Genomic DNA, 57671 nt, shown 5'->3' on the forward strand with positions numbered 1-57671 from the left:
CTTTGTACTCACCCTCTCGGGCTTTCCTCCGGGCGCTTCCCTTCGGTCTTGCGTTTCCAACCTTACCAGATCCTTTTCGGTGATCCGGCCCCCTGTTGGAGCGGGGTTGCTTTCCGGTCCGGCCCTTGCGGGCTTTCCCTTTCGGCGGTTCCGACTTTACCAGATCCGCGTCCGGTCCCCTGCTTCTCGAAAGTTGCAGTCGGTCCGAATTTGTTTCCAGTGGCCTTTGGATTGGCCTTCGTCTTTCGACTTTCCCGACTTTATCAGAAGCGTTTTCGCCGATTGAATCGACTGGCGTTCCCGATAAGGATTCGGAAGGGCCCTGCGGAATTGCATTCCGTCCGGGGCGCTGTAGATGTTAACTGTCGCGGAGGAGTTTGTCCAACTCCTGGCAACCGTTTGAATCTACCTCCCCCACTCGCCCGTGTCAACGGGTTTCCTGGGGTGAACAGGAGATTAGCAGCTCACGGGTGCCGGATGCACATCCGGTGCGCTGCGGGGCCTCGATCGCAGGTCAGGCGGCGGTCGGCACCGCGGCGTCGCGGTCGGAGCTGTCGATGTCGCCGGACTCTCCCGCCAGGACGGCTCGACGGCCGGGTCCGTAGACGTACGCCAGGAAGGCCAGTTCGGCGAGGACGCCGATGGTGATGCGGAGCCAGGTGGGCAGGCCGGACGGCGTGACGAAGCCTTCGATGGCCCCTGAGACGAGGAGCACGGCGGCCAGGCCCACGGCCACGCCGAGCGCGGCGCGTCCTTCCTGGGCCAGGGCGTCCCTGCGGGTGCGCGGCCCCGGGTCGATGACCGTCCAGCCCAGCTTGATGCCCACTCCCCCGGCGACGAAGACGGCCGTCAGCTCCAGGAGGCCGTGCGGAAGGATCAGACCGAGGAACGTGTCGAGACGGCCGGCCGAGGCCATCAGGCCGATGCCGACGCCCACGTTGAGCATGTTCTGGAAGAGGACCCAGAGGGCCGGTACGCACAGGAAGGCGCCGAGGACCAGGCACAGGGCGGCGGCCTGCGCGTTGTTCGTCCACACCTGGGCCGCGAAGGCCGCGGCGGGATGGCTGGAGTAGTACGTCTCGTACTGGCCGCCGGGCTTCGTCATCTCGCGCAGAGCGTCAGGGGCACCGATCGAGGACTGGACCTCGGGGTGGGCGGCGATCCACCAGCCGATGAGAGCGGCGACGACCGTGGAGAGGATCGCGGTCGGTATCCACCAGTGGCGGAGCCGGTAAAGCGCGGCGGGGAACGAGGTCGTGAAGAAGCGGGTGGCGTCCCGCCAGGAAGCCTTGCGCGCTCCGGTCACGGCGCTGCGCGCGCGGGCGACGAGGGAGGTCAGCCGGCCGGTCACGGCGGGGTCCGGTGCGGTGGACTGGAGCAGCGAGAGGTGGGTCGTGGCGCGCTGGTACAGGGCGATCAGTTCGTCGGCCTCGGCACCCGAGAGGCGGCGCTTGCGGCGTACCAGGGTGTCGAGGCGGTCCCACTCGGCGCGGTGCGCGGTGACGAAGACATCGAGGTCCATGCAGTAGCGCTCCTCGCCCCACAGTGACGGTCTTGGTGCTCATGATGAACGTACTGGGCCCATTGTCGTACCGGCTTGGCAGACTGGCGGGTGCCGGCAGCGGGGCGGGCGAGGCGCGGGCCAGGAAGGACGGCGGGGATGAACGAGCTGGTGACGGGCGAGGCAGTCGTACTCGGGCTGCGACCGGCCAGGCTGCCGAGCCGGGCGCTGGCGGTCCTCCTCGATCTCGCCGTGACGTGGACCGCGTACATCGTCCTCTCCATGGCGCTGTTCGCCGCGACGGCCTCACTGGATCCGGCGGCGGTGGCGGCGCTCTCGGTGGCGGCCTTCGTGCTTGTACTGATCGGGATCCCGATAGTCGTCGAGACGCTGAGCCACGGGCGCTCGCTGGGGAAGCTCGCGTGCGGGCTTCGGGTGGTGCGGGAGGACGGCGGTCCGATCCGTTTCCGGCACGCGCTGGTGCGCGGGGCGATGGGGGCGATCGAGATCGTGCTGACCATGGGGGTGGTGGCGTGCATCGCCTCGTTGGTGTCGGCGCGCGGGCGGCGGCTCGGGGACGTGTTCGCCGGCACGGTCGTCGTACGGGAGCGGATACCGGTTCAGCGGGGCGGGTCCGCGCTGCCGCCTCCGCCGCCGTGGCTCCAGGGGCAGCTCGGTGCGCTGGATCTGTCGCGGGTGCCGGACAGCTGGTGGCTGACCGTACGGCAGTTCCTGACCCGCAGTGGGCAGCTGGATCCGCAGGTCGGGTGGCGGATGGCGGGGCAGCTGGCCGAGGACTTCGTGGGGTGGACCGGGGCGGGGGTGCCGCAGGGCCTGCATCCGGCCGCGTATCTGTCGGCGGTGCTCCACGAGCGGCAGGGGCGGGAAGCGCGGCGTACGTTCGGCGCGGCAGCGGAAGGCGTGCGGACGGCGGGCGCGGGGGCCACCGCGCGGTCGGACGGGCCGACGGCGGCGCCCGACACGGGCGCGGGCCGGTCGGCCGCGCCCCTCATGGACCCGGTCGGTCCGGCGACGCCCCGCACGGAGCCGGTCGGGCCGGGGTCCCCCGGCACGGAGCCGAAGGAACCGGAAGCGCCAAAGGCGCCGGGCGGCGCATCGGGCGACGGGACGGTCGAGGCCGGCGCGCGGCGTACGACGGGGTTCGCGCCGCCCGCGTGAGCCGCGTGAGCCGTCTGCGCGGACACGCGCGCGTGCGGCCCGGCGGTCACCCTGCGGGTCGGCCGGTCGACCGGGCCGTCAGTCGGCGAATCCGTCGGACGCCTCGGGCTCGGTGAATACCGACGGCGGGGTTTCGAGGTCTTCGAGTTCGATGCCGGGGGCCGAGAGAACGACGTCGCCGGCGAGGTGGATGGCGTGCTGTTCGCCGGTCTCCAGGTCGTTGACCTGGTACTCGTCCACCGTCAGCGGTCCGTTGTCAGTGCTGTGTGCTGTCCTGTTCACCAGGGCCCAGGACTGGTCGAGGGTGCGGGGTGCGAGGACGGGGGGTGCGAAGGCCACCAGGCGGGTGCGGACGGCTCCGGAGCCGAGGGCGGGGCGCAGCAGCCGGGCGGTGGCGATGAGGAAGGCGGGGGACGCGCCGGTGAAGGCGTGGGCGCGGACGTTGCCTTCGGTGGCGTGCGTGCCGGTGGGGTCGGTACGGACCCAGGTGACGCCATCGAGTGCGGCGCCGCGTACCTGCCACGAGGCGGCGTTGAGTTCGAGCCGGATGGGGCGGCCGAGGTCGTCGAGGGTGAGGTCGACGGAGCCCGCATGATCGCCGCTGGGGGTGGTGATCTGCGAGACGTAGCGCCAGCCGGAGGGGCCGGTGGCGCAGTGGAAGTGCTCTTCGCCGAGGGGGGTGTGATCGTGCGGGTCGTGCAGCGAATAGCGGCCGCGGGGCATGGGGGTCCTTCGGTGGTTCCGTCAGTCGTTCCCGCGAGCGGGGGCTGCCGTCGAGGCTACGCAAGGCCGTGAGCGGGCCAGGCCCCCGCCCTGGTGGACGGGGGCCTGGCTGTCCGGCTGAGGGTGCGGCGCGCCGGTCACCGAGGGACCGTGCGCGCCTTCCGACCGCGGCTCAGTAGCGGTAGTGGTCGGGCTTGTACGGGCCCTCGACCTCGACGCCGATGTACGCGGCCTGCTCCGGGCGGAGCGTGGTGAGCTTGACGCCGAGGGAGTCCAGGTGGAGACGGGCGACCTTCTCGTCCAGGTGCTTGGGCAGCACGTACACGTCGGTCGGGTACTCGCTCGGCTTGGTGAACAGCTCGATCTGCGCCAGCGTCTGGTCCGCGAAGGAGTTGGACATCACGAACGAGGGGTGACCGGTGGCGTTGCCCAGGTTCAGCAGGCGGCCCTCGGAGAGGACGATGAGGACCTTGCCGTCGGGGAAGGTCCAGGTGTGCACCTGCGGCTTGACCTCGTCCTTGACGATGCCCTCGATCTGCGCCAGACCGGCCATGTCGATCTCGTTGTCGAAGTGACCGATGTTCCCGACGATCGCCTGGTGCTTCATCTTGGCCATGTCCGAGGCCATGATGATGTCCTTGTTGCCCGTCGTGGTGACGAAGATGTCCGCCGTCTCCACGACCTCGTCCAGCGTGGTCACCTGGTAGCCGTCCATCGCCGCCTGCAGCGCGCAGATCGGGTCCACCTCGGTCACGATCACACGGGCACCCTGGCCGCGCAGCGACTCCGCACAACCCTTGCCCACATCGCCGTAACCGCAGACCACGGCGGTCTTGCCGCCGATCAGGACATCGGTGGCACGGTTGATGCCATCCACCAGGGAGTGCCGGCAGCCGTACTTGTTGTCGAACTTCGACTTCGTCACGGCGTCGTTCACATTGATCGCCGGGAAGAGGAGGGTGCCCTCGCGGTGCATCTCGTACAGACGGTGCACGCCGGTGGTGGTCTCCTCGGTCACGCCACGGATCTCCGAGGCGAGCTCGGTCCACTTCTTCGGCGTCTCGGCGAGGGTGCGGTTGAGCAGCTCCAGGATGGCGCGGTGCTCGTCGCTCTCGGCGGTGTCGACCGAGGGGGCCTTGCCGGCCTTCTCGTACTCGACGCCCTTGTGGACCAGGAGGGTGGCGTCACCACCGTCGTCCAGGATCATGTTCGGACCGCCGGTGGGCGAGTTCGGCCAGGTCAGGGCCTGCTCGGTGCACCACCAGTACTCCTCCAGCGTCTCGCCCTTCCAGGCGAAGACCGGAACGCCCTGGGGGGCGTCGGGGGTGCCGTTCGGGCCGACGGCGATGGCCGCGGCGGCGTGGTCCTGGGTGGAGAAGATGTTGCAGGAGGCCCAGCGGACCTCGGCGCCGAGCGCGGTGAGGGTCTCGATCAGTACGGCGGTCTGCACGGTCATGTGCAGCGAGCCGGTGACCCGGGCGCCGGCCAGCGGCTGCGACGCGGCGTACTCCTTGCGGATCGCCATCAGACCGGGCATCTCGTGCTCGGCGAGGGTGATCTCCTTGCGGCCGAAGGCGGCCAGGGAAAGGTCGGCGACCTTGAAGTCCTGACCGGTGGCTGCTGTCGTCATGTCGGGCTGCTCCCCGGTGGTCGGAGGGTGGTTGCGGTCGGCAGTCTGCGGCGCGGGCAGGCGGAGTGCGGTGAGCGGGTGGGCGGCCACGCGTGGCGCACGTGGACGCGTACGCGTACTCGGACGCGGTACGGACACCCTCGGACCGGACATGGCTGGTCCGGCCGGATCACCTGGACACGGCTGTCACCCGGGGCGCGTTCCTCGCCGGGCATGCTCGCACCGGCAGGCACTCGCCCTGGGACACACCTGTCCCCTGGCCGCAGCACGCAGTCCGTCGGAGGCCCTCTCTCCCTCGGCCGGTCCGCGCTGCGGGCCGCCCGACCGCCATCAGCAGCGACGTCTGGCACTGGTCACGAATCTACACCGATCGGCCCAGTGAACCCCAGCCCCTCCGGGAGGGTGCGGCGAGTCACACCCGTGCGGCAGGCATCGCAGCGGGTATCGCCGGCGGCGCCTGCCGCCGGGCCTCGAAGGGGAGGAGGGACGGAGTGCCGGGACGCAGCGCGGGGACGGAGCGCGGGTGACTGTTACGGGTGGGGTGTGTGGTGGCGGGTTGGAGGGGTGGGGTTCGTGATGCAGGATGCGGAGTGCGCGGGAACACTTGCACGATCTTGCGCGGGAACTTGTGAGGAGACTGACGTGACCAGCAGTTCAGCGGAGCCCCCGGAGGACGCGGGGGCCGCCGGGCAGGGCGGGCGAGGGCTGCGGCTGCTCGCGGTGACCGCCTGTCCGACGGGCATCGCCCACACGTACATGGCAGCCGAGAAGCTGACGCAGGCCGCCGAGGCGCTCGGGCACGAGATGAAGGTGGAGACGCAAGGGTCGATCGGCGCGGAGAACGTACTGTCTGACAACGATGTCAGGGACGCCGACGGGATCATCATCGCGGCGGACAAGGACGTCGACCGGAGCAGGTTCGCCGGTAAGCGGCTGGTCGTGGTCGGGGTGGCCGAGGGCATCCACCACCCCGAGGAGCTGATCGAGCGCGTACGTACCGCTCCGGTGCACGGCGCGGAGGGCGGCTCCGCGGGGGCCGGCGGCGGCGCGGCCGGTACGGGCTCCGCGGGCGGAGGCGGCGGCAAGGAGCGCAGCCTCGCGTACAAGGCGCTGATGAACGGCGTCAGCTACATGATCCCGTTCGTGGTGGTGGGCGGTCTGCTCATCGCCGTCTCCCTGGCGCTGGGCGGCCATCCGCAGGCCGACGGCGGCCTCGTCATCCCCGACGGCTCGTTCTGGAAGCACGTCAACGACATCGGGACGATCGGCTTCACGCTGATGGTGCCGATCCTGTCCGGGTACATCGCGTACGCGATCGGGGACCGGCCCGCGCTCGTACCGGGCATGATCGGCGGGTGGATCGCCAATACGGGCGCGCTGTACGACTCCAAGTCGGGCGCGGGCTTCATCGGGGCGATCGTCACCGGCTTCCTCGCCGGGTATCTGGTCCTGTGGATCAAGAAGGTCCGAGTACCGAAGTTCGTCCAGCCGATCATGCCGATCATCGTGATCCCGATCGTGGCGACGTCGGCGCTGGGACTGTTCTTCATCTATGTCATCGGGCGGCCGATCTCCTGGGTCTTCGAGCACCTGACGAGCTGGCTGGGCGGCCTGACGGGGTCCAGCGCGGCGCTGCTCGGCGTGATCCTCGGGCTGATGATCGCGTTCGACATGGGCGGGCCGGTCAACAAGACGGCGTTTCTGTTCGGCGCGGGTCTGGTGTCCAAGAACCCCGAGATCATGGGCATGTGCGCGGCCGCGATCCCGGTGCCGCCGCTCGGGCAGGGCCTGGCGACGCTGATCCGCCGACGGCTCTACAGCGAACAGGAGCGGGAGACGGGGCTCGCGGCGCTGTTCATGGGGTGCTTCGGCATCACGGAGGGCGCGATCCCGTTCGCGGCGGGGCGGCCCGCCCGGGTCATCCCGTCCAACATGCTCGGCGGCGCGGTGGCCGGTGCGCTGGCCGGCCTGGCCGGGGTGACGGACAACGTGCCGCACGGCGGTCCGATCGTCGCGGTGCTGGGCGCGGTGGGCGGCGTCGCGATGTTCTTCGTGGCCATCGCGGCCGGCACGGTCGTCACCGCGCTGTGCACGGTGACGCTGATGTCGATGGCGGAGCGGCGCGGGGGTGCCGGGGGCACCGGGGAGGCCGACAGCGGCGCCCCCGCCCCGGAACCCGCACTGGCGGGTGCCACGGCGGGTGCCTCGGCGAGCGCCACGGCAGGCGGCGCGGCGCCGAGTACGGCAGCCGCGGCTCCGGAGGGCGCACCCGTCGCGACGGAGCCGCCCGTGGCGACGGACTCCGGCGAAGCCCCGACCTCGGCCGTGGACACGAACACGACCGACACGGCCGACACCGCCGACACCGACCCCGGAACCCCCTGCCCCGCCGTCCTCTCCGGCTACCTCACCCCCGCCACCGTGAAGGTGCGGCTGGACGCCTCGGAGAAGGAGGCCGCGATCCGGGAGATGGCCGAACTGGCGGCCGGCACCGGGAAGGTCGCGGACGTGGACGAGCTGGTGCGGGTGGCGCTCGCGCGGGAGGCGCAGGGCACCACCGGGCTCGGCGAGGAGATCGCGATCCCGCACGCCAAGACGGACGCGGTGACGGCGCCGGTGGTCGGGTTCGCACGGTCCCCCGAGGGCATCGACTGGGGCTCGCTGGACGGCACGCTCGCGAAGCTGGTCTTCATGATCTCCGTACCGGAGGCCGCAGCGGGCGACGAGCATCTGCGGATCCTCGCGCTGCTGTCGCGGAAGCTGATGGACACGGACTTCCGGGCGCGGCTCCAGGCGGCGCCGGACAGCGACGCGATCATGACCGTGCTCGCCGAGATCCAGTAACCGGGAGCCGGGCCACCGGCGCACCGTTCCGCTGAGGACCTCGCACGACGAAGGCCCCGTTCCGCGAAGCGCCACGTACGACGAAAGCCCCGTTCCACGAAGCACCACGTACGACGAAGGGCCTCGAACGGCGAAGGGCCCCGCCGCTCACCCGAAGGTGAGCGGCGGGGCCCTTCTGTGGTCCTGCGGTCAGGCGCCCGGCATCGGGGTGCCCGAGGCCGCGGCCTCCGCGCTGTAGATGTCCGGCTCCAGGTAGATGACCCGGGCGATCGGTACGGCGGCGCGGATGCGGTCCTCGGCGGCGTTGATCGCGTCGGCGACCTCCGTGGCCGTGTCGTCGTGCTGGACCGCGACCTTGGCGGCGACCAGCAGCTCGTCGGGGCCGAGGTGGAGGGTGCGCATGTGGATGACGCGGGGGACGGTGTCGCCGTCGACGATGGCCTCGCGGATCTTGGCGACCTGGTCGGCGCCCGCGGCCTCGCCCAGCAGCAGCGACTTGGTCTCGGCCGCCAGGACCAGCGCGATCAGGACGAGCAGGACGCCGATGCACATCGTGCCGATGCCGTCCCAGATGGCGTCACCGGTGATGAGGGTGAGGCAGACGCCGAGCAGCGCGAGGATCAGGCCGACGAGCGCGCCGAGGTCCTCCAGGAGGACGACCGGCAGTTCGGGGGCCTTGGCGCGGCGGACGAACTCGGGCCAGGACTGCTTGCCGCGCAGCGAGTTCGACTCCTTGATGGCAGTGGTGAACGAGAAGCCCTCGGCGACGATCGCGAAGACGAGGACGCCCACCGGCCAGTACCAGTGCTCCAGCTCGTGCGGGTGCTGGATCTTCTCCCAGCCCTCGTACAGCGCGAAGACACCGCCGATGGTGAAGAGCACGATGGAGACGAGGAAGCCGTAGATGTAGCGCTCGCGGCCGTAGCCGAAGGGGTGCTCCTCGGTGGCGGCGCGCTTGGCCTTCTTGCCGCCGAGCAGCAGCAGTCCCTGATTGCCGGAGTCGGCGATGGAGTGCACGCCCTCGGCAAGCATGGAGGACGAACCGCTGAAGGCGAACGCCACGAACTTCGCTACGGCGATGGCCAGATTGGCGCCCAGCGCCGCGACGATGGCCTTGGTGCCGCCTGATGCACTCATGAGTGCTGCATGTCCCTTCCGTCGACCGGGCTTTACTGCCCCTTTAACCACATGGGCAGGTCATTGTTGCACCCGTGACGGGGGCCTGCATCAGACGACCACGGTGGCGCGGAAGAGCGTACCCTCACCGCTCGCGGCGATGTCCTCACCTGCCGGGACAAAGGCGGACTCACCGGGCGCGAGCGCCAGTTGCCGGCCCGGATCCGCCGCATCCCCGGTGCCCCGCAGGACGACCGAGCCCGCCGTGCAGAGCAGGACCTGCGGCGTACGGTTCGCCAGCGGCACCGGTGCGGCGCCGGGAGCCAGGACGTACCGCGAGAGGCGGAACTCGTCGATGGGCGTCTCGTAGACCTCCTCCCCCGACGGGCCGGCCTCCGGGCGCAGCACGCCCGCGTCGCCCGCCTCGAAGCGGACGATGCGCAGCAGTTCGGGGACGTCCACGTGCTTCGGCGTCAGGCCGCAGCGGAGCACGTTGTCGGAGTTGGCCATCAGCTCGACGCCGAGGCCGTTCAGGTAGGCGTGCGGGATGCCGGCGCCCAGGAAGAGGGCCTCGCCGGGCTGGAGCGTCACGTAGTTGAGCAGCATCGCGGCGATCACGCCGGGGTCGCCCGGGTAGTGGTGGGCGATCGCGGCGTACGCGGCGTAGGCCTCGGCGTGCGGGCCGCCCGCCTTGCCGAGGCGTTCGGCGGCCGCGGTGGCCTCGCCGACGGTCTCGGCCATGGCGTGCTTGTCGGCGGTGAGGACGGCGGTGAGGACCTCGCGGAGCGCTTCCTCCTCGGGGCCCGCGTGCAGGATGTCGACGTACGGCTTGAGGCTGTCGACGCCCAGGCCCGCGAGCAGGTCGGCGGCCTCGGCGGGCTGCCGGAAGCCGCACAGGCCGTCGAAGGGGGTGAGCGCGCAGATCAGCTCGGGCTTGTGGTTGGCGTCCTTGTAGTTGCGGTGCGGCGCATCGATCGGGACGCCGCGCTTCTCCTCGTCGGCGAAGCCCTCCTTGGCCTGCGCGAGGTCGGGGTGGACCTGGAGGGAGAGCGGGGAGCCGGCCGCGAGCAGCTTCAGCAGGAAGGGCAGGCGGGGGCCGAAGGCGCGTACGGCGTCGGGGCCCAGCTCGTCCTCGGGGTCCTCGTCGATGACCTCGGCAAGGGACTGCGGACCGATGCCCCGGTCGACGCGGGACGGCGCACCGGGATGGGCGCCCATCCACATCTCCGCCTGCGGCTCACCGGTCGGCTCGACGCCGAGGAGGTAAGGGATCGCGGTGGTGGAACCCCAGGCGTAGGGGCGCACGGTGTTGGTGAGGCGGTCCATTGCGGGCGGGCTCCTGCAGTGGTCGGGAGGGGGCGGGGTGACAGCCGGGGGGGCGGAGCGGCGGCGGTCGGCAGGGCCACCCGCGCACCGCCCCGCCTCATGATCCCTCGGCTCCGGCGAGCGCCAGGTAAACGGCGGCGAAATCCGTGGTGGCCAGGAGTTGTGCGGCGTTCTCCAGGGGGCTGCCCTCACTCTCCGCTTCGAGCTCGCTGACCGGGGTGTCCCGTTCCAGGGCGAGGTCGCGGGCCGCGGGGGCGGCGGACAGCGCGCCCGGCGGGCCCTCGCGGAGCAGCAGGGCGCGGGCGTGCAGCGCTCCGGGCTGCTCGACCCGGTCGCGGAAGAAGTCGTCCGGGTCGGCGCCGGCCGCGAGCGCTCCGGCCAGCAGCGTGCCGTGCGCGGTGAGCGCCTCGGGCAGCTCGGCGGCGAGCGCGGGGCGGCCCGCGAGGCCGGTCAGCACGGTCGCGAAGTGCCGGCCGACGGCGCCCGCGACGGCGCCCTCGGTCCAGATCAGCGGGAGGCTGTCGGCGAGCTCGGCGGCGAGGGTCTTGGCGGGATTGCCGTACGTGGCGGCGGCCGGGCCGCACTGGGTGGCGACCTGGTCGAGCTTGTCGGCGAGCCGGGACAGCTCGTCGGCCGGCGCGGCGAGCAGGCCGATGCGGTCGGCGAGCGCGAGCAGCGGGGTGAGCAGCGACCAGAGGGTGCCGGGCGCCGCGGGCGGCGCGCCCTCCACGTCGAACTCGCCGTCGTACGGGGTGGTGGCGAGCGGTACGGCCAGTCCGCGGGCCTGGGTGATGGCGTCGGCGAGCGGGCTGCCGGCCGGGGTGACGCCCACGATGGAGCAGCCCCGCCGGTAGGCGTTCTCGACCAGCTCGGCCAGGCCGGCGTCGGCGCCGTCGGGCCCGGCGATGAGCAGCAGGTCCAGCGGGCCCGTCCAGCCGGGCAGGGACCAGCGCAGGGCGCCGGGCAGGGGGGCGACGCCGGTGGGCCGGATCGGCGTCACGGGGCAGCTGCCGCCGCCGAGGGCGCCGAAGAGGTCGGCGACGCAGGGGGCCGCGGGGCCGGGGCCCGCCACGAGGACGGTGCGCGGCCGGCCGTCGGGCGCGAGATCCGGTATGCCGGCCTCGGCGGCGTTCCGCGCCGCGGTGCGGACGCGGGCACCGGACTCGGCCACGGCCCGCAGCAGGCCGTACCGGTCCGCCTCGGCCAGGGCTTCGGGAGCGTCGAGGAGTGACTCGTCGAGCATGTGATGCTGCCTTCCGGTCGCCGGGCGGCTGGGCGGAGCGGCCGCTGCCTCAGGATTCTCAGGCCGGCTTGCGCGCCTCGTCCACGAGGAGGACGGGAATGCCGTCGCGTACGGGGTAGGCGAGACCGCAGCCGGTGCCGGTGCAGACGAGCTCGGCGGGCTCGTCCGCCGACTTGTCCGCCAGGGGGGCGTGGCACGCCGGGCAGGCGAGGATCTCAAGGAGGCTGGCTTCGACCGGCATGGTGGCGACCCCTTCAGGGTGATGATGTGTTTCGCCTCGTCAGCGTACCGCCGGGTGACGGTGGGGAGCGCCTTTCGGCCGGTGGGCGGCGGTAAACGGGCCCGTCGGAACCACCGTACGGCGGGGCCGGCCCGAGTGCTTCCGCACCCGTCGCCGGCCCCGTCCAGGTTCGCGCGCCGCGGGTCAGCCGCGGACGATGGCCAGGACCTCGTCGCGGACCCGGTCCACGGTGGCCCGGTCGCGCGCCTCGGCGTTCAGGCGCAGCAGCGGCTCGGTGTTGGACGGGCGCAGGTTGAACCACCAGTCGGCGGCGGTGACGGTCAGGCCGTCCAGCTCGTCCAGCTCCACGCCCTCGCGGCCCTCGTAGGCCGCCTTGATCGCGGCGAGCCGTCCTGCCTGGTCGTCGACGGTGCTGTTGATCTCGCCGGAGGCCGCGTACCGGTCGTACTGCGCGACCAGGCCCGACAGCGGGCCGTCCTGGCCGCCCAGGGCCGCCAGGACGTGCATCGCGGCGAGCATGCCGGTGTCGGCGTTCCAGAAGTCGCGGAAGTAGTAGTGCGCGGAGTGCTCGCCGCCGAAGATCGCGCCGGTCCTGGCCATCTCGGCCTTGATGAAGGAGTGGCCGACACGGGTGCGGACGGGCTGGCCGCCGCTCTCCTTGACCACCTCCGGGACGGACCAGGAGGTGATGCAGTTGTGGATCACCGTGGCGCCGGGGTCCTTGGCCAGCTCGCGCGAGGCGACCAGCGCGGTGATGGCCGAGGGCGAGACCGGGTCGCCGTTCTCGTCGACCACGAAGCAGCGGTCGGCGTCGCCGTCGAAGGCCAGGCCGATGTCGGCGCCGGTCTTCCGGACGCGGGCCTGGAGGTCGACGATGTTCTTCGGGTCCAGCGGGTTGGCCTCGTGGTTCGGGAAGGTGCCGTCCAGCTCGAAGTACATCGGATCGAGCTCCACCGGCAGGCCCTGGAAGACCGTGGGGACGGTGTGGCCGCCCATGCCGTTGCCCGCGTCCACCACGACCTTCAGCGGGCGGATGTGCACCAGGTCCACGAGGGAGCGCAGGTGGGCCGCGTAGTCGCCCAGTACGTCGCGCTGGGTGATGGAACCGGTCTCCGCGACCGGCTCGGGGGCGCCGTTCTCGATCCACTCCTCGGTCAGGGCACGGATCTCGGCGAGACCGGTGTCCTGGCCGACCGGCGCCGCGCCGGCCCGGCACATCTTGATGCCGTTGTACTGGGCGGGGTTGTGCGACGCGGTGAACATGGCGCCCGGCAGGTCGAGCGCGCCGCTGGCGTAGTACAGCTCGTCGGTCGAGCACAGCCCGATCTCGGTGACGTCGGCCCCGCGCCCGGCGGCACCGCGGGCGAACGCGCGGGCCAGGCCCGGCGAGGACGGCCGCATGTCGTGCCCGATGACGATCCCGTCCGCCTCGGTGACCTGGACGAAGGCCGCTCCGAACAGCTCGGCCAGTGTCTCGTCCCACTGCTCGGGGACCACACCGCGCACGTCGTACGCCTTCACGATCTGCGACAGATCAGCCACAGCCACCCTCCTGAGGTCTCTTCGGGCCCCCCAAGCTACCGGGAAGATCTGTGGACCAGCCGTGAACCATCGGTGAACGATGTTCCTGTACGACTGCTTCCGGCCCGAAATCGACCGTGCGGGGCGGCTTCGCGGCCGGGCCGGACCACTCCGCCGGCGCTTCAGGGCAGCATCCAGCCCAGCACCGCCGTGCTCTGCCCCAGCACGATCAGGCACATCACGACGAGCAGCAGCAGGCTCCAGGGCAGGACCTTGCGGAGCAGGTCGCCCTCGCGCCCGGCCAGGCCGACGGCGGCGCAGGCGATGGTCAGGTTCTGCGGGGAGATCATCTTGCCGAGGACGCCGCCGGAGCTGTTGGCCGCGGCGAGGAGTTCGGGGGCGAGTCCGGACTGCTGCGCCGCGGTGACCTGCAGGGCGCCGAAAAGGGCGTTGGCGGAGGTGTCGGAGCCGGTGACGGCGACGCCGAACCACCCCAGTACGGGCGAGAGGAAGGCGAGGCCCGCGCCGGCCGCCGCGACGAAATGGCCGATGGTGGCGGCCTGCCCCGAGAGGTTCATGACGTAGGCGAGGGCGAGCACGGAGGTCACGGTCAGGATGGCGAAGCGCAGTTCGTGGACGGTGGCCAGCCACTCCTTGACGGCACCGCGGGCCCGTACGCCGAGGACGGCGGCGGTGATCAGGCCGGCGAGGAGGACGAGGGTGCCGCCGGTGGCGACCAGCGGGAGCGTGAGGACGTTGCCGCCGACCGGCTTGCCGTCGGGGCCCGCGACATCCAGCAGCGGCCAGTCGAAGGATTGCGTGGCGGCCGCCGCCCAGTCCTTGAAGGGCGGTACCTGCGCGAGCGAGAAGACCACGATGATCAGGCCGTACGGGGCGTAGGCGCGGACGGTCTCGCGGCGGCTGTCCCGTACGTCCAGGCCCTCGCTGCGGGCGCCGGTGAGGACGGCGGCGCGTACGTCGGCGGAGGCGGGGCGGCGGGCGGCCGGCACCGCGACCAGCGCCGCCGCGCCGATCAGTGCGGCACCGATGTCGGCGAGCTGCGCGGAGACGAAGTTGGCGGCGGCGAACTGGGCGACGGCGAAGGCCGTGCCGCAGGCGAGGGCGGGCAGCCAGGTCTCGCGCAGGCCGCGGCGGCCGTCCACGAGGGCGACGAGGAGCAGCGGGACGACGAGGGCGAGCAGCGGCGTCTGCCGGCCCACCACGGAGGCGACCGAGTCCAGCGGGAGCCCGGTGACCTGGGCGAGGGTGACGACGGGGGTGCCCATGGCGCCGAACGCGACCGGGGCGGTGTTGGCCACGAGGGCGACGACCGCCGCCTTGACGGGGTCGAAGCCGAGCGCGACCAGCATCACGGCGCTGATCGCGACCGGGGCGCCGAAGCCCGCCAGCGCCTCCAGGAGGGCGCCGAAGCAGAAGGCGATGACCAGGGCCTGGATGCGGGGGTCGTCGGAGAGCCGCGAGAAGGAGCGGCGGAGGACGTCGAAGTGCTGGGTGCGGACCGTCATCCGGTAGACCCAGAGGGCGTTGACGACGATCCACATGATGGGGAAGAGGCCGAAGACGGCGCCCTGCACCGCGCTGGAGAGTGCCTGCGTGACGGGCATGCCCGAGCCGAGCCAGGCGGTGCCGAGGGCGACGGCGAGGCCGATGAGGCCCGCGTGGTGGGCGCGCATCCGTACGGCGCCGAGCAGGACCAGGACGGTGATCAGGGGCAGCGCCGCGACGAGCGCGGACAGGGCGAGGGAATCGGCGATCGGCTGAAGCTGCTGGACGAACACTCCGGACATGCGGCTGCCTCCCCGGCGGCGTGGCGGCTCCCCCTTCCGGCATGCGGAAGGCGATCTCGCAGGAGTGGAGGAATGGTCGTGTCCGCGCCAAGCCGGAGTCAATGACCCGTCACGAAATGACGGTTGATCAGAAGTGATCCGGCATCAGGCGCGGAGGCACCGGTGAATCGACCGGAAACCGACGTTCCCGGAAGGAACGGGCCGGGCCGCGGAGGTGCGGGTTCCAGGAGGCGCGAGCCTCGGGGCATGCGGGCTTCGGGTGGCGCGGGCCGCCGGGCCTCAGGAGTCGGGCGAGCGCAGCACACGGAGGTGACCGCGCCGGGCCACCTCCATCGGGTCGGCCTCTCGGGGACCGGCCGTCTCGGGGCCGCCGGCCGCACGTTCCTGCGGACGCGCCGCTTCCCGCACCGCGTTGGCGAGCGCTTCGAGGTCGTCACCGCTCGGCTGGACCGCGCCGGGGTCGGCGGCCAGCCGGACGACCTCCCACCCGCGTGGCGCGGTCAGGCGCTCGGAGTGCTCGGCACACAGGTCGTAGCAGTGGGGTTCCGCGTAGGTGGCGAGCGGGCCGAGCACAGCGGTCGAATCCGCATAGACGTACGTCAGCGTTGCGACGGCGGGACGGCCGCACGCAGTGCGCGAACAGCGACGTACAGGGCTCACGACGTTGGACGGTACCGCACTCTTGAGCGGGCCGCGACGACTCTCCACGACCTCACCCGGCCGTGTCGTCCCGGTTCGCCCGACCTGTCTGACCTGCGCACGCTCGGCCTGACCTGCGTCGAGAACCCGTTGCCGCCCGAGTGGAGGCGATGATTCCCCCTCCCACTCCAGTCAATTCGTGTCATTTCGCGGGCGCATCGCGAGCGTTAGGCGGTCACATCGCCCGGAATGAACGAACGGAACAGAACCTGTACCGATCAGTGAGCGACATGGGGCGTACGGTGCAAGAGTTCGGCCGTGCACGGCCCGCGGCGGCTACGCTCGTGACTGATGGACAGCCCCGTACCTCCCCCGGCCGGTGCCGAGGAGAACCCCAGCCCGACGGAGCCGCGTCCGCGCCGCCGCGACCGCCACGGCCGCGGGATGCGCGGTCCGATCGCCCCGCCGCAGGTACCGCTCTCCGTGAGCCGTGCCGACTCCTTCGTGGACCTCGTGCACGATTCGGTGGAGCGCCTGGAGCGGCGCTGGCCGCAGTTGTCGGAGGTGGAGTTCTCCGTGCGCGAGGTGCCGCGGGTGGCGCCCGACGGCGACGAGGGGTTCGCCGCGGACGAGGACGTGGTGCCGCTGGGCAGCGTGCTGCCCTCGGAGAACGGCGGCCGGGAGCGCATCGTGATCTACCGCCGCCCCGTGGAGATCCGTACGAAGAACCGCGAGGAGCGCGCGCTCCTCGTGCACGAGGTCGTCGTCGAACAGGTGGCGGAACTGCTGGGCCTGGCCCCGGAGTCGGTCGACCCTCGCTACGGGCAGGACTGAGCCGGTCGGCAAAGCGAATGGGGCCGGTCCCACCGCGCACGGAAATGACCGGTACTGGCGCTCGGGGGACGCGGCCCCCGCCGCGTACGGAGGTGCCGCCCCCGCCGCGTACGGAGAAGCCCGTCCCGCCACGTACCGAGGCGCCCGTCCCGCCGCCTACTGAGGCGCCGCTCCCGCCTCGTTGGAACCCGACGGAAGCGGGCCCTTCGGGAGGTGTCTCCCGAAGGGCCCGTGAGGGGGCGTCACATCAGTCGTTCAGGACCGACATGTTCCAGCTCGCCGTCGGGACCTGGACCAGCCCGCGGTCGTCCGGCAGCGTCTGGACGGTGAAGCCCTGTACGCCGCCGTGCGGCAGTGCGAGGGTGCGCGCCGCATAGACCGGCCCGCTGCCCTCCGCCGGCTCCACCGTGAGCGCGTAGGCCCCCTTGAGGCCGCTCGGGCGGGGCGGCTCGACCGCGAGGGTGCTGCCGCCCTTGACCGTGTAGGTCTTGGAGGCGGGGCTGCCGCCCCCGCTGCCCGCCGACGCGGTGACCTTCACCCGTGCGTCCTTGCCCTTCTGCGGGGCGACGAGCGAGAGCGTGCTGCCCTTGGCGCGGTTGTCGGCCGCCGTGGCGCGGGTGCCGACCGGCTTCGTCGCAGGGATGAACGCCATCTCCTGGTCCGAGCCCTTGCCGCGGACGACCCGCAGCGCGGCGGCGACCGGCGCGTCGGAGCCGTCGGCCGGGGTGAGGACCAGCGAGCCCGCCTCGCCCTTGGTGAGGTCCTTGAGGTCGACCGCGGTGGTCGACCCGCTCTTCAGGTGCAGCGTCTCCAGCCCGGCCGGCACGATCGAGCCGGTGGGCGTGGCCAGCTGCACCTTCAGGTCCGCGTCGGCGGAGCCGGGCGCCATGGCGACCAGCCGCACCGACGAGGCGTCGGCCGGGATGCCCGGGAGGACCAGCCCGGAAGCGGCGGAGGCGGGGTCGGCCGAGGCCGGCAGCCAGTCGCCGCCGAGCTTGTCGTCGCCGGCCTGGACGGCCGCGCCGACCCGCCCCTCCCGCGCGGTGACGTGCAGCGTCACGTTGTCGGCCCGGGTGTCGGAGAGCGTGGAGAGCAGCACGGGGACGCTGGAGTGCGGCGGCACCTGGATGTCCTCGCCGGACGTCCCCTTCAGGGCGCCGTCCTTGCCGTACAGCTTCAGGTCGACGACCGCAGCGGTGTCGTCGGGGTTGGTGAGGTGGACGTAGTCCTGGCGGTCGGCGGAGGTGCTGGCGCCGGGGAACCAGAAGTCGGTGTCCGGCGCGGTGCAGGCGGTGCCGAGCACGCCGCGGCCGGTGCCCGCGCTGACCTCGGAGGTCTGCTGGACGCTCCAGCCCGGTGCGAGGCCGCCGTCGGCGGTGCCGATCAGGGCCGGCGCGTCGGAGCTGTCGGTGGTCTCCGTGACCGGCGTGCCGGGTGCCTTCAGGGGGGCGACGGGCTTGGTACCGCCCTTCGGGCTCTTCGCGTCCTTGCCCTTCTTGCCGGTGTCGTCCGCGCGGCCGTCGGCGGCGGCCCGCAGGTCGGCGGTGCCCTTGCCGGCCTTCGCGCCCTTGGGGGTGAAGGCGGTGTACGTGGTCTCACCGACCTCGGAGGACGTCGGGGCCGGGCACATCAGCGAGGAGCGCTGCACGGGCAGCGTGGCGGCCTTCGAGGCGGTGGTGCCCGCGTCGTCCCCGGGGGCCGCGACGGCGGCTACCCCGGTGACGGCGGCGAGCGCGACGACCGCGCCGATCAGGGACATGGTGGTGCGGTTCACTGCTGGTCGCTCCCGTCGCGGCGGGGCTCGCGGTACGAGCCGTCGTGCGTGGTGCCGGCCCCGTCGTGGGGGGCCCCGTCGTGCGGCAGACCGTCGTAGCCGGTGCCGTCCCCATAGGGCTGCTGCTGTCCGTATCCGTACGGGTCGTAGGCACCGGCCCCGTAGGCCTGCTGTGCGTACGGGTCGCCCTGGTAGGCGGGCGGGTACTGCTGCCCGTACTGCGCGGCCTGGTACGGGTCGGCCCCCTGGCCGCCCTGCCAGTCCTGGTACGACGGCTGCTGCGGCATCTCGGGCACGCCCTGCTGCGGGACGCCGTGGGCGGCCGCGTAGGGGTCGGCGGCGTACGGATCGGCGGGGTAGCCGGCGCCCTGCGCCGCGTACGGGTCCGCCTGCGGCACGGCGTACGGGTCGGCCTGCTGGGCCGCCGCGTACGGATCGGCCATCGGGTCAGCGCCGTCCCGGGCGCCGGGCACGGCCGCCTCCGGAGCGGGCGCGTCCTGCGGGGCCTGCGCCTCCTGCGCGGCGCGCAGCCTCCGGGCGCGGCGTCCCTCGCCCTCCACGGGCTGTGCGGGCACCGCCGCCGCCAGGCCCTCCTCGGGCAGGTCGTCGTCGACGTCCCGGCGGCGGCCCGGCAGGGCCATGACGACCAGGACCACGGCGAGCAGTCCCTGTGCCGTCATCCAGAGGGTGTGCGTGAGCGGGCTCTCGTGGGTGAGGTCCAGGCGGCCCCCTGTGGCGGGCAGCTCGAAGCCCTGGGCCCAGCCGTCGACCGTGACCGGCTTCAGCGGCTTGCCGTCGAGGGTGGCCTGCCAGCCCTCGTCGGCGGCGTCGGCGAGGCGCAGCACCCGCCCGTCGGGGCCTGCGGGCACCTTGGTGTGCGCGTCGACCGGGTCGGCGGCGACCGCGACCGGCTCGGCCGCCGTGCCGTCCCCGGAGCTGCCGGAGCCGCTGACGAGGGAGACGCGGGAGACCCGGCGGTCCACCCGCCACAGGGCGCTGCCGTCCTCCTGGCTCATCCGGGTCAGGCCCGGGGTGGCGTCCAGGACCCGGCCCATCTCGCGCGGGGCACCGTCCTTGACCAGGACGTAGCGCACGGCGTAGCCGCCGAGCCGGTCGGTCTGGTCGGCGCCGGAGCCCGCGACGAGGTGGGCGACGACGTCGTTCAGGCGGCTGTCCTCGCCGGCCTCGGCCGCGATGTCGGCGTCGCCCAGGCGCGCGCCGGAGCCGCGGACCAGGGAGTACGCGACGTGCCCCGCGTCCCCGTCCAGGACGAGGGTGCGGGCGCGGTCGGCGGTGCCGGACTCCTCGGCGACGAACGCCGGGACCTGCTCGGGGTTCTGCCGCTCCACCGGACCGGCGGCGCCGCTGATCATCCAGCTGACCGCCGCCCACAGCGGGGCGAGCGCGGCGGCCAGCGCGATCAGCACGGCCACGGGCTGCTTCCAGCCGAAGCCGAGGGCCATCATGCGGGTGCGGATGCCCTCGGCGCCGATCGCGGCGGCGCAGAGCAGCGCGATGCCGTAGATCAGTGCGGGCGGTCCGGCCCAGCCGGAGCCGTTGGCCAGGCCCGCGAAGAGCAGCCCGGCCAGGCCGACGGCCCACGCGGTGCGGACCGCGCGCTGCCGCTCGCCGCGCAGCAGCGCGCCGAGGGCGGCGAGCACGACGCCGAGGAACAGCACGCTGCCGTACGCCTTGGGGCCGCCGGGGCTGAAGCCGACCAGGTCCAGCCAGTCGGCCTGGCCGGGCTTCGAGGCGAGCCCGGCCTCCAGGAAGAAGCGGGACGGCTCGGTCAGCAGCGACAGCGACCAGGGGGCGAGCACGACCAGCGGGGAGACGGCGACGGCGAGGAAGCGCAGCGCGTACGCCACGATCTTGTCGCGGTTGCCGTCGAGGAAGCGCAGCACCAGCAGCCCGAGGCCGAGGAGCACCGCGATCGGCCAGACGACCGGGGTGAAGGCCGTGGTGAAGGTCAGCAGCAGCGCGTACGCCCAGGAGGCGCGGAAGCTGGGCCGCACGCCGGGCGCGAGCCGCAGTCCGCTCGCGGCGATCGCGGCGCGCGCCATCAGGGGCAGCAGGATCGCGAGGACGGCGGTGCCGATGCGGCCGCCGGCCAGCGCGCCGGTGGCCGCAGGCAGGAAGGCGTACGCGACGGAGGCCCAGGCGCGCAGCAGGCGCGAGGTGACGAGCGGCCGGGAGGCGAAGTACGCGGTCAGGCCGGCCAGCGGGACGGAGGCGACCAGCAGCAGGGTGACGGCGAAACCGGTGCTGCCGAAGCAGACGGTCGCCACCAGGGCGAGGACCGCGAGGTAGGGCGGCGCGGCGGCGGTGGAGCCGATGCCCACGTCGTGCCAGCTGTGGAAGTAGCGCGCCCACAGGTCGGAGACCTCGCCGGGCGCGGGCAGCAGGGCGCCGCCGGTCAGCGCGCCGCCGCCGAGCAGGCCGCGGCAGGCGAGCAGGGAGACGAGGAGCAGGACGGCGAAGAGGACGGGCGCGGGCCGGCGGGCCATCCGCTTCAGCCGGGCGAACTGCTCGACCTCCAGGAAGTCCGCGTCGTCGTCGCCGGGCCCGGACTCCACGGCGCCGTGCCGGCCGCCGGAGGAGGCGTCGGGCGCCGCCCGGCCGGCGAAGTTGCTGGCGACCTGTTCGACGGTGGCCCGTACGGTCGCGCCGGGCGGCGGGAAGAGCGGGCGCAGCTCGCTCGCCTCGACCGCCGGCCTGCCGCGTCTGCGCCGGGCCGCCATGATCTTGCCGGGCCGCAGCAGGACGCCGAAGAGCCCGGCGAGTTCGTCGAGGGCCTGGCCCGGGACCTTGCCCACGAGGTAGGCGAGGACGCGCAGGAAGGTGCCGAGGACGAGGCGGAGCAGGACGTACGGCAGGACCGCGCCGCGGGTGTTGGCCAGCAGGGTGTAGACGGCGCCGGCCTTGTCGACGCGGTGCGGGCCCGCGACCGAGCGGCCGACGCAGTCGATGGGCCGCCGCTCGCGGGAGGCCGCCTCGGCGTGCCGCAGGACCGCGTCCGGCGCGATGAGCACCTGGTGGCCCGCGGCCTGGGCGCGCCAGCACAGGTCCACGTCGTCGCGCATCAGCGGCAGCCGGCGGTCGAAGCCGGCGAGCTGCTCGTAGACGTCGCGGCGGATGAGCATGCCGGCGGTGGAGACGGAGAGGACGGCGCGCACCTGGTCGTGCTGGCCCTGGTCCTGCTCGCGGCGGTCCAGGCCGGTCCAACGGCGGCCGGAGCGGGCGATGCTGACGCCGGCTTCGAGGAGCTGCCTGCGGTCGTACCAGCTGCGCAGCTTGGGGCCGACGATGGCGGTGGAGGGGCTGGCGTCGACGACGCGCAGCAGTTCGGTGAGCGCGTCGGGCGCGGGCGCGCAGTCGTCGTGCAGCAGCCAGAGCCACTGCACGGGCTCGCCGTGCGGCAGGTCGGGCATGTCGTACGCCTCGTCGTGCCAGGTCCGGGTGACCGGGTCCCAGCCGCTGGGGCGCTTGAGGTACGGCAGGTCGTCGGGGGTGAGCACCGGCGCGGTGCGGACGGCCTCGTCGACGGCGGTGCCGAAGCCGGAGCGGCGGGCGAGGTGCAGCACCCGCTCGTCGCCGAGGGCTTCGGTCAGCAGCCGCGCGGAGTCGTCGGCGCTGCCGGTGTCGGCGCCGATCACGTTCTGCACCGGGCGCTCCTGGCCGAGCAGGCCGGAGAGCGCGTCGGGCAGCCAGCGCGCGCCGTCGTGCGAGACGATCACGGCGGTGACGACATGCCGCGGGAACTGTGGCGCGGCGGCTTCGTATGAGGCGGCCTGGGCCGCCGACTGGCTGTGCACGGACATCGAGGTACGGGCCCTCCGGACCCGGGGCTGCCGTCTCCCGCGGCGGGCGGGCCGCTGCGGGTGTGGCCCCCGGAAGACACTGCGATGGACTGCGATGGACGCGCGCTCACCATGCGGGTGTTGGTGCGTCTCGGACGGAGCCCCACACTAATGGTTCACGCGGGCGCGGCGGCCGGGTCCGTACGCGCTGCCCCGCCCGGCCCACACACAGCACTCCGCCCCCGGCTGTGTGCCGGGGGCGGAGTGGGTGCCCGTGATGTTCCTCGATGGCGGGGCCGGTCCTGGGGCCGGTGCCCGTGCGCTGTGCCGGCCGGTGCCGGGCGACAGTCGCCCGGGCCGCCGTCGTCGGGCTTCAGACCGCGGCCTTCTTCAGACGGCGCCGCTCGCGCTCGGACAGTCCGCCCCAAATACCGAAGCGTTCGTCATTGGCAAGAGCGTATTCAAGACATTCGGAGCGGACCTCACAGGCGAGGCAGACCTTCTTGGCCTCGCGGGTGGAGCCGCCCTTTTCCGGGAAGAAGGACTCGGGATCGGTCTGGGCGCACAGTGCGCGCTCCTGCCAGCCGAGCTCCTCGTCCGCCTCCTCGACCAGCAATTCTTCGAACAGCTCGGTCATGTGCGCCCCTCGTCTGTCATTGCGTCCCCGTGATGTTGCCGTTACCGATGACGGCTGAACGACACGAGTGAAATTACAAGTGCGTGGATCCGGGCCAGTCAAGCCGAGATCTGCTATTGGGCCCCTTATTCACTCTGCGGAACCAAGGGTGCGCGGTAAGTGTTCATATCGGCTAAAACCAGGACAAACATTCGCCACATGCATCCCGCAACCCCCTTCTGCCCCTGAAGGACTCAACGGACGGCGATCACGTTGCACTCCATCAACAGAAGCGGGCTTGATCACATTCAGATCACGGAACCACAACGGCGTTTGATGGTGCGACTGCTGGGCCACCTCTCCTGAGCGTCGATTGCACAAACCTTTCGCCGGGCACGGTAACCGGATGAGGTGAAACATTTAGCCCAAACCCGGCATCCGGTTGACACGCGCGCCAGGTACCCGCTCTCCTTGACTCCATGCCAGTGATGCCCGCGCCCCGCCTGACCCGTGCCTACGGGTCCCGCTGCGCTGCCCAGGCTCGCTGTCGCTGTTCCAGCTGTTGAAGCCTCTGAGCTCCGGCTTTTCTGCACCGCACCGCCCCTGAGCGCTGTCCGGCGCCGTACCCGACGCCACGCACCGCTCCCCCGGCTCCGTGCCACCGCGACCCCGCACACGCTTTCCGCGCTCTTCTCCTCCGAGGAACCAGAAGTTCATGAACAGCGACAGTGACCTCCAGATCGCAGGCGACATCTTCGAGGTCATCCACCTCCTCCAGCCCCCTCGCGAGCACCCCGCCACCGTGGCCGAATTCGCCGGGCTCGCCCGTTCGATCGCCGCCGACCGCGACCGGTGGGCGCCCCTCGTCGAGTACGACGCCACCACCCGCTGGTACCACCGGCTGCGGACCGGGCCGGGTTACGAGGTCTGGCTGCTGAGCTGGCTGCCCGGCCAGGGCAGCGGCCGCCACGACCACGGCCGGTCCTCCGGCGTACTGACCGTCCTGGACGGCGAGTTGACCGAACACAGCGCGAGCGGCAGCCGCCGCCTGGTGCCCGGCGCGCAGCGCGTCTTCGCGCCCGGATACGTCCACGAGGTCACCAACGACGCGCTCGCCCCCGCCGTCAGCCTGCACGTCTACTTCCCGGGCCTGACCGACATGCCCATGCACCCGTCCGCGGCCCGGTGCGCCCGGCCCGCGCCGCAGACGGCCACGCCCTGACCGCCCCGGCCCGGCCCCTGATGGACACGGTGCCGTGCTGCGAGAGACTGGGCCCATGCGCATTGTGGTTCTCGCCGGCGGCATCGGCGGCGCCCGCTTTCTGCGGGGACTGAAGGCAGCGGCTCCGGACGCGGACATCACGGTCATCGGCAACACCGGTGACGACATCCATCTGTTCGGGCTGAAGGTCTGCCCGGACCTGGACACCGTGATGTACACGCTCGGCGGCGGCATCAACGAGGAGCAGGGCTGGGGGCGTTCGGACGAGTCCTTCCACGTGAAGGAGGAGCTGGCGGCCTACGGCGTCGGACCCGAGTGGTTCGGGCTGGGCGACCGGGACTTCGCCACCCACATCGTCCGTACGCAGATGATGAGCGCGGGCTACCCGCTCAGCGCGGTCACCGAGGCGCTGTGCGACCGCTGGCAGCCCGGCGTGCGGCTGCTGCCGATGACCGACGACCGGGTCGAGACCCACGTCGCCGTCGAGGACGAGAACGGCGAGAAGAAGGCCGTGCACTTCCAGGAGTACTGGGTCCGGCTGCGCGCCTCCGTGCCCGCGGAGGCCGTCGTACCGGTCGGCGCCGAGCAGTCCAAGCCGGCGCCCGGCGTACTGGAGGCCATCGCGGCCGCCGACGTCATCCTCTTCCCGCCGTCCAACCCGGTCGTCAGCGTCGGCACGATCCTCGCCGTCCCCGGCATCCGCGAGGCCATCGCCGAGGCCGGCGCGCCGGTCGTCGGCCTCTCCCCCATCGTCGGTGACGCGCCGGTGCGCGGCATGGCCGACAAGGTGCTGGCCGCGGTCGGCGTGGAGTCCACGGCTTCGGCCGTCGCAGCCCACTACGGCATGGGGCTGCTGGACGGCTGGCTGGTGGACACCGTCGACGCGGACAAGGCCGCCGAGGTCGAGGAGGCCGGCATCCGCTGCCGCGCCGTACCGCTGATGATGACCGACCTGGAGACGACCGCCGCGATGGCCCGCGAGGCACTGACGCTGGCCGAAGAGGTACGGGCGTGACCGCCGGAACGCAGGACGGCCCCGCGGCTCCGCGCGCCCCCTACGGCGAGGACGCCGAAGTGCCCTCGTACCGCGTCTGGGCGCTGCCCGGCATCCCCGAGGTGCGCCCCGGCGACGACCTCGCCAAGCTGATCGCCGCCGCGGCCACAGCGGACGGGCTGCCGGGGCTGGCCGACGGCGACGTGCTGCTGGTCACCTCGAAGATCGTCAGCAAGGCCGAGGACCGGATCGTGGCGGCGGACGACCGCGAGACCGCCATAGATCAGGAGACGGTACGGGTCGTGGCACGCCGGGGCCGGCTGCGGATCGTCGAGAACCGCAACGGCCTGGTCATGGCCGCCGCCGGGGTCGACGCCTCGAACACCCCGCAGGGCACCGTCCTGCTGCTGCCCGAGGACCCCGACGCCTCGGCCCGGACGATCCGGGCCGGGCTGCGCGCCGCGCTCGGCGTGGACGTCGGCGTGATCGTCACCGACACCTTCGGGCGGCCCTGGCGCAACGGCCTGACCGATGTCGCCATCGGCGCGGCCGGCGTCCGGGCCCTGGAGGACCTGCGCGGCGGCACCGACGGCCACGGCAACCCGCTCAGCGCCACGGTCGTGGCCACCGCCGACGAGCTGGCGAGCGCGGGCGACCTGGTCAAGGGCAAGGCCGGCGGGCTGCCGGTCGCGGTGGTGCGCGGCCTGCCGCATGCCCTGACGGGTGCTCAGGGCGCCGCCGCGGGCTCCGGCAGCGCGGCGGGCGAGCCGGACACGGGCGCCCGGGCGCTGGTCCGCTCCGCCGCCGACGACATGTTCCGGCTCGGCACCTCCGAGGCCGTACGGGAGGCGCTGTCGCTGCGCCGTACGGTCCGGGAGTTCACCGACGACCCGGTGGACGGCGGCGCCGTGCGGCGGGCCGTCGCGGCGGCCGTGACCGCGCCCGCGCCGCACCACACCACCCCGTGGCGCTTCGTGCTGCTGGAGTCCGAGGAGTCCAGGACCCGGCTGCTGGACGCCATGCGGGACGCCTGGCTCGCGGACCTGCGGCGCGACGGCAAGTCCGAGGAGTCCGTCGCCAAGCGGGTGCGCCGCGGTGACGTGCTGCGCCGGGCCCCGTACCTGGCGGTGCCGTGCCTGGTCATGGACGGCTCGCACACGTACGAGGGGCCGGACGCGGCGGCCGACGCGCGGCGGAACGCGGCCGAGCGGGAGATGTTCGTGGTCGCCGCGGGCGCCGGGGTGCAGAACTTCCTCGTCGCGCTGGCCGGTGAGCGGCTGGGCTCGGCGTGGGTGTCCTCGACGATGTTCTGCCGGGATGTCGTACGGGACGTCCTGGGGCTGCCCGCCGACTGGGACCCGATGGGGGCGGTGGCCATCGGGCGGCCGGCGGGTGAGCCGAAGCCGCGGGCTCCGCGGGATGCGGCGGAGTTCCTGACCGTACGGTGACGGGGCCCGTCAGAGGCGGGCGATGTCGCGGACCGAGTAGCGGGGGGCTCGGCGGGGCGGGACTCGGCCCGACAGGAGGACGAAGCGGGCCGCGCGGTGGCGCTGGCCCTCGTAGGGCGCGAGCAGCTCCAGCATCTGCTCGTCGGTGCCGCCCGTCCGCCCGGTGAGGGCGTAGACCGCGATCCGCGGCAGGTGCAGGTCGCCGAGGGTCAGCGCGTCGGGCGCGCCGTTGGACCGCTGCAGGACCTCCGCCGCGGTCCACGGGCCGATGCCCTGCACGAGCTGGAGGCGGTGCAGCGCGGCCGCGAGGTCCATGTCCGCCGCCTCCTCCAGGCGGCGGGCGACCCGGGCGGCGCGTACGACCGTGTCGGAGCGCTTGGCGTCGACGCCCGCGCGGTGCCACTCCCAGGACGGGATCATGGCCCAGCCGCGCGGGTCGGGCATCACCCGCAGCCGCTCGTGCGGGCCGGGCGCCGGCTCCCCGAAGCGCTGCAGGAGCAGCCGCCAGGCCCGGTACGCCTCGTCGCTGGTGACCTTCTGCTCCAGGATCGAGGGGATCAGCGATTCGAGGACGAGGCCGGTACGGGCCAGCCGCAGGCCGGGGTTGCGCCGGTGCGCCTCGTGGACGATCCGGTGGCGGGCGGTGAAGGCCGCGGGGTCGTCCGAGTCGCCGAGCAGCGACGGGAGTTGCTCCAGCATCCAGTCGGCGCCGGGGCCCCACGCCTCGGCCGCCACGCACCCTTCGGCGGCGCGCGTGGCGATCCTGATCGTCGCGGGCCCGTCGGGCGTGCGGGAGGCCCGCCAGACCGTGCCGGACTCCACCCGGTACGCGGGGTCGCCCGGTCCGCGGCCCAGCACACCGAGGGTGCGCAGGAGGTCGTACGGGCCGGGCGGGGCCCAGGTGCGGGTGCGGGGCATCCGTTCAGCGTACGGGAGCCGAGTGGCGAGCCGGCCGCCCGGCAGCCGCCGTCACCGGGTGGCGGTCGTCACGGGGCCTCCGGACCGGCCGTCACTGGTCCGAGGAGAAGCGGACCGCCGCCGCCGGCAGATCGGCGTCGCACCACACGCGGATGCCCTCGCGCAGCTCGTTGTCGGCGCCGACGGTCGCACCGTCGCCGATGACCGCGCCGGAGAGGACCGTACGGGCGCCGACGCGGGCCCCCGCGCCGATGAGCGAGTCGTGGATCTGGGCGCCGGGCTCGACCACCGCGTCCGCCAGCACGGTGCTGCCGGCGATGCGCGCGCCCGCGCCGATCCGGGCGCCGCTGCCGACGACCGTGCCGCCGCTGAGCTTGGCGTCGGCGGCGACGTCGGCGCCTTCGAGGACGAGGTGTTCGCCGTGGCGGCCGGGGACGGCCGGGGAGGGCGCGTGGCCGAGGACGAGGTCGGCGGAGCCGCGGACGAAGGCCTGCGGGGTGCCGAGGTCGAGCCAGTAGGTGGAGTCGACCATGCCCTGGAGGTGGGCGCCGGACTCCAGCAGGCCGGGGAAGGTCTCGCGTTCGACGGAGACCGGGCGGCCCTGCGGGATGGAGTCGATCACGGAGCGGTTGAAGACGTAGGCGCCCGCGTTGATCTGGTCGGTGACGATCTCCTCGGGGGTCTGCGGCTTCTCCAGGAAGGCGGTGACCCGGCCGGTGTCGTCGGTGGGGACGAGGCCGTAGGCGCGCGGGTCGTCGACCCGGGTGAGGTGCAGCGAGACGTCGGCGGACGTCTCCTGGTGGGTCCGCACCAGGGCGGGGATGTCCAGCCCGGTGAGGATGTCGCCGTTGAAGATCAGTACCGGGTCGTCGGGGCCCGAGTGCAGCCGGTGGGCGACGTTGCGGATGGCGCCGCCGGTGCCGAGCGGTTCCTCTTCGGTGACGTATTCGAGGTGAAGCCCCCATTCCGCCCCATCACCGAAATACGGCTCGAAAACCTCGGCGAGGTAGGAAGTGGCCAGCACGATGTGCTCCACGCCCGCGGCGCGGGCCCGGGCGAGCTGGTGCGTCAGGAACGGCACACCCGCGGCCGGGACCATGGGCTTGGGCGTGTGCACCGTCAGCGGACGCAGCCTGGTGCCCTTGCCGCCGACCAGAAGGATCGCTTCAGTCACCTTTGAGTTCTCTGCTTCCTGCTGGGGTCGGCCGGACGGCGGACCAGTGTAGGCAGACGGTTTGCCCGCTTTGCCAGCGGGCTTACCCGCTGGTAGGCGGGCTCTCCGGCGCCGCCCGGCCCCGGAGCCCGTACGCGTCACGGGCTCCGGCCCCCGGACCCTCAGCGCCCCTGGAAGCGGGCGGAGGCGGTACGCGCCGAGCCGAGTGTGCCGTAGAGCGCGGCCCCCGGGCAGCTGGTCACAAAACCGTCCCTGTGTCCGGAGATGACATTCAGCCGGACTTTGGTTCCCTTCTTGAAACGGTTGCCGCCTCCTGAGACCAGCGTGGTCTTGCCGTTCGGGTTGCGTCCGTACAGCCCCAGCTTCCACGCGGTGAGCTTGCCGAGGGCGTCGACGGCGGGCGCCGGCGGCTTCGCCTTGTCGAAGGTGCCGATGACGGCGATGCCGGTGGTGTCGTTGTTGAAGCCGAGGGTGTGGGCGCCCATGACGGCCTTGGCGACGCCGCCGGCCCGGCCCTCGAAGATCGTGCCGCACTTGTCGATCACGAAGTTGTAGCCGAGGTCCCGCCAGTTGTTGCTCTTGACGTGGTAGCGGTAGATGCCCCGGATGATCGCCGACGACTGGTTGCAGGAGTAGGTGTTGCCGGTGGCGCTGTGGTGCACGAAGGCCGCCTTCACGGTCTTGGTGTACCCGAACTTCGGCTCCCGCAGCTGCTCGTCGGCGCCCCAGCCGGCCCGGGTGATGATCTTCGGCCGGGGCCCGTTGCGCGGCTCGGCCCCGGCCGCCTGGCCGCGGTCCTGCTGGCCGGCCGCTGCCAGGTCCGCCTGCAGCGCGTTCGCGGGCGCCGCCGGGATCTCGGTGGCACCCGGCGGGGCGAGCCCCGCGTTGGCGGCCGAGCTGTCGTTGGCCTGCTGGCCGGCGGCGGCCGGCGCGGGGTCGCGCTTGACCGGGGAACCGGGGTCGACCAGCTCCAGGCGCAGCCCGGCGGGCAGCTCGGTGACGGCCTGCCGGCCGGTCTCCGGGGCGATCCGCATCTGCACGGCGTCGGAGTCGCCCACCCACAGCGGGGCCGTGCCGCCGCGCGGCTTGGCGCCGCGTTCCGGGGAGTCCAGGTCGGGGGCGTCGTCGTAGTGCGTCTGCACGTCCTGCCAGGGGCCCCACTTATGGCTGGCGCTGGCGCGGGCGCGGACCTGGGGCTGGCCGTGCAGTTCGGACTTGGCGTCGGTCCACACGACACCGACGAGCGAGAAGGGCCGTACGTCCTTGACGGGCATGCCCAGGGGCGCGGCCGTGGCGGCGCGGCCCGAGCCGCGGCCGGGGAGGACGCGGTCGCGGTCGCCGAGCGGGACGAGCGGCAGGGACTGGGTGCTTCCGGGGACGTCCGCGGGGGCGGCCTCGGGAGCGGCGGCTGCGGGGGCCCGGACGGAATCCGCCCCGGCCGGCAGCGCGAGCGGTACGACGAGGGCCGCGAAGGTCGCGGCGCCGAGCGAAGTGGCAACGAAGGCACGCATGGAAGCGATCGTGTACGGAGTACGACAAATCCGCCATTGGGGAACTGACGCCCCATCGGCGCGCCGCTGCCTCACAAGAGGCGCCGGGTACGCCGTACGGCGGCGGTCGGCGCGCGTAGGCTGACGCCGATGAACGCCACCGACCGAACCCCCGCCGACCTGCTGCGATCCGCTCTGGCCACCGATCCGGCGCGGCCGCTCGTGACCTTCTACGACGACGCCACCGGCGAACGCGTCGAACTCTCCGTCGCCACCTTCGCCAATTGGGTGGCCAAGACCGCCAACTACCTCCAGGACGAGCTGTCGGCCGAGCCCGGCGACCGGCTCGCCCTGCTGCTGCCCACGCACTGGCAGACCGCCGTCTGGCTGGTGGCCTGCTCGTCCGTCGGAGTGATCGCGGACGTGGGCGGCGACCCGGCGGCCGCGGACGTCGTCGTCAGCGGCCCGGACACCCTGGAGGCGGCACGCGCCTGCTCCGGGGAGCGGGTGGCGCTCGCGCTGCGCCCGCTGGGCGGCCGCTTCCCCGAGCCGCCGGCCGGCTTCGCCGACTACGCCGCCGAGGTGCCGGCCCAGGGCGACCGCTTCGCACCGTACGCGCCGGTCGACCCCCACGCGCCTGCGCTCGCCGTGGAAGGCCGCGAGTTCACCGGCGCGGAGGCCGTCGCGGCGGCCGTGGAGCTGACGCGGCTGCCCGAGCGGCAGCGAGTGCTGTCCACGCTGCCGTACGGCACGTGGGACGGGCTGGCGTACGGGCTGTACGCACCGCTGGCGACCGACGGCTCCGTCGTCCTGTGCCGCCACGCGGACCGGCTGGACGACGGCGGACTGGCCCGCCGCAAGGAGGCCGAGCAGGTCACCGTCACGGCTCCCGACGGGCCCTGAGCCGCCGGCCGGCCGTCCTTACGGTTCGCCCGACCGGCCCAGCCGTCGCGCCCAGCGGGCGCCGATCCGTCCCGCGCGGCCCATGATCAGGGAGACGTACAACCCTGCGCGGGCCCCGGCCGTCTCCGTGGGTACCGGGGTCCGGGCGCGACGCCCGGGCCGTGGTGCCGAGTGAACCGGCCGTCCCCCGCGCGGCCGACGCACGAGGGGTGGACGCAGCCGTGAACGACAGGCCGGAGATCCCCGAAGAACTGAGGCGCTGCAACGAGCGGCCGGCGGCCGGCGAGGGCCGGCCCCGGCGCCGGTGGCTGCGCTGGACCGCCGTGGGCACCGGCGTCGCCGTGGTCGGCGCGGGCGCGGTCGGCTGGCTGGCGTACGACAAGCTCAACGGGAACATCACGGCCGACTCCGACACGGCCGCCAGGCTGCGCGCCTACGAGGCCGAGCGGCCGCCCGCCTCCGCGAAGAACGTGCAGAACATCCTGCTGATCGGCTCGGACAACCGCGGCGGCGGCAACCGCAAGTACGGCACCGACGACGGCACCCAGCGCTCGGACACCACGATCCTGCTGCACCTGGCGGCGGACCGGAAGAGCGCGACGGCGGTGAGCATCCCGCGCGACCTGATGGCGCAGGTGCCCGAGTGCACGAAGCCGGACGGCGGCCGTACCTCGCCCCTCTTCACCCAGTTCAACTACGCGTTCGAGGCGGGCGGGCCGGCCTGCTCGATCCGCACCGTCGAGCAGATGACCGACATCCGCGTCGACCACCACATGATCCTGGACTTCACCGGCTTCAAGCACATGGTGGACGCGGTGGACGGGGTGGAGGTCTGCCTGCCGGAGGCCGTCGCGGACCAGGACGCGCACCTGAACCTGGCGGCCGGGCGCCATGTGCTCCGCGGGGAGCAGGCGCTGGGGTACGTACGCACCCGCAAGTCGCTGGGCAACGGCAGCGACACCCAGCGGATGGAGCGCCAGCAGCAGTTCCTGGCGGCGCTGGTGAAGAAAGTGCAGGGCAACGGCGTACTGCTCAACCCCACGCGCCTGTACCCGCTGCTGGACGCCGCGACGAGCTCACTCACCACCGACGAGGGGCTGGCGTCGCTGAAGGACCTCTTCAATCTGGTGCGCAGCGTCCGCGACATCCCCACGGAGAAGATCCATTTCCTGACGGTTCCCCGCCAGGCATACGCGTACAACGTGAACCGCGACGAACTGGTGCAGCCGGACGCCGGCCGGCTCTTCGCGCGGCTGCGCGCGGACCGTCCCGTTCCGGTACGCCCCGCACCGACAGAACAGACGGACACCACCGAATACGACGATCCGGCCAAGGACCCGCACACCGGACAGACGGACGCCCGGGGTGCGGGCGGTTCGAACGCCGGGGACGAAACTGACAAGCCCGTCCATCCCGAATCGGCCACGCCGACACCCGGAACCACCTTCCGGGGAACCACCGCAGATCGGGGCATCTGCCGATAAAACCTCCGCAAAGGGTGCATCAAGGACGCGAAAGTATTGGGTGGATTGCCCAGTTGTAGGGACGTGGAATTTGTCACGGGCGTCGCTGGACGCTGAACTGGGCGGATAGTGTGAGCGATCCGGTCCGCAAGACTGGCTGACCGCGCACTGCAATCCGACCGACCGAGCGCCTTGAGGGGGCAGGCGCCGCGTGGCACCGACGGAGGACTCAAGGCACCGTGGACGCGCAAGGCCGTGGGCAGGCGGGCGACATCGATCCCGCCGATCAGTGGGTGTTCGACCCGAACACCGGCAACTACGAGCTGCGACTGGATACTGGCGCAAAGTCAGCCTCCGGGCAGGCCGGCCGGAGAACCGCAGCCCCCTCCGCATCCCCCGCACAAGGTGGCCGGAAGGAGCGGCGCGCGCAGGAGCGCGGCCGGTCGTCCGGAAACGACCGTGACAATCCGACCCGGGAGCTGCCCGCGCAGCGCAACCGCCGGGCCGGCGGGCGCGCGGGACACCGGGCGGCCGCGGCGGCGCCCGCCGCGAGCACCGGCCGGCGCAAGCCCAAGCCGAAGGCGTCGGGGAAGAAGAAAGCGCTGTACTGGGGCGCGGGCGCGATGGGCTTCGTGCTGGTCGCCGGCTGCACGGGGGCGTACTTCGTCTACCAGCACCTGGACGGCAACATCTCCAAGGTCGACGTCGGCATCAACAACGAAGCGGTCACCGACGGCCCGGTGAACATCCTGATCATGGGCACCGACTCCCGTGAGGGGAAGGGCAACGACGGCTACGGGGACTTGGGCAGTGTCGGCCACGCCGACACCACGATCCTGATGCACGTCTCCAAGGACCGGACGAACGCCACCGCGCTGAGCATCCCGCGCGACATGATCACCGATATCCCGGCCTGCCCCACGAAGCAGGAGAACGGCTCGACGAAGACCGTTCCCGGCGAGACGGGCGTGCGCTTCAACACCAGCCTCGGCCAGGAGGGGCGGGACCCGGGCTGCACCTGGCGGACCGTCGAGAAGATGACCGGCCTGAAGATCAACCACTTCATGATGGCGGACTTCAACGCGGTCAAGGAGCTGTCCACCGCGGTGGGCGGCGTCGAGGTCTGCGCCGGCAAGGACATCGACGACCCCAAGTCGCACCTGAAGCTCAAGGCCGGCAAGCACACCGTCCAGGGCGAGCAGGCGCTGGCGTTCGTCCGTACCCGGCACACCGTCGGCACCGGCAGTGACCTGAGCCGCATCGAGCTGCAGCAGCAGTTCCTCAGCTCGATGATCCGCAAGATGAAGTCCGACGACACGCTCACCGACGTCAATAAGCTGTGGAAGCTGAGCAACGCCGCCACCAAGGCGCTCACGGTCGACACCGGTATCGGTACGGCCAGCAAGCTGATGGACCTGGCCAAGGACCTCAGCCGGGTGGACGTCAAGAACGTCACTTTCGCGACCGTGCCGGTTCTGGACAACCCTGACGACCCCGCGACCGTCATATTGGACAAGGCCAAGGCCGATCCGCTGTTCAAGATGGTCCAGGCCGACCACTCGCTGACCAAGACGAAGAAGGACAAGGCGAAGAAGAAGACCAAGCCGGCCACCAAGGCTCCCGCGTCCGAGGTGCGGGTCGACGTCTCCAACGGCGGCGGCCCCCTGGGTGCCGCCCAGGAGACCGTGGACTGGCTGCAGAACACCAAGGGCGCGCCGCTGTCCACCAACGCCGGCAACGCCTCGACCACGCTGGACGCGACGCGTCTGGAGTACGCGCCCAACCAGGCCGGCCAGGCCGCCACCCTGGCCGAGTGGATGGGCCTGCCCCAGTCCGCGCTGAAGGAGACCAGCGGCGACGCCGGACCCAAGGTGCCGATGAAGCTCATCCTCGGCAAGGACTTCACCGGGGCCGGGGAGCCGGTCGGGCCGCCGGACAAGACCCCGGACGGGGTCCAGAACGTCAACGCGGACAACAAGAACGTCTGTGCCAAGTAAGCGCACTTGCACCAATAACACCAAGTGAAGACCGACCGGCCGCCCTGCCAGGCCGCCGAGCGCACCACCGGATGGAAGAAACGGGGAGGGGCAGCCGATGCGGCAGAGCAGTGTGCGTGGTGACCGATCACGCCGACACCAGCCCGATGCCCAGGAGTTGGGCTGGGACGACAGCCTCTACGAAGGCCGCAGCGACGGACAGGGCGGGGACGGCGGTGCGGCCGGGCCCGCCGAGCCCCCCGGCCGCGGCAGGCGCAAACGCCGAAGAGGCCGCCGGGTCCTGCGCTGGACCGCCGGCATCGCCGCGCTCCTCGTCCTCGGTACGGCGGGCGCGGGCTACCTCTACTACGAGCACCTCAACGGAAACCTGCGCAAGGGCGCGCTCGACCTCGGCGAGGGCGGGCTGAAGAAGCCCGAGCCAAACGCCTTCGGGCAGACCCCGATGAACATCCTGCTGCTCGGCTCGGACAGCCGGAACAGCAAGGCGAACCTCAAGCTCGGCGGCGCCAAGGCCGATGTGGGCCGCAAGCCGCTGGCGGACGTGCAGATGCTGCTGCACGTCTCCGCCGACCGCTCCAGCATGTCGGTGCTCTCGATACCCCGCGACACCCGGGTGACCATCCCTCAGTGCACCGACCCCAAGAGCGGCGAGACGTACCCGCAGACCACCGCGCCCATCAACCAGTCGCTGCAGCACGGCGGTCCGGGCTGCACGGTCGCCACCTGGAAAGAACTGACCGGCATCTACATCGATCACTTCATGATGATCGACTTCGCCGGCGTGGTGGACATGGCCGACGCGGTGGGCGGCGTCCCGGTCTGCGTCGACAACAACATCTACTCGCACGACAGCAAGGGCCACGGCAGCGGCCTGAAGCTGACGAAGGGCGACCACAACATCAAGGGCGTGCAGGCGCTCCAGTGGCTGCGCACCCGCTACGGCTTCGAGGACAACACCGACATCGGCAGGGCCAAGGCCCAGCACATGTACATGAACTCGATGATCCGTCAGCTCAAGGCGGGCACCAAGCTCACCGACCCCGGCAAGCTGCAGGCGCTGGCGGAGGCCGCCACCAAGGCGCTGACCGTGGACGACGGGCTCGGCAGCGTCAAGAAGCTCTACGACCTCGGCGGCGACCTCAACCGGGTGCCGGTCAAGCGGGTCACCATGGCGACCATGCCCTGGTCGTACGGCCCGGGTGAGTCCTACGTCATCCCCAAGCCGGGCGACGCCGAGCAGGTGTTCGCGATGCTGCGCAACGACACGGCGCTGGACGGCAAGGACCAGAAGAAGAAGCCCGCCGCGGACCCGAAGCCCGCGACCGCCAAGGACCAGCTGCAGATCACCGTGCAGAACGGCACCAACGGCGCCATCCAGGGCCCGGTGGTGGGCCGCGCGAGCGCGGTGCAGGGGCAGCTGGCGACGCTCGGCTACACGGCCGCCGGCACGGACGCCACGCTCATCGCCCAGGCCGACACCACGATCACGTACGGCGGCAAGGACGCGGAGGGCGACGCGCTGGCCGTCGCCAAGGCGCTCGGGCTGCCCAAGAGCGCGGTGAAGGAGTCCAGTTCGGCCCAGGGCATCCGGCTGATCGTCGGCAACGACTGGCGTACCGGCACCACGTATCCGAAGACGGCCGGCGGCAAGCAGCAGGCCGACAAGGCCCCGGAGAGCGCGGACGCCCTCAACGGCGAGGACAAGAAGGCGTGCATGAAGGTGAACCCGAGCTACACCTGGTGAAGCACGGGACGTGAAACGACGGCGGCGGCCGGTCCCCGAGGGGGCGGCCGCCGCCGTCGTACGTGTCCGCCGCCTACGCGGCCTTCTCGGCCGGGGCCGTCACCGCCGGCCGGCGGCTGGCGATGACCTTCCTGGCCAGCGAGCGGGGGCTGGTGAGGAAGCCCCAGCCCCACGACATGTGCATGGTCGCCAGCGCGACGGGGATCTGGGCGCGGGCCTTGAGCGACAGCCCCTTGCCGGCCGGGACCGAACCCGCCGCGATGGCCGCGAGGTAGGCGCCGGGGACGACAAAGCCCCAGGGCGTCACGGCCGCGCCGACCACGAGGCCCGCGGCGAACGCGCACAGCGCGGTCGGCGGGGCCAGGTAGCGGGCGTTGATCGAACCGGAGTGGTAGCGGGCGACGACGTGCCGCCACTTGCCGTAGTCCTTGTACTGCTTGGCCAGTGCCTTCACGCTCGGCCGCGGGCGGTACTGCACCTTCAGCTCGGGCGAGAACCAGACCAGCCCGCCCGCCTCACGGATGCGGAAGTTCAGCTCCCAGTCCTGGGCGCGGATGAACTCCACGTTGTACCCGCCCTGCTGCTCCAGCGCCTCGCGCCGGAAGACGCCCAGGAAGACGGTCTCGGCGGGGCCGGCCTGGCCGCCGGTGTGGAAGGCCGCGTTGCCCACCCCGATCTTCGAGGTCATGGCGGCCGCGACGGCCTCCTCCCAGGCGTTCTCGCCCTCGGCGTTCATGATCCCGCCGACGTTCTGGGCGCCGGTCTCCTCCAGGAGGCGCACGGCGGTCGCGATGTAGTTGGGCGACAGCATGCCGTGGCCGTCCACCCGCACCACGATGGGGTGCCGGGACGCCTCGATCGCGGCGTTCAGCGCGGCGGGCGTACGGCCGGTGGGGTTGGGCACGGTGTGGACCCGCGGGTCCTCGCGTACCAGCTCGGCGGCGATCTCGTCGGTGCGGTCCGTGGACGGCCCGAGCGCGATCACCACCTCCATCTCGCCGTCGTACTCCTGCTCCAGGATGTGGCGCACGGAGCTGCGCAGATGACGTTCCTCATTGAGCACCGGCATGATCACGGAGACCGCGGGGTGCCGGCTCGGCGTGGCGTGGGTGTCGTTCATCAGAGTTCACGTTACCGCGAACGGCCGTACGGGCCTGACGGCAGCCGAGTGGCGCTGGGGACAAGAGCGGCGTGTGATGACAGTCAGCCGATCATATCGACGTACTGTCACACGTCCCCCTGCTCCCTATGAGGAGGTGCCCCGCAATGCCCCCACCGCCCCGCACCCTCCCGCTCCCCGCACCCGGCAGGCGGCGCCGGCGCGCCCGGTGGCTCGTGCGGGTGACCGCCGTCACGTCCGTCGCCCTGCTGGCCGCGAGCGGCATCGGACACGCGATGGTCACCGGGGTCGACGAGGGCATCACCCGGGTGGATGCCTTCAAAGGGATGGACCACCGGCCCCGCCCCGTCACCGGCACCGGGATGAATTTCCTGGTCGCGGGCACCGACGGCCGGGACCGGCTGTCGAAGGCGGAGAAGGAGCGGTACCACCTCGGCGGTGCGCCCTGTCACTGCACCGACACGATCATGCTCGTCCATCTGTCGGCGGCCAGGGACCGGGCCAGCGTGATCAGCCTGCCCCGCGACTCCTACGCCGAGGTGCCGGAGCACCGGAACGAGCGGACCGGCCGGACGGTGCCGGCGCACCACGCCCGGCTGAACGCGGCGTACGCGGAGGGCGGCCCCAACCTCACCGTCCGCACCGTCGAGCACATGACCGGCGTGCACGTCGACCACTACCTGGAGGTCGACTTCACCAGCTTCATGAAGACCGTGGACGCGGTCGGCGGCGTGCAGGTGTGCACCCCCTCACCGCTGAAGGACCGCTACACCGGACTCGACCTGCCCAAGGGCACCAGCAAGCTGAACGGCGGCGAGGCGCTGCAGTACGTCCGTGCCCGGCACCTCGACGGCGGCTCGGACCTGGGCCGCATGCAGCGGCAGCAGCGCTTCCTGGTGGCCCTGATGCACCGCGTCACCGGCTCGGAGACGCTGACGAATCCGGTGGCCTTCAAGCGGATCACCTCGACCATGCTGGGCTCGCTGCGGGCGGACGCCGGCTTCGGCCCGCGCGAGATGGTCGCGCTCGGCCAGGCGCTGCGCAGCTTCAAGCCCTCCTCCTCGGAGTTCACCTCGGTCCCGGTCAGCGACATCAGCTACACCGTGCCGAACCTCGGCTCGACGGTGAAGTGGGACGAGGAGCGGGCGGCGAAGCTCTTCGAGGCCATCCGCGCGGACCGCCCGCTGGCCGCGCACAAGAAGCGCAAGCACCGCGCGACCATGGTCGACGTGGCACCCAACGAGGTCCGGGTCCAGGTGGAGAACGGCACCCCCACCCGGGGCCTGGCCGCCAGGACCGACAAGGCGCTGCGGGCGGAGGGCTTCGCGACCACCGGCGCGCCCCGCAACGCCCAGACCCGGGCCGAGCGCACCGAGATCGCTTACGACCCGCGCTGGGACCGCTCGGTACGGACGCTGGCCGCGGCGCTGCCCGGCGCGAAGCTGCGCGAGGTGCCGGGCCAGGGGCCGGTGCTGCGCGTCACGCTCGGCCCCGGCCACCAGGACGTGCACAAGGTGCGCGCCGAGGTCCCGGCGCCCGGCTCGGGCGACGTCCCGGCCGTCACGGGCGACGAGGAGGAGTGCAAGTGACAGCCCCGGACGGCCGGTGGCCGTCCGCGCGTCGGGTCAGCCCTCGTCGACGCCGTCGGCGGTGCGCTGCTCGCGCAGCTCCTTGATGGCACGGCGGCGGGCGAGCCGGTGCGTACGGCGGATCTGCGCCTCCTGGTAGCGGCGCTTGTCGCGCTCGGTCTCGGGGATCACCGGGGGGACCGCGCGCGGCTTGCCGTTCTCGTCGACGGCGGCGAAGACCAGGTAGGCGGAACCGACCTGCTGGGCGGGGGTGGACTCGTTCCAGCGCTCGGCGAGCACCCGTACGCCGACCTCCATCGAGGACCGGCCGGTCCAGTTGACCTGGGCCTTCACATGCACCAAATCGCCGATCCTGACCGGCTCCAGGAACGCCATCTCGTCCATGGAGGCGGTGACGGCGGGGCCGCCGGAGTGCCGGCCGGCCACCGCGCCCGCCGCGTCGTCCACCAGCCTCATGATCACTCCGCCGTGGACGGTGCCGAGGAGATTGGTGTGGCTCGCATCCATGATGTGGCTGAGCGTGGTGCGCGAGACGGAGGTGGGCTTGCCCGGAAGGCCGCCCTCCGGACCGTCGGTGACGGGATCGGTCATACGTCCACCTTATGCACCCCGGCGGACACCTTCCGCCCGAGTCGGTCACGGACGCCCTCAAGCGGTCCACTTTGCTCGCCTTTCAGGCGATTACGGTCGCAATTGTTCGCAAACGCTCGCCCCAACCATCCCGTATATCCGCTTCCCGACCCACGCGGCCCAATGGTCACTCCCTCCCCTATATGCCGCACCGGATTGCATCAGCTCTGCAACAGCCACGGTCCGATCCCGTCCCCGACCTGTATGGCGGGGCGTACCGGCAGGCACACTTTGCTTCATGAACGAGTGGCGCGACGGGCTCCCCCGTGACGACGACAGGAACCGGTACGGACGCGGCAGCGGCAGCGCCCAGCCGGAGGGCGCCCGTGCCATGCGACAGGTGCGCCGGCAGCCCGCCTCCGCCCACGGCGAGCCCCCGCTGCCGCCCGGCATGTCGCCGCGCCGGCAGGCCGTACCGCCGCAGCCCGGTTACGACGGCGGCCACGGCGGCGGCCGGTACGACGACGGGTACAACACCGGTCAGGTCTACGGCGGCGGCCACGGCGGTGGCGGCGGCCGCGGTGACGACGGTTACCGCCCCCGCCCCAATTGGGGCCGCCGCATCAAGGTGACGCTCACCACGCTGGTCGTCGTCGTGCTCGCCGTCTCGATCGGCACGTACTTCTGGGCCGACTCCAAGATGCGCAAGGAGGTCGACCTCAGCAAGGTGATCGACCGCCCCGAGACGGGCGACGGCACCAACTACCTGATCGTCGGCTCCGACAGCCGCGAGGGCATGAGCGACCAGCAGAAGAAGGACCTGCACACGGGCTCCGCCGAAGGCAAGCGGACCGACTCGATGATGATCCTGCACACCGGGTCCAACGGTCCGACGCTGATCTCGCTGCCCCGCGACTCCAACATCACGATCCCGGAGTTCCGCGGCTCGGAGTCCGGCAAGATGCAGCCCGCGATGGGCGCCAACAAGCTCAACGCGGCGTACTCCATCGACGGCCCGCAGTTGCTGGTCCGCACCGTGGAGTACAACACCGGCCTGCACATCGACCACTACGCCGAGATCGGCTTCGCCGGCTTCGCGAACATCGTGGACGCCATCGGCGGCGTGGACATGAAGCTGGACAAGGGCTTCAAGGACAAGTGGTCCGGCGCCGACTTCAAGGCCGGCGAGCAGACCCTGAACGGCCAGCAGGCCCTGGCGTACGTCCGTACCCGGCACGCCTTCGCCGGCAGCGACCTGGACCGCACCAAGAACCAGCAGAAGTTCCTCTCGACGCTGGCCCACCAGGTGGCCTCGCCCGGCACGCTGCTGAACCCCTTCGAGCTCTACCCCGCCATGGGCGCCGGCCTGGACACCCTCATCGTCGACGAGGACATGGGCCCCTACTCCCTGGCCAAGATGTTCTTCGGGCTGAAGGACGTCACCAGCAAGGGCGGCGACGGGAAGTCGATGAACATGCCGGTCTCCGGCAGCGTCGGCGGCAACCTCGCGTGGGACATGCCGAAGGTCAAGCAGCTGGTGAACGAGCTGAAGAACGACGACCCGGTCACGGTCACCGCCGACCAGTGACCCGCTCGGGCGCATGAGAAGGCCCCGGCTCCCTTCGAGGAGCCGGGGCCTTCTGCCATGCCCTGAACCGCCGTTACGGCAGGTTGCGGGCCATGACGATGCGCTGGACCTGGTTGGTGCCCTCGTAGATCTGCGTGATCTTCGCGTCGCGCATCATGCGCTCCAGCGGGTAGTCACGGGTGTAGCCGTAGCCGCCGAGGAGCTGGACCGCGTCGGTGGTGATCTCCATGGCCGCGTCGGAGGCGTAGCACTTGGCGGCGGCGCCGAAGAAGGTGAGGTCCTCGTCCTTGCCGCCGGCGGAGATCCGCTCGGACTTCGCGGCGGCCGCGTAGGTCAGCTGACGGGCCGCCTCCAGCTTCATGGCCATGTCGGCGAGCATGAACTGCACGCCCTGGAAGTCGCCGATCGGCTTGCCGAACTGCTTGCGCTCCTGCACGTACCCCTTGGCGTAGTCCAGCGCGCCCTGGGCGATGCCCAGCGCCTGGGCCGCAATCGTGATGCGGGTGTGGTCCAGGGTCTTCATCGCGGTGGCGAAGCCGGTGCCCTCCGCGCCGATCATGCGGTCGGCGGGGATGCGCACGTTGTCCAGGTAGACCTCGCGGGTCGGCGAGCCCTTGATGCCCAGCTTCTTCTCCGGAGCGCCGAAGGAGACGCCCTCGTCGCCCTTCTCCACCACGAACGCGGAGATGCCCTTGGAGCGCTTCTCGGGGTCGGTGACGGCCATCACCGTGTAGTACTCCGAGACGCCGGCGTTGGTGATCCAGCGCTTCACGCCGTTGAGCACCCAGAAGTCGCCGTCGCGCACGGCCTTGGTCTTCATGCCCGCCGCGTCCGAACCGGCGTCCGGCTCGGAGAGGCAGTACGAGAACATCGCGTCGCCCTTGGCCAGCGGGCCCAGGTACTTCTTCTTCAGCTCCTCGGAGCCGGAGAGGATCACCGGCAGCGAGCCCAGCTTGTTCACGGCGGGGATCAGGGAGGAGGAGGCACAGGCGCGGGCCACCTCCTCGATGACGATGACGGTCGCGAGGGCGTCGGCGCCGGCGCCGCCGTAGGCCTCGGGGACGTGCACGGCGTGCAGGTCATTGGCGACCAGGGCATCCAGCGCCTCCTGCGGGAAGCGGGCCTCCTCGTCCACCGCGGTGGCGACCGGAGCGATCTTCGCCTCGGCGAGCGCGCGCACCGACTCGCGGAGCATGTCGTGCTCCTCGGCCGGCCGGTACAGATCGAAATCGGCGTTTCCCGCCAAGGTCTCTCATCTCCCCTGAGTGCTAACTACCGTTAAGTAACCTGTCGCGTTTCCCCGAATTCTAGAGCCGGGGCACCCCGCGGGGTACGTGAGGTTGCCGACAGCGACCGGATCGCCGCACCCTGCCGCCCGGTTATGCTCAGCCCCGCAGTACCCCTCGTTCGCATCTGGAGTGCCCATGCCCCTCAAGATCACCGTGATCGGCACCGGCTACCTCGGCGCCACGCACGCCGCCGCCATGGCCGAGCTCGGCTTTGAGGTGCTGGGGCTCGACATCGTGCCCGAGAAGATCGAGATGCTCGGCCGCGGCGAGGTGCCCCTGTACGAACCGGGCCTGGAGGAGCTGCTGCGCAAGCACGTCGCGGGCCTCCCGGGGTCCAGCGGGCGGCTGCGGTTCACCACCTCCTGGGAAGAGGCCGGCGCCTTCGGCGATGTGCACTTCGTGTGCGTGAACACCCCGCAGAAGCACGGCGAGTACGCCTGTGACATGTCCTACGTCGACAGCGCCTTCGAGTCACTGGCGCCGCACCTGACGCGGCCCACGCTGGTCGTCGGCAAGTCCACCGTGCCGGTGGGCAGCGCGGCGCGGCTGGCGAAGCGGCTGGCCGAGCTGGCACCGGCCGGCGAGGAGGCGGAGCTGGCCTGGAACCCGGAGTTCCTGCGCGAGGGCTTCGCGGTCGAGGACACCCTGCACCCCGACCGCCTCGTGGTGGGCGTCGCGAGCGAGCGCGCCGAGTCGCTGCTGCGCGAGGTGTACGCCACGCCGCTGGCCGAGGGCTCCCCGTGGGTCGTGATGGACTACCCGACCGCCGAGCTGGTCAAGACGGCCGCCAACTCCTTCCTGGCCACCAAGATCTCCTTCATCAACGCCATGGCCGAGATCTGCGAGGCGGCCGACGGCGACGTGGTGAAGCTGGCCGAGGCGATCGGCCACGACGAGCGGATCGGCAAGAAGTTCCTGCGCGCCGGGGTCGGCTTCGGCGGCGGCTGCCTGCCGAAGGACCTGCGCGCTTTCATGGCGCGCGCCGGTGAGCTGGGCGCCGACCAGGCGCTGACGTTCCTCCGCGAGATCGACTCCATCAACATGCGCCGCCGCGGCCACATGGTGGAGCTGGCGCGCGAGGCGGTCGGCGGCGGCTTCCTGGGCAAGCGGGTCGCCGTCCTGGGCGCGACCTTCAAGCCGGACTCCGACGACGTACGCGACTCCCCCGCGCTGAACGTCGCGGGCCAGATTCACCTCCAGGGCGGCCAGGTCACCGTCTACGACCCCAAGGGCATGGAGAACGCCCGCCGGGTCTTCCCCACCCTCGGCTACGCGCCGACCGCGCTGGACGCGGTGCGCGGCGCCGACGTGGTGCTGCACCTGACCGAGTGGCGGGAGTTCCGCGAGCTGGACCCGGCGACGCTGGGCGAGGTCGTGGCGCACCGCCGCATCCTCGACGGCCGCAACGCGCTCGACCCCGAGCTGTGGCGCAAGGCCGGCTGGACCTACCGCGCGCTGGGCCGCCCGCGCGCGTAACGCCGCACCCCGTCTCCCCGTACCGCCCGTTCCGCCGCACCGGCGGGGCGGGCGGTCCGCGTTCTCCGGCGGGTCAGCCGGACTCCCCCGTACGGCGGGCCCGGTACGAGCGCATCTTCGCCCGGCTGCCGCAGAGCGCCATCGAGCACCAGCGGCCGCGGCCGGCCGGGCTGCGGTCGTAGAACACCCACAGGCAGTCGTGGTCCTCGCACGCCTTCAGGCGGCGCCAGCTGCCGTCGGCCGCGGCGGCCGCGATGCCGGCGGCGATCCGGGCGGTCAGCGCGGCGACGCCGGTCAGGCCGGGGGCCGGGCCGAGCGCGGCCTCGCCCCGGGCGTCGACGGTGAGGGTGAGCGGCGCGTCGGCGAGCAGCGCGGCCAGCGTCCGCCCGGTCTCCTCGGGCACGTCCCGGCCGGTGTGCGCGAGGCAGGCGGCGCGCAGCGCCTCCCGGAGCCGCTGGGCGGCGGCCAGCTCCCGTTTCCCGGCAGGGACCGTCGGCAGCCCGTGCTCCCGCAGGAAGGCGGCGAGGCCGCCGGGAGCGGCCAGCGCATCGCGCCCGTCGTCGATGTCCAGGGTGTTCGCCAGGTCCTGGACGAGGGCCAGGGAAGGCGGCGCGCTTCTGTCGGCCACCCTTGCCACGTTACCTGCTGAAGGCCATCATGCAGTAACGCAGTTACCGCTAAACCTTCTCAGGAGGTAACACCATGGCCATCGCTCAGTTCGGCGTCGTCGTGCTCGACGCCCCGGACCCCAGGGCCCTCGCCGAGTTCTACGCCGGGCTGCTCGGCTGGCAGGCCGGTGCGGACGAGGAGGGCGGCGACTGGGTCGAGGTGGCCGGGCCGCAGGGGCGGCTGCTCGCCTTCCAGAAGGCGCCCGACATGGTGCCGCCGGACTGGCCCGGCGGCGAGCGGTCTCAGCAGTTCCACCTGGACTTCCGCGTGCCGCGGGACCAGATCGAGGAGGCCGAGCGCGAGGCGCTGAAGCTCGGCGCGCGGCTGGTCCAGCGCGATGACGGCGACCGCAACTGGCGGGTCTACCTCGACCCGGCGGGCCACCCGTTCTGTCTCTGCCTGCACTGACGGCAGGCCGGAAGGGGCGGGCGGGAGATTCCCGCCCGCCCCTCAGCGGTTCCCGGCCCTCAGGTCCAGGCCCAGTGCAGCTTGGTCATCCGGTCCCGCCGGTCCGCCCGGTCCAGCCGGTCGATGGTCGCCGTGGACGGCCCGCGCCGGTGCCGTGCCTCGCGGGCGGCGAACTCCGCGCCGCGCATCGCGCGCAGCGCGTTCCCCCAGGTCAGCCCGGCCAGGTCGGAGAAGGACCAGTTGCGGGAGATCAGCTCGGCGATCAGCCGCGGATAGCCGGAGACGTCCTCCAGCCCCTGCGGCCGCCCGTCGGCCGGGTCGGTGTCGAAGCCGCCGCCGAGCCCGACGTGCTGCGCGCCCGCCACGTTCCGTACGTGGTCGAGGTGGTCGGCGACGTCCTCGATGGTCGCGTGGCCCACCGGCCCGGCCACCCGCTGCGGGGCGAAGGTGACCATGCAGATGCCGCCGTTGCGGGGCAGCTGGGCGAGGACGTCGTCCGGCACGTTGTGCCGGTGATTGGTCAGGTTCCGGGCGGCGGAGCGGTTCACGAAGACCGGCGCCTTGGTGATGGCCATCGTGTGCCGCATCGTGTCGGTCGAGGCGTACGAGAGGTCGATGAGCATCCCGAGGCGGTTCATCTCGCGGACCACTTCCTCGCCGAAGGCGGTGAGACCGCCCGCGCACGGGGTGTCGGCCGCCGCGTCCGCCCAGGGCGTGTTGCGGTCCGGCGTGAGCAGCATGGACCGTACGCCGAGGGTGTGCAGGGCGCGCAGCGCGCCGAGCGAGCTGTCGATGATCTGGCCGCCGGCCGAGCCGAGCAGGCAGGCGATCCGGCCGCGGTTGCGGCACTCGGTGACGTCGTCGGCCGTCATCGCCAGGCGCAGCGCCTCGGGGTAGGCCCGCACCAGCTGGTGCACGAAGTCGATCTGTTCGAGCGTGGCGCTGATCGCGTGGTCGCCACTGAGCGCGGTCGGCACCTGCACCGACCAGAACTGCGCGCCGACCCGGCCCTGCTGGAGCCGCGGGATGTCGGTGCTGACGGCGGGCTCGCCGTATTCGAGGTCGTAGTAGTGACCCGGCGTCAGGTCGTCGCCGTGGTGCAGCCGCAGCGCCCAGGGCAGGGCGTTGTGGCCGTCGAAGACGGGGTGTGCGGCGAGCAGCGCGTGGGCCCGGGTGAGCGGGTCGCGGCGCAGCGGCGGGTCGGCGGGACGCCCGAGTGTTCCGTACGGGGAGTGGGCGTCCTCGGCGGCGCCGAGATCCCCGGCGGCACCGGTGAGGTCTGCGGCTTCCAGATCGGGGGCGAGGTCGGCCATTTCGGAACTCCTGTATCGGTGGCAGTAGGGCCACCGTGACACGAGAGATCCACTTGTTCGCGGTGAGTGATGCGTACGGGGCATCGCGGGCGCGGGCCCGCGTCCGGGGGTGTGGCCCGTTCGGCCGACACCCCCGGCGGGACGGGCCGGGTGATGCGTCTGCCGTGCTCCGCCGCCGGGCTGACCGGCCCTCAGCCGTCCAGCTGCTCGATCGTCGCGTTCGACGGGCCGCGCCGCTCCTGGAGGCCGCGGGCCACGTCCTCGGCGTCGCGCAGCGTACGGACCGCGTTCTGCCAGGTGAGCTTGGCGAGGTCGGCCTCGGACCACTTGCGGTCCAGCAGCTCCGCGATCAGGTTCGGGTAGCCGGCCACATCGGTGAGGCCGTCCGGGGTGAAGGCGGTGCCGTCGTAGTCGCCGCCGACGCCGATGTGGTCGACGCCGGCGACCTCGCGCATGTGGTCGAGGTGGTCGGCGACGGTGGCGGCGGTGGCCGTCGGGCGGGGGTGCGCCGCCTCGAAGGCGCGCTGCACCTTCATGCCGGCCTCGGTGGTGTCGAGGTGGTGCAGGCCGTGCGCGCGCATGTTCTCGTCGGCGCGGTGCGTCCACTCCCCGGCCTCGGGCAGCACGAACTTGGGCACGAAGGTGGCCATCGCGGTGCCGCCGTTGGCGGCCAGCCGCTCCAGCACGTCGTCGGGGATGTTGCGCGGGTGGTCGCAGACCGCGCGCGCCGAGGAGTGCGAGAAGATCACCGGCGCCTCGCTGACCCGCAGCGCGTCCCGCATGGTGTCGGCCGAGACATGGCTGAGGTCGACGAGCATGCCGAGCCGGTTCATCTCCCGGACGACCTCCTCGCCGAAGGCGCTGAGGCCATGGTGGCGCGGCTCGTCGGTCGCCGAGTCAGCCCAGGCGATGGTGTCGTTGTGGGTCAGCGTCATGTAGCGCACCCCGAGCGCGTACAGACCGCGCAGGGTGGCCAGCGAGCAGTGGATGGAGTGGCCGCCCTCGGCACCCATGAGGGACGCGATCCGCCCCTCGGCACGGGCCGCCTCCATGTCGTCGGCGGTGTAAGCGCGCCGCAGGTCGCCCGGGTAACGGTCGATCAGCTGCGCCACGCAGTCGACCTGCTCCAGGGTGGCGCTGACCGCCCGGTCGCCGTCGTAGTCGGAGCGTACGTACACCGACCAGAACTGCGCGCCGACGCCGCCCGCGCGCAGCCGGGGGATGTCGGTGTGCAGGTGCGCGGACTGGTCGGTGGCGATGTCCCGCCGGTCCAGGTCGTACCGGACCTGCTCGCGCAGCGCCCAGGGCAGGTCGTTGTGGCCGTCGACGACGGGCCAGCGGGCGAGGAGGTCGCGAGCCGCCTCGCTCACTTGCCGCCCCCGAAACCGAAGCCGTCGGAGCCGGAAGCGACCTTGTTGCGCAGCCGCTTGCCCTTCTCGGTGGCCTGGTCGTTCAGCTCCTGCTGGAACTCGCGCATCCGCGCCTGCAGCTCCTCGTCGTGCGCGGCGAGCATCCGGGCGGCGAGCAGCCCGGCGTTGCGGGCGCCGCCGACGGAGACCGTGGCGACCGGCACGCCGGCCGGCATCTGCACGATGGAGAGCAGCGAGTCCATGCCGTCGAGGTACTTCAGCGGGACGGGCACGCCGATGACGGGCAGCGGGGTGACCGAGGCCAGCATGCCCGGCAGGTGAGCGGCTCCCCCGGCACCCGCGATGATCGCCTTCAGGCCGCGGCCCGCGGCCTCCTCGCCGTACGCGACCATCTCGCGCGGCATGCGGTGCGCGGAGACGACGTCGACCTCGTAGGGGATCTCGAACTCGTCGAGGGCCTGCGCCGCGGCCTCCATGACGGGCCAGTCGGAGTCGGAGCCCATGACGATGCCGATCAGGGGGGAGCCATCGGAGGGGCGCGCGTCAGCGCTCATTGAGGGGCGGTGGTCGGGTGAGGGGCTGGCCGTCATTCGGTGATCGTTCCTCGCAGGTAGCCGGCGGCGTGCGCGGCGCGCTCACGCACGTCGGCCAGGTCGTCGCCGTAGGTGTTGACGTGCCCGACCTTACGGCCCGGCTTCACGTCCTTGCCGTACATGTGGATCTTCAGCTGCGGATCCCTGGCCATGCAGTGCAGGTACGCGCTGTACATGTCCGGGTAGTCGCCGCCGAGCACATTGGCCATCACGGTCCACTCGGCACGCGGGCGCGGGTCGCCCAGCGGCAGGTCCAGGACCGCGCGGACGTGGTTGGCGAACTGCGAGGTGATCGCGCCGTCCTGGGTCCAGTGGCCTGAGTTGTGCGGGCGCATCGCCAGCTCGTTGACGAGGATGCGGCCGTCGGCGGTCTCGAACAGCTCGACCGCGAGGTGGCCGACCACGTCCAGCTCCTTGGCGATCCGCAGCGCCAGCTCCTGGGCCTGCGCGGACAGCTCCTCGGAGAGGCCGGGGGCGGGCGCGATCACGGTGTCGCAGACGCCGTCGACCTGGATGGACTCCACGACCGGGTACGCGACGGCCTGGCCGTGCGGGGAGCGGACGATGTTGGCGGCCAGCTCACGGGTGAAGTCGACCTTCTCCTCGGCGAGCACGGGCACCCCGGCGCGGAACGGCTCCTCGGCGTCCTTGGCGGATCGCACGAACCAGACACCCTTGCCGTCGTACCCCCCGCGGACGGTCTTGAGGATGACCGGAAAGCCCTCGCCTTCCTCGGCGAACCGCGCCACGTCCTCGGGGTCCGAGACGATGCGGTGACGCGGGCACGGGGCACCGATCTCGGTCAGCTTCGCGCGCATCACCCCCTTGTCCTGCGCGTGCACGAGCGCGTCGGGACCGGGGCGGACGGGGACGCCGTCCGCCTCCAGGGCCCGCAAATGCTCGGTGGGCACGTGCTCGTGATCAAAAGTGATCACGTCACAGCCGCGCGCGAACTCGCGCAGGGTGTCCAGATCGCGGTAGTCGCCGACGACCACATCGCCGACGACCTGCGCAGCGGAGTCCTGCGGGGTGTCACTGAGGAGCTTGAACCTGATGCCGAGGGGGATGCCTGCCTCGTGGGTCATACGAGCCAGCTGTCCGCCGCCGACCATGCCGACTACCGGAAACGTCACGCCTTCAGGGTATCCGCTCCGGCCGACCGTTCCCGGCCACCCCTTGGAGGATCCTCCGAATTCGGGCGATCCCTCCCTCTGTGCGAGCCACCACCGGGCGATAGGCTCACCCGAACGCGCGGACAGGGGGAGGACGCATGGACGGTACCGACGGCATATCCACGCCGTCCCGCAAGATCGGCATCACGATCGCGGTGGCGGCACTGCTGGTGGCCGTGTACTCCCTGATATCCCTGCTCACCGCCCGTCCCGAGGTCTACGGGCCGCAGGACACCGTCATTTCCATCTCCCCCGGCGAGCGTTTCTCGATAGAGCTGGACGACAACCCCGGCACCGGCTACCGCTGGCGCATCGAACCCCCGGCCCCCGACCCGCACGTGCTCAAGCCGGCCGGCAGCCACTACGACGCCGACGAAACGGTGGTGGCCGGCTCCGGCGGCACCCGCTTCCTGGAGTTCCAGGCCGTACGCCCCGGCCGTACCGAGCTGAAGCTGCGGCACTGCTTCCAGTGCGGCACGGACCGGGCCGACCCCGACCGCGGCGGCGAGCTGCTCGCCTTCCGCGTCTCGGTGACGGACTAGCCCGCGGTGACGCGCCGGCAGTCCACGGTGACGGGGGCGTCCACCGCCCGCCCGAAGTGACGCAAGGGCCCCGGGCGGCCCGTCGGCGCGCTGGTTAGCATGAGTGGGCGGCGGACCGCCGACCACGGCCCGCCCGACATGACGCCGTCACGGGGAGCTGAGCCACCACCATGTCTGGACGGAGCGCGCTGCGCTCGCGGCTTCGGCTGCTGACCCGCGAGATCGTGAAGTTCGGCGCGGTGGGCGGGGCCGGCGTGCTGGTCAACCTCGTGGTCTTCAACCTCGTACGGCACACCACCGAGCTACCCGTGGTGCGGGCCGGGATCGTCGCGACGGTCGTCGCGATCCTCTTCAACTACGTCGGCTTCCGCTACTTCACCTACCGGGACCGGGACAAGGGCGGCCGCACCAAGGAACTGGTGCTCTTCGTCTTCTTCAGCGCGGTCGGCCTGGTGATCGAGAACGGCATCCTCTACGCCGCGACGTACTGGTGCGGCTGGAACACCCCGCTCCAGAACAACGTGTTCAAGTTCCTCGGCATCGGCATCGCCACGCTCTTCCGCTTCTGGTCCTACCGCTCCTGGGTCTTCAAGGCGCTGCCCGCCAAGGAGGCCGTGGAGACCGCCGAATCCTTCCTCTCCTCCGGTACCGAGGACACCCCCTCCGGGGCCCCGGCGCGCGGCCGACGCCCGTGAGCACGCTCCGGCGCGGCCGGCGCCCATGAGCGCAGTCCTGCGCGGCCGGGGGCTCAGCGCGGGCTGGCGGCGGGACCCGGCTCGTCCTCGTCCCCGGACCGGTACTGCTCGGACTCCCGGCTGAGGAAGAGCGCGAAGACCGGCGGCTCCTGCTGGAGCAGCTCCAGCCGGCCGCCGTCCGCCTCCGCCAGATCCCGGGCCACCGCGAGCCCCAGGCCGGTGGAGTTGCGGCCGCTCACCGTCCGCTCGAAGACTCGGGAGCCCAGGTCGGGCGGTACGCCGGGGCCCGCGTCGGTGACCTCGACGACGGCCTGGTTGCCGGTGACCCGGGTACGCAGCGCCACCGTGCCGTCACCGTGCATGAGCGAGTTCTCGATCAGGGTCGCGAGGACCTGGGCGACCGCGCCCGGCGTGCCCACGGCCCGCAGGTTCTTCTTGCCCGACCGGACGATGGCCCGGCCCGCGCTGCGGTAGGCGGGCCGCCACTCCTCGATCTGCTGCTTGACGACCTCGTCCAGGTCGAAGGCGACGGCCGAGCCGGAACGCGGGTCGCGGGAGTTCGTCAGCAGCCGCTGGACGACGTCGCTGAGCCGGTCGACCTGGCCCAGGGCGATCGTCGCCTCCTCCTTCACCGTCTCCGGGTCGTCGGTGAGGGTGATTTCCTCCAGCCGCATGGACAGCGCGGTCAGCGGCGTACGGAGCTGGTGGGAGGCGTCGGCGGCGAGCCGGCGCTCGGCGGTGAGCATCCGCGCGATCCGCTCGGCCGAGGCGTCCAGCACGTCCGCGACCCGGTCCAGCTCGTGCACGCCGTAGCGGCGGTGGCGCGGCCGGGGGTCGCCGGAGCCGAGGCGCTCGGCGGTCTCGGCGAGGTCGGTGAGCGGGGCGGTCAGCCGCCGGGCCTGGCGTACGGCGAGGAAGACGGCGGCGAGGACGGCGAGCGCGGCGACCGCCAGGATGATCAGCAGGGTCCGTCCGATCTCGGCGCTGACCGCGGAGCGGGGCTCCTGGACGGTGACCGTCTCGCCCCGCTCGCCGTGCACGGTCGCGTCGATGACGTCGCCCGAGGGCCGCTCCCCGATCTCCACCGGGGCGTGGCCCGGCACCTTGATCTCGGCGTACCGGTCGGTGGTGATCTGCTCGGACAGCACCTCGGCGGTGATCTTCTCGCCGCCGCTCAGCCGGCTCTCCACCATGCCCACCAGCCGTACGGCCTCGGCGCCCACGCTCTCCTGAGCCCCCGCCTGGATGGTGCGGGTCTCCACGATGACGAGCGAGACGCCGAACACGGCGATCACGACGAGCACCACGGCGAGGGTGGAGTTGATCAGTCGGCGGCGCACGGTGCCCTCCGGGCGGGGTGGGTGGTTCCTCGGGGCTTCAGCTCTTCTCGAAGCGGAAGCCCACGCCGCGCACGGTCGCGATGTAACGGGGGTTGGCGGCGTCGTCGCCCAGCTTCTTGCGGAGCCAGGAGATGTGCATGTCGAGCGTCTTCGTCGAGGACCACCAGGTGGTGTCCCAGACCTCGCGCATCAGCTGATCGCGGGTCACCACCCGGCCGGCGTCCCGCACCAGCACCCGCAGCAGGTCGAACTCCTTGGCCGTGAGCTGGAGTTCCTCCTCGCCCATCCAGGCGCGGTGGGACTCCACGTCGATCCGGACGCCATGGGTGGCCGGCGGCTGCTGGGGTTCGGCGGTCGTGCCGCGGCGGAGCAGGGCCCGCACCCGCGCGAGCAGCTCCGCGAGCCGGAAGGGCTTGGTGACGTAATCGTCGGCGCCGGCGTCCAGGCCGACCACGGTGTCCACCTCGTCCGCGCGGGCGGTGAGGACCAGGATCGGGAAGGAGTGGCCTTCGTTGCGCAGCCGGCGGGCGACCTCCAGGCCGTCGATGCCGGGCAGTCCCAGGTCGAGCACGAGCAGGTCGATGTTGCCCTGCAGACCGGCGTCGAGCGCCGTGGGGCCGTCCTCACGCACCTCGACTTCGTAACCCTCACGGCGGAGTGCGCGGGCCAGCGGCTCCGAGATGGACGCGTCGTCCTCGGCGAGCAGTACACGGGTCATGGCCCGATGGTAGTCCGACAGGTCACGGCCACGATGCCCCTCCGGGGGTCCCCCGGGTGACCGTGGGTGTGCACCGCTCGGTTCCCGGGCCGCCATGTGACCGTTGTCTCACTGGCACCAACCTCAGCTACGCGCGTCGTACAGTGGCAGAACGTCCGTCGTACAACCCGGGACCATGGCGCTCATGCAACGTCAGGGTCCCTGTTGTGTGCGGGCCCGGCACGACCGGACCCGCGGGCAAATGACCTCTCAGACCGGGTCCATCGCACGCAGAACGGGGGCGTGGATTCCGGTGTACGGCCGTCCTGTCGATTCCTCTCTCCACAGTGGTGTCGCACCCCCTACCGGGCGTGGGGGCGGACGGCACTGCGCCGGTGCCGGTCAGCCGACCCGGGCGCGCGGCCCCACCTGCGCGTCCCGATCACTCAAGGATCGACCATGGCGTCCAGCCTGACGAAGGATTCCCCCGGGCAGGGAACCCCTGCCGGCGGCAAGACCTTCTTCGGCCACCCCCGCGGACTGGCCACCCTCTTCATGACCGAGATGTGGGAGCGCTTCAGCTTCTACGGCATGCGGGCCCTGCTCACGATCTACCTGCTGTCCGGTGGCCCGGACGGATCGGGCATCCGCGAAGGCGGCCTGGCGTTCAACGCCGCCACGGCCACGGCCATCTACTCCATCTACATGGCGATGGTCTACCTCCTGGCCATGCCCGGTGGCTGGCTCGCCGACCGCGTCTGGGGCCCGCGCAAGACCGTCGCCATCGCGGCCACGGTCATCATGCTCGGCCACCTCTCGCTGGCCGGCCCGGGACAGGGCTTCTTCTTCGCCGGCCTGGCGCTGGTGGCGATCGGCTCCGGTCTGCTGAAGGCCAACATCTCCACGATGGTCGGCCACCTCTACGACGGGCCGAACGACCCGCGCCGTGACGGTGGCTTCACGATCTTCTACATCGGCATCAACGTCGGTGCGTTCCTGGCCCCGCTCATCATCGGCACCGTCGGCGAGAGCCACAACTGGCACCTGGGCTTCGGCCTCGCCGCCGTCGGCATGGGCCTCGGCCTGCTCCAGTTCCTGCTGGGCACCAAGCACCTCAGCCCGGAGAGCAACAAGGTCCCCACCCCGCTCAGCGCCGAGGAGCGAAACTCCTGGCTGCGCAAGGGCCTGACCTGGCTCATCATCGCCGCGGTCTTCTACGGCGTGGTCTCCTTCACCGGACACTTCACCCTGAACTGGGCGATGATCCCGCTGGGCATCCTCGGCATCGTCATCCCGGCCGCCGTCCTCTTCCGCATCAAGCGGGACAAGGAGCTCTCAGGCGACGACCAGAGCAAGGTCTCGGCCTACATCTGGTTCTTCATCGCCGCCGCGGCCTTCTGGATGATCTACGACCAGGGCGGCTCCACCGTCCAGGCGTTCGGCACCACCAAGACCTCCGGCGAGCTGTTCGGCCTCTCCTTCCCGTCCACCTGGTTCCAGTCGCTGAACCCGATCTTCGTCATGGCGCTGGCCCCGGTCTTCGCCTGGCTGTGGCTGTGGCTGAACCGGAGGGGCAAGGAGCCCAGCACGATCCTGAAGTTCGCCGCCGGTCTGTTCCTCATCGGCGTCTCGTTCTTCTTCTTCCTGCTGCCGCTGGCCATCGCGACCGACGGCACGAAGGTCAGCCCGATGTGGGTGCTCGGCATCTACTTCATCCAGACCATCGGCGAGCTGTGCCTCTCCCCCGTCGGCCTGTCGCTGACCACGAAGATGGCGCCGCTGAAGTACGCCAGCCAGATGATGGGCATCTGGTTCCTCGCCAACACCGCGGGTGACTCGGTCACCAGCCTGCTGGCCATCGGCGGCGTCGACATGAGCGGCTCGGGCGCGGTCCTCGTCGAGGCGATCCTCGCGGCGCTCGCGGGCTTCGCGATCTTCATGTACCGCAAGCAGGTCCGCTCCCGCATGGGCGAGATCCACTGACGGACCCGCTGACCCGGCGGACGAAGGGCCCCCGGCACCACGGTGCCGGGGGCCCTTCGCGTGCTGCGGCCGTTCGGGTGGGGCGCGCGGCCCTCCGGGAGAGCCGGACCGGGGCGCGGTAACGATCGGTGTATGCGCCGAGGGAGTGTGTGGGCCGGGGTGTGCGGGGTGCTGGCGGCGGTGTGTCTGGCGGTGGTGCCGGGGGCCGGGCGGGCCGCGGCGGCTCAGGGCGGGCAGGCCGCCGGGGACGCGCCGGGCGGGCCCGATCCGTACCTGGGGACGTACGCGTACGGCCCCACGGAGCGGCAGACCATCGGGGCCTACCGCGCCCCGGGGCAGGACCTCCGGCCCGCCGTGATGATCCTGCACGGCGGGTACTGGGCACAGGACTCCGACTGGAGCGGCTGGGCCCGGAAGCTGGCCGCCCGCGGCTTCGTCGTCTTCGACGTGGACTACCGGCTCAACACCGACGCGCCCTGGCCCGCCCAGCGCACCGACGCGCTCACCGCGCTGCGCTGGATCCGCGCCCAGGCCGCCCGCTTCCGGACCGACCCCCGCCGGATCGTGCTGCTCGGCTCGTCGGCGGGCGGCCAGATCGCGGCGAACACCGCGGAGTACGCCGCCGGCACCGCGTACCGGCCCGCCGGGGTGGTCGCGCTGTCCCCGGTGGCCGACCCCTACCTGGCCTGGCGGGACGGCGCGCGCTCCGGCGCCTCGGCCCAGCAGCGGCGGCTGCGGCGCGAGGCGCGGAAGCTCGCGGGGTGCGACCCGACGGCGAAGAAGGCGACCGCGATGGCCGCCGCGAAGTGCCGCGCGACCTGGGACGACATGGCCGCGAAGAACTGGGCGCCGGGCGGCCCGAAGCGGCCCGGCGGCCCCGGGGTGCCGATGCTGCTGACGCACTTCGCGGACGACTTCGTCCCGGTGGCGCACTCGCGGGGCCTGGCGAAGGCCGAGCCCGCTGCCACGGTGTCGGTCGTCCCCGGGACGGGCCACGGCATGACGGCCCTCACCCGGCCGGCGACCGAACGCCGGGTGCTGACCTGGCTGACGGCCCGGACGCAGCCGACCGCGGCTCCCACCGCCCAGCCTTAGGGCCGCTGGGACGCGCAGCCGTCGCGACGGACCCGAACGGCCGCCGCCCGCAGTGTGCGCCGCAGGCGGCGGCCGACCCGTCCGCTCCGTTCAGCGCCGCAGGTAGCGGCGCGGCATGAAGGTGAAGACGGCACCGCCGAGCAGCAGGACGGTGCCGGCGATCAGCCCGAGGGCCTGCAGACCGCCGTGGTCCGCCGCGCCGGTGTCGGCGAGGCCGCCGGAGCCGCCCGCCGCTCCCGGGGCACCGCCGCTGCCCGCGCCGCCGCCGGATGCCGCACCGCCGGAGGAGCCGCCCGAGCCCGTGCCGCCGCTCGCGCCGCCCGGCTGGGCGCTGGTGTCCAGTTCGAGCGAGACGCCCGGGTCCTTCTCGGGCGTGCAGGTCGTCGTCGTACCGAGCGCCTCGACCGTCAGGACACCGGGCGTGAGCGTCGCCTTCCCGTCGGCACCGGGCTTGTACGTGCCCTTGAGATCAGGGATCTCGATGGGATCGCCGGACTTGATCGGCTCCTTGTTGGTCGCGCCCTCGACGTGCACCGTGCCCTTGTCCGCGCCGCCCAGCTTCACCTCCATCGATGGCTTGACCGAGTCCGCCGGGATGTCCGCCGGGCTGTCCATCACCGACTTGGAGAACTTCACGGTCAGGTCGAAGGCGCCGCCCTTCTTGGTGCCGTTGATCTGCACCGGCGAGGTGGCCTTCTTGTCACCGATCGGCGTCTTGCAGGCGTAGGGGACCTCGACCTCCTTGCCCTTGTACGCGGTGCCGTCGGGATCACCGTTGCCGCCGCCGGAGCCACCCGTGGCGCCTCCGCTGCCACCGCCCGACGAGCCGGAGTCACCGCCGGAGGCCGCCCCGCCGGAGTCCGATCCGCCTGCTGAGGACCCGCCGGAGGAAGACGTACCGCCCGTACCGGACCCGCCCGTGCCGGACCCGCCTCCCGTGGACGAGCCGCCGGACGAGGAGCCGCTGCCGTCCGTGACCTTGATGGTGACCGCCGGCTTCACCTCCTCCTTCGGCGCGCACTTGGTGTCCGTGGAGATCGGCTTGTTGACGTTGATCGTGTAGTTGCCGGGCGTGAGCGTGACCTCGCCCGGCTTCTCCAGCTTCAGCTTGCCCTTCATGTCGGACAGCACCATCGCGCTGTTCTTCGGTATCGGCGGGTTCTGCCGCAGACCCTTCATGGCGATGTCACCGGTCTGCGCACCGCCCGCCTTCAGCACCCCGCTCGGCTGCACGGTGTCCTTGCCCAGGTCCAGCACGTCCGGGTTCTTGGAAGCGGCCGTGACCGTCTTCCACACCACCTCGATCTCGTCGCCCACCTTCGCGGTGGCCGGCGCGCTGATCTCGACCTCGGTGGTCCCCTGTACGGGGTCCAGGCCGGAGATCGGCGGCGGGATGCACTCGGTCGAGTACGACACACCGGTCGCGGCGCCCGACAGGCCCGGTACCGGGTCCGCCGCCGCGGCCGTACCGGACACCGCCAGCAGCCCCGCGCCCGCGAGCACCATCGCACTCCCGGCCGCGGCCGCTCTCCTCCGTTGCCTCATCACGAAGTACCTTTCGACGTCGGTCGCTCGGTGGATGTGGTGATGGACGGTGCGGTGTCCGGGTGGAACCAGGGCAGGCCGGTCTCGGCACCGGTGGCGTCCCGCTCCACGGCGGGCGCCGGGCCGCGTGGCCTGACCCTGTCGACGATCGCCATGCCGATGCGGAAGACCGCGGCCGGCACCACGACGCACAGCAGGATCCAGAAGAGGGTCACGCCCCAGGGCCGGCCGACCCGCCACGGCTGCTCGGCCAGCACCTTTCCGCCGTACTTCACGGCGACCGTGTAGTCGCCGTGCGCCCCCGCCGCCAGCTCGACCGGCAGCGTGACCCGGGCCTTCTCCCCCGCCGGGACGGTGCCCCGCCACTGCTGCTCCTCCCACTGCGGGGCGAGGACGCCGTGCCCGGTGCCGACCCGGAAGACCGGGTTCTTCGCGGGCTCGGCGCCGAGGTTGCCGACCGTGAACTCCA

Annotated in this window: 46 protein-coding genes (1 of these 46 running past the window's edge); 18 read left to right on the forward strand and 28 right to left on the reverse strand. The window is 72.2% G+C overall.

All coding sequences use genetic code 11. The features are described from left to right. Positions 1-514 precede the first annotated feature (514 nt). Positions 515-1522 (reverse strand): stage II sporulation protein M, encoded by a 1008-nt coding sequence (locus ACIGQF_RS36300; protein ID WP_399719660.1) that lies wholly within the window; start codon positions 1520-1522, stop codon positions 515-517. A gap of 138 nt (positions 1523-1660) precedes the next feature. Here ACIGQF_RS36300 and ACIGQF_RS36305 point away from each other — a divergent pair, with 138 nt between their 5' ends. After that, positions 1661-2680 (forward strand): RDD family protein, encoded by a 1020-nt coding sequence (locus ACIGQF_RS36305; RefSeq protein ID WP_399719663.1) that lies wholly within the window; start codon positions 1661-1663, stop codon positions 2678-2680. 78 nt (positions 2681-2758) lie between these two features. Here ACIGQF_RS36305 and ACIGQF_RS36310 read toward each other — a convergent pair whose 3' ends face one another. Next, positions 2759-3403, reverse strand: a complete 645-nt coding sequence (locus tag ACIGQF_RS36310) for a hypothetical protein (protein ID WP_399719666.1) — start codon at positions 3401-3403, stop codon at positions 2759-2761. A 172-nt stretch (positions 3404-3575) separates the two neighbouring features. Further along, complete coding sequence (gene ahcY, locus ACIGQF_RS36315) at positions 3576-5033, reverse strand: adenosylhomocysteinase (protein ID WP_399719669.1); 1458 nt, start codon at positions 5031-5033, stop codon at positions 3576-3578. 756 nt (positions 5034-5789) lie between these two features. On the opposite strand from ahcY, the gene ACIGQF_RS36320 reads away from it, so the two are divergent. Then, entirely contained in the window at positions 5790-7877 is a 2088-nt protein-coding gene (locus ACIGQF_RS36320) for a fructose-specific PTS transporter subunit EIIC (protein ID WP_399719891.1), read from the forward strand. 189 nt (positions 7878-8066) lie between these two features. On the opposite strand, the gene ACIGQF_RS36325 is transcribed toward ACIGQF_RS36320, so the two are convergent. From ACIGQF_RS36325 to ACIGQF_RS36355, 7 genes are all read right to left on the reverse strand, one after another. Beyond that, positions 8067-9014 (reverse strand): cation diffusion facilitator family transporter, encoded by a 948-nt coding sequence (locus ACIGQF_RS36325; RefSeq protein WP_399719672.1) that lies wholly within the window; start codon positions 9012-9014, stop codon positions 8067-8069. 90 nt (positions 9015-9104) lie between these two features. Continuing rightward, positions 9105-10319: a mannose-6-phosphate isomerase, class I gene (gene manA, locus ACIGQF_RS36330; RefSeq protein WP_399719675.1), complete on the reverse strand. Its 1215-nt coding sequence runs from the start codon at positions 10317-10319 to the stop codon at positions 9105-9107. Between the two features lie 97 nt (positions 10320-10416). Continuing rightward, positions 10417-11562 carry an SIS domain-containing protein gene (locus ACIGQF_RS36335; RefSeq protein ID WP_399719677.1) on the reverse strand — a complete coding sequence of 382 codons (1146 nt, stop codon included), beginning with the start codon at positions 11560-11562 and terminating at the stop codon, positions 10417-10419. A gap of 58 nt (positions 11563-11620) precedes the next feature. Further along, the gene (locus ACIGQF_RS36340) at positions 11621-11803 is read right to left on the reverse strand and encodes a Trm112 family protein (RefSeq protein WP_361568164.1); all 183 of its coding nucleotides are present in this window, start codon (positions 11801-11803) and stop codon (positions 11621-11623) included. 183 nt (positions 11804-11986) lie between these two features. After that, the gene (locus tag ACIGQF_RS36345) at positions 11987-13345 is read right to left on the reverse strand and encodes a phosphomannomutase/phosphoglucomutase (RefSeq protein WP_399719679.1); all 1359 of its coding nucleotides are present in this window, start codon (positions 13343-13345) and stop codon (positions 11987-11989) included. A gap of 161 nt (positions 13346-13506) precedes the next feature. Beyond that, on the reverse strand, positions 13507-15123 hold the full coding sequence (locus tag ACIGQF_RS36350) for an L-lactate permease (RefSeq protein WP_399719894.1): 1617 nt from the start codon (positions 15121-15123) through the stop codon (positions 13507-13509). Between the two features lie 288 nt (positions 15124-15411). Next, positions 15412-15840 (reverse strand): DUF3499 domain-containing protein, encoded by a 429-nt coding sequence (locus ACIGQF_RS36355; protein WP_399719682.1) that lies wholly within the window; start codon positions 15838-15840, stop codon positions 15412-15414. A 282-nt stretch (positions 15841-16122) separates the two neighbouring features. Here ACIGQF_RS36355 and ACIGQF_RS36360 point away from each other — a divergent pair, with 282 nt between their 5' ends. Beyond that, positions 16123-16605: a metallopeptidase family protein gene (locus ACIGQF_RS36360; RefSeq protein ID WP_399719684.1), complete on the forward strand. Its 483-nt coding sequence runs from the start codon at positions 16123-16125 to the stop codon at positions 16603-16605. Positions 16606-16852: 247 nt separating this feature from the next. Here ACIGQF_RS36360 and ACIGQF_RS36365 read toward each other — a convergent pair whose 3' ends face one another. The 3 genes from ACIGQF_RS36365 to ACIGQF_RS36375 all read right to left on the reverse strand — a co-directional run bounded on the left by ACIGQF_RS36365 (position 16853) and on the right by ACIGQF_RS36375 (position 22816). Further along, positions 16853-18379: a DUF5719 family protein gene (locus ACIGQF_RS36365; protein ID WP_399719686.1), complete on the reverse strand. Its 1527-nt coding sequence runs from the start codon at positions 18377-18379 to the stop codon at positions 16853-16855. Continuing rightward, on the reverse strand, positions 18376-22200 hold the full coding sequence (locus ACIGQF_RS36370) for a glycosyltransferase (RefSeq protein ID WP_399719690.1): 3825 nt from the start codon (positions 22198-22200) through the stop codon (positions 18376-18378). Before ACIGQF_RS36370 ends, ACIGQF_RS36365 begins: the two co-directional genes overlap by 4 nt. Before the next feature lie 352 nt (positions 22201-22552). Continuing rightward, positions 22553-22816 carry a WhiB family transcriptional regulator gene (locus ACIGQF_RS36375; protein ID WP_030266018.1) on the reverse strand — a complete coding sequence of 88 codons (264 nt, stop codon included), beginning with the start codon at positions 22814-22816 and terminating at the stop codon, positions 22553-22555. 694 nt (positions 22817-23510) lie between these two features. Here ACIGQF_RS36375 and ACIGQF_RS36380 point away from each other — a divergent pair. The 3 genes from ACIGQF_RS36380 to ACIGQF_RS36390 are packed head-to-tail and all read left to right on the forward strand — an operon-like array spanning position 23511 to position 26459. Continuing rightward, on the forward strand, positions 23511-24017 hold the full coding sequence (locus tag ACIGQF_RS36380; RefSeq protein WP_399719693.1) for a cysteine dioxygenase: 507 nt from the start codon (positions 23511-23513) through the stop codon (positions 24015-24017). 55 nt (positions 24018-24072) lie between these two features. Then, a complete protein-coding gene (gene cofD / locus ACIGQF_RS36385) occupies positions 24073-25032 on the forward strand; it encodes a 2-phospho-L-lactate transferase (RefSeq protein ID WP_399719696.1) in 960 nt (319 codons plus the stop codon). After that, on the forward strand, positions 25029-26459 hold the full coding sequence (locus ACIGQF_RS36390) for a coenzyme F420-0:L-glutamate ligase (RefSeq protein ID WP_399719699.1): 1431 nt from the start codon (positions 25029-25031) through the stop codon (positions 26457-26459). Before cofD ends, ACIGQF_RS36390 begins: the two co-directional genes overlap by 4 nt. Positions 26460-26468: 9 nt before the next feature. On the opposite strand, the gene ACIGQF_RS36395 is transcribed toward ACIGQF_RS36390, so the two are convergent. The 3 genes from ACIGQF_RS36395 to ACIGQF_RS36405 all read right to left on the reverse strand — a co-directional run bounded on the left by ACIGQF_RS36395 (position 26469) and on the right by ACIGQF_RS36405 (position 30062). Further along, the gene (locus tag ACIGQF_RS36395; protein ID WP_399719701.1) at positions 26469-27377 is read right to left on the reverse strand and encodes a DNA-3-methyladenine glycosylase family protein; all 909 of its coding nucleotides are present in this window, start codon (positions 27375-27377) and stop codon (positions 26469-26471) included. 91 nt (positions 27378-27468) lie between these two features. After that, complete coding sequence (locus ACIGQF_RS36400) at positions 27469-28551, reverse strand: sugar phosphate nucleotidyltransferase (protein WP_399719704.1); 1083 nt, start codon at positions 28549-28551, stop codon at positions 27469-27471. A gap of 161 nt (positions 28552-28712) precedes the next feature. After that, positions 28713-30062, reverse strand: coding sequence for a peptidoglycan recognition protein (locus ACIGQF_RS36405; protein ID WP_399719706.1), 1350 nt, complete (start codon positions 30060-30062; stop codon positions 28713-28715). A gap of 129 nt (positions 30063-30191) precedes the next feature. Between ACIGQF_RS36405 and ACIGQF_RS36410 the strand changes: the two genes are divergently transcribed. The 4 genes from ACIGQF_RS36410 (at position 30192) to ACIGQF_RS36425 (ending at position 36148) form a co-directional block, all read left to right on the forward strand. Further along, positions 30192-30944: a TIGR03089 family protein gene (locus tag ACIGQF_RS36410; protein ID WP_399719709.1), complete on the forward strand. Its 753-nt coding sequence runs from the start codon at positions 30192-30194 to the stop codon at positions 30942-30944. A 221-nt stretch (positions 30945-31165) separates the two neighbouring features. After that, positions 31166-32428 (forward strand): LCP family protein, encoded by a 1263-nt coding sequence (locus ACIGQF_RS36415; protein ID WP_399719712.1) that lies wholly within the window; start codon positions 31166-31168, stop codon positions 32426-32428. A 218-nt stretch (positions 32429-32646) separates the two neighbouring features. Continuing rightward, entirely contained in the window at positions 32647-34404 is a 1758-nt protein-coding gene (locus ACIGQF_RS36420; RefSeq protein WP_399719715.1) for an LCP family protein, read from the forward strand. Between the two features lie 97 nt (positions 34405-34501). Then, entirely contained in the window at positions 34502-36148 is a 1647-nt protein-coding gene (locus ACIGQF_RS36425; protein ID WP_399719717.1) for an LCP family protein, read from the forward strand. Positions 36149-36221: 73 nt separating this feature from the next. On the opposite strand, the gene ACIGQF_RS36430 is transcribed toward ACIGQF_RS36425, so the two are convergent. Next, the gene (locus tag ACIGQF_RS36430; RefSeq protein WP_399719720.1) at positions 36222-37268 is read right to left on the reverse strand and encodes a glycosyltransferase family 2 protein; all 1047 of its coding nucleotides are present in this window, start codon (positions 37266-37268) and stop codon (positions 36222-36224) included. A gap of 146 nt (positions 37269-37414) precedes the next feature. Between ACIGQF_RS36430 and ACIGQF_RS36435 the strand changes: the two genes are divergently transcribed. After that, complete coding sequence (locus tag ACIGQF_RS36435) at positions 37415-38857, forward strand: LCP family protein (protein WP_399719723.1); 1443 nt, start codon at positions 37415-37417, stop codon at positions 38855-38857. Between the two features lie 36 nt (positions 38858-38893). Here ACIGQF_RS36435 and ACIGQF_RS36440 read toward each other — a convergent pair whose 3' ends face one another. After that, complete coding sequence (locus ACIGQF_RS36440) at positions 38894-39448, reverse strand: acyl-CoA thioesterase (RefSeq protein ID WP_399719726.1); 555 nt, start codon at positions 39446-39448, stop codon at positions 38894-38896. Between the two features lie 277 nt (positions 39449-39725). Here ACIGQF_RS36440 and ACIGQF_RS36445 point away from each other — a divergent pair, with 277 nt between their 5' ends. After that, complete coding sequence (locus tag ACIGQF_RS36445) at positions 39726-41015, forward strand: LCP family protein (RefSeq protein ID WP_399719728.1); 1290 nt, start codon at positions 39726-39728, stop codon at positions 41013-41015. Positions 41016-41088: 73 nt separating this feature from the next. On the opposite strand, the gene ACIGQF_RS36450 is transcribed toward ACIGQF_RS36445, so the two are convergent. Next, entirely contained in the window at positions 41089-42261 is a 1173-nt protein-coding gene (locus tag ACIGQF_RS36450; protein ID WP_399719731.1) for an acyl-CoA dehydrogenase family protein, read from the reverse strand. Positions 42262-42439: 178 nt separating this feature from the next. On the opposite strand from ACIGQF_RS36450, the gene ACIGQF_RS36455 reads away from it, so the two are divergent. Further along, a complete protein-coding gene (locus tag ACIGQF_RS36455) occupies positions 42440-43780 on the forward strand; it encodes a UDP-glucose dehydrogenase family protein (RefSeq protein WP_399719734.1) in 1341 nt (446 codons plus the stop codon). A gap of 73 nt (positions 43781-43853) precedes the next feature. On the opposite strand, the gene ACIGQF_RS36460 is transcribed toward ACIGQF_RS36455, so the two are convergent. Beyond that, on the reverse strand, positions 43854-44408 hold the full coding sequence (locus ACIGQF_RS36460; RefSeq protein WP_399719737.1) for a CGNR zinc finger domain-containing protein: 555 nt from the start codon (positions 44406-44408) through the stop codon (positions 43854-43856). A 74-nt stretch (positions 44409-44482) separates the two neighbouring features. Between ACIGQF_RS36460 and ACIGQF_RS36465 the strand changes: the two genes are divergently transcribed. Then, positions 44483-44857 carry a VOC family protein gene (locus tag ACIGQF_RS36465; RefSeq protein WP_399719741.1) on the forward strand — a complete coding sequence of 125 codons (375 nt, stop codon included), beginning with the start codon at positions 44483-44485 and terminating at the stop codon, positions 44855-44857. A gap of 59 nt (positions 44858-44916) precedes the next feature. On the opposite strand, the gene ACIGQF_RS36470 is transcribed toward ACIGQF_RS36465, so the two are convergent. The 4 genes from ACIGQF_RS36470 to ACIGQF_RS36485 all read right to left on the reverse strand — a co-directional run bounded on the left by ACIGQF_RS36470 (position 44917) and on the right by ACIGQF_RS36485 (position 49266). Next, entirely contained in the window at positions 44917-46170 is a 1254-nt protein-coding gene (locus ACIGQF_RS36470; protein ID WP_399719744.1) for a dipeptidase, read from the reverse strand. 191 nt (positions 46171-46361) lie between these two features. After that, positions 46362-47540, reverse strand: coding sequence for a dipeptidase (locus ACIGQF_RS36475; protein ID WP_399719748.1), 1179 nt, complete (start codon positions 47538-47540; stop codon positions 46362-46364). Further along, positions 47537-48094 carry a 5-(carboxyamino)imidazole ribonucleotide mutase gene (gene purE, locus ACIGQF_RS36480; protein WP_399719750.1) on the reverse strand — a complete coding sequence of 186 codons (558 nt, stop codon included), beginning with the start codon at positions 48092-48094 and terminating at the stop codon, positions 47537-47539. The genes ACIGQF_RS36475 and purE overlap by 4 nt, the downstream gene beginning before the upstream one ends. Positions 48095-48126: 32 nt before the next feature. Continuing rightward, positions 48127-49266 (reverse strand): 5-(carboxyamino)imidazole ribonucleotide synthase, encoded by a 1140-nt coding sequence (locus ACIGQF_RS36485; protein WP_399719753.1) that lies wholly within the window; start codon positions 49264-49266, stop codon positions 48127-48129. 137 nt (positions 49267-49403) lie between these two features. Here ACIGQF_RS36485 and ACIGQF_RS36490 point away from each other — a divergent pair, with 137 nt between their 5' ends. Continuing rightward, positions 49404-49847: a protease inhibitor I42 family protein gene (locus ACIGQF_RS36490; protein WP_399719756.1), complete on the forward strand. Its 444-nt coding sequence runs from the start codon at positions 49404-49406 to the stop codon at positions 49845-49847. A 170-nt stretch (positions 49848-50017) separates the two neighbouring features. Then, entirely contained in the window at positions 50018-50542 is a 525-nt protein-coding gene (locus ACIGQF_RS36495; RefSeq protein ID WP_399719758.1) for a GtrA family protein, read from the forward strand. 53 nt (positions 50543-50595) lie between these two features. Here the strand turns inward: ACIGQF_RS36495 and ACIGQF_RS36500 are convergent, their stop codons facing one another. After that, positions 50596-51882 (reverse strand): ATP-binding protein, encoded by a 1287-nt coding sequence (locus tag ACIGQF_RS36500; protein ID WP_399719761.1) that lies wholly within the window; start codon positions 51880-51882, stop codon positions 50596-50598. A 37-nt stretch (positions 51883-51919) separates the two neighbouring features. Further along, the gene (locus ACIGQF_RS36505) at positions 51920-52600 is read right to left on the reverse strand and encodes a response regulator transcription factor (RefSeq protein WP_361568312.1); all 681 of its coding nucleotides are present in this window, start codon (positions 52598-52600) and stop codon (positions 51920-51922) included. Between the two features lie 438 nt (positions 52601-53038). Here ACIGQF_RS36505 and ACIGQF_RS36510 point away from each other — a divergent pair, with 438 nt between their 5' ends. Continuing rightward, positions 53039-54562 carry a peptide MFS transporter gene (locus tag ACIGQF_RS36510; RefSeq protein WP_399719765.1) on the forward strand — a complete coding sequence of 508 codons (1524 nt, stop codon included), beginning with the start codon at positions 53039-53041 and terminating at the stop codon, positions 54560-54562. A gap of 132 nt (positions 54563-54694) precedes the next feature. Beyond that, positions 54695-55657 carry an alpha/beta hydrolase gene (locus ACIGQF_RS36515; RefSeq protein ID WP_399719768.1) on the forward strand — a complete coding sequence of 321 codons (963 nt, stop codon included), beginning with the start codon at positions 54695-54697 and terminating at the stop codon, positions 55655-55657. A 90-nt stretch (positions 55658-55747) separates the two neighbouring features. Here the strand turns inward: ACIGQF_RS36515 and ACIGQF_RS36520 are convergent, their stop codons facing one another. Next, positions 55748-57202, reverse strand: coding sequence for a hypothetical protein (locus ACIGQF_RS36520; RefSeq protein WP_399719770.1), 1455 nt, complete (start codon positions 57200-57202; stop codon positions 55748-55750). Next, positions 57202-57671 carry the final stretch of a hypothetical protein gene (locus ACIGQF_RS36525; protein WP_399719896.1) on the reverse strand. Its footprint extends 568 nt past the window's final position, so only the last 470 of its 1038 coding nucleotides appear in the window; its start codon lies off the right edge, out of view; it ends in the stop codon at positions 57202-57204. Before ACIGQF_RS36525 ends, ACIGQF_RS36520 begins: the two co-directional genes overlap by 1 nt.

This window comes from Streptomyces sp. NPDC053560, assembly GCF_044544605.1.
In the GTDB taxonomy this organism is placed as follows: Bacteria; Actinomycetota; Actinomycetes; order Streptomycetales; family Streptomycetaceae; genus Streptomyces.

Bases quoted from the DNA above. Each gene is read 5' to 3' on its own strand.
- ACIGQF_RS36300 (WP_399719660.1), bottom strand. From the start codon at position 1,522: ATGGACCTCGATGTCTTCGTCACCGCGCACCGCGCCGAGTGGGACCGC.
- ACIGQF_RS36305 (WP_399719663.1), top strand. From the start codon at position 1,661: ATGAACGAGCTGGTGACGGGCGAGGCAGTCGTACTCGGGCTGCGACCG.
- ACIGQF_RS36310 (WP_399719666.1), bottom strand. From the start codon at position 3,403: ATGCCCCGCGGCCGCTATTCGCTGCACGACCCGCACGATCACACCCCC.
- ahcY (WP_399719669.1), bottom strand. From the start codon at position 5,033: ATGACGACAGCAGCCACCGGTCAGGACTTCAAGGTCGCCGACCTTTCC.
- ACIGQF_RS36320 (WP_399719891.1), top strand. From the start codon at position 5,790: ATGGCAGCCGAGAAGCTGACGCAGGCCGCCGAGGCGCTCGGGCACGAG.
- ACIGQF_RS36325 (WP_399719672.1), bottom strand. From the start codon at position 9,014: ATGAGTGCATCAGGCGGCACCAAGGCCATCGTCGCGGCGCTGGGCGCC.
- manA (WP_399719675.1), bottom strand. From the start codon at position 10,319: ATGGACCGCCTCACCAACACCGTGCGCCCCTACGCCTGGGGTTCCACC.
- ACIGQF_RS36335 (WP_399719677.1), bottom strand. From the start codon at position 11,562: ATGCTCGACGAGTCACTCCTCGACGCTCCCGAAGCCCTGGCCGAGGCG.
- ACIGQF_RS36340 (WP_361568164.1), bottom strand. From the start codon at position 11,803: ATGCCGGTCGAAGCCAGCCTCCTTGAGATCCTCGCCTGCCCGGCGTGC.
- ACIGQF_RS36360 (WP_399719684.1), top strand. From the start codon at position 16,123: ATGGACAGCCCCGTACCTCCCCCGGCCGGTGCCGAGGAGAACCCCAGC.
- ACIGQF_RS36370 (WP_399719690.1), bottom strand. From the start codon at position 22,200: ATGTCCGTGCACAGCCAGTCGGCGGCCCAGGCCGCCTCATACGAAGCC.
- ACIGQF_RS36375 (WP_030266018.1), bottom strand. From the start codon at position 22,816: ATGACCGAGCTGTTCGAAGAATTGCTGGTCGAGGAGGCGGACGAGGAG.
- ACIGQF_RS36380 (WP_399719693.1), top strand. From the start codon at position 23,511: ATGAACAGCGACAGTGACCTCCAGATCGCAGGCGACATCTTCGAGGTC.
- cofD (WP_399719696.1), top strand. From the start codon at position 24,073: ATGCGCATTGTGGTTCTCGCCGGCGGCATCGGCGGCGCCCGCTTTCTG.
- ACIGQF_RS36395 (WP_399719701.1), bottom strand. From the start codon at position 27,377: ATGCCCCGCACCCGCACCTGGGCCCCGCCCGGCCCGTACGACCTCCTG.
- ACIGQF_RS36405 (WP_399719706.1), bottom strand. From the start codon at position 30,062: ATGCGTGCCTTCGTTGCCACTTCGCTCGGCGCCGCGACCTTCGCGGCC.
- ACIGQF_RS36410 (WP_399719709.1), top strand. From the start codon at position 30,192: ATGAACGCCACCGACCGAACCCCCGCCGACCTGCTGCGATCCGCTCTG.
- ACIGQF_RS36425 (WP_399719717.1), top strand. From the start codon at position 34,502: ATGCGGCAGAGCAGTGTGCGTGGTGACCGATCACGCCGACACCAGCCC.
- ACIGQF_RS36430 (WP_399719720.1), bottom strand. From the start codon at position 37,268: ATGAACGACACCCACGCCACGCCGAGCCGGCACCCCGCGGTCTCCGTG.
- ACIGQF_RS36435 (WP_399719723.1), top strand. From the start codon at position 37,415: ATGCCCCCACCGCCCCGCACCCTCCCGCTCCCCGCACCCGGCAGGCGG.
- ACIGQF_RS36440 (WP_399719726.1), bottom strand. From the start codon at position 39,448: ATGACCGATCCCGTCACCGACGGTCCGGAGGGCGGCCTTCCGGGCAAG.
- ACIGQF_RS36445 (WP_399719728.1), top strand. From the start codon at position 39,726: ATGAACGAGTGGCGCGACGGGCTCCCCCGTGACGACGACAGGAACCGG.
- ACIGQF_RS36455 (WP_399719734.1), top strand. From the start codon at position 42,440: ATGCCCCTCAAGATCACCGTGATCGGCACCGGCTACCTCGGCGCCACG.
- ACIGQF_RS36465 (WP_399719741.1), top strand. From the start codon at position 44,483: ATGGCCATCGCTCAGTTCGGCGTCGTCGTGCTCGACGCCCCGGACCCC.
- ACIGQF_RS36470 (WP_399719744.1), bottom strand. From the start codon at position 46,170: ATGGCCGACCTCGCCCCCGATCTGGAAGCCGCAGACCTCACCGGTGCC.
- purE (WP_399719750.1), bottom strand. From the start codon at position 48,094: ATGAGCGCTGACGCGCGCCCCTCCGATGGCTCCCCCCTGATCGGCATC.
- ACIGQF_RS36490 (WP_399719756.1), top strand. From the start codon at position 49,404: ATGGACGGTACCGACGGCATATCCACGCCGTCCCGCAAGATCGGCATC.
- ACIGQF_RS36495 (WP_399719758.1), top strand. From the start codon at position 50,018: ATGTCTGGACGGAGCGCGCTGCGCTCGCGGCTTCGGCTGCTGACCCGC.
- ACIGQF_RS36505 (WP_361568312.1), bottom strand. From the start codon at position 52,600: ATGACCCGTGTACTGCTCGCCGAGGACGACGCGTCCATCTCGGAGCCG.
- ACIGQF_RS36510 (WP_399719765.1), top strand. From the start codon at position 53,039: ATGGCGTCCAGCCTGACGAAGGATTCCCCCGGGCAGGGAACCCCTGCC.
- ACIGQF_RS36515 (WP_399719768.1), top strand. From the start codon at position 54,695: ATGCGCCGAGGGAGTGTGTGGGCCGGGGTGTGCGGGGTGCTGGCGGCG.
- ACIGQF_RS36520 (WP_399719770.1), bottom strand. From the start codon at position 57,202: ATGAGGCAACGGAGGAGAGCGGCCGCGGCCGGGAGTGCGATGGTGCTC.